The 54323-nt window shown below is 71.6% G+C and carries 58 protein-coding genes and 1 tRNA gene (1 of these 59 running past the window's edge); 35 read left to right on the top strand and 24 right to left on the bottom strand.

All coding sequences use genetic code 11. The annotated features are described in order from the left end of the window. On the top strand, window positions 1-508 hold the 3' portion of the coding sequence (locus LHA35_RS20135) for a Bug family tripartite tricarboxylate transporter substrate binding protein (protein WP_226611499.1). Its footprint begins 473 nt before the window's first position; only the last 508 of its 981 coding nucleotides appear in the window; its start codon lies beyond the left edge, outside the window; its stop codon occupies window positions 506-508. 33 nt (window positions 509-541) lie between these two features. Continuing rightward, the gene (locus LHA35_RS20130) at window positions 542-1657 is read left to right on the top strand and encodes an Ldh family oxidoreductase (protein WP_226611497.1); all 1116 of its coding nucleotides are present in this window, start codon (window positions 542-544) and stop codon (window positions 1655-1657) included. A 63-nt stretch (window positions 1658-1720) separates the two neighbouring features. On the opposite strand, the gene LHA35_RS20125 is transcribed toward LHA35_RS20130, so the two are convergent. Further along, on the bottom strand, window positions 1721-2272 hold the full coding sequence (locus tag LHA35_RS20125) for a carboxymuconolactone decarboxylase family protein (RefSeq protein ID WP_226611495.1): 552 nt from the start codon (window positions 2270-2272) through the stop codon (window positions 1721-1723). A gap of 73 nt (window positions 2273-2345) precedes the next feature. Next, the gene (locus tag LHA35_RS20120) at window positions 2346-3335 is read right to left on the bottom strand and encodes an LLM class flavin-dependent oxidoreductase (protein ID WP_226611493.1); all 990 of its coding nucleotides are present in this window, start codon (window positions 3333-3335) and stop codon (window positions 2346-2348) included. A gap of 74 nt (window positions 3336-3409) precedes the next feature. On the opposite strand from LHA35_RS20120, the gene LHA35_RS20115 reads away from it, so the two are divergent. Further along, on the top strand, window positions 3410-3670 hold the full coding sequence (locus tag LHA35_RS20115; RefSeq protein ID WP_226611491.1) for a hypothetical protein: 261 nt from the start codon (window positions 3410-3412) through the stop codon (window positions 3668-3670). Between the two features lie 185 nt (window positions 3671-3855). Further along, complete coding sequence (locus LHA35_RS20110) at window positions 3856-5502, top strand: flavin-containing monooxygenase (protein ID WP_226611490.1); 1647 nt, start codon at window positions 3856-3858, stop codon at window positions 5500-5502. Between the two features lie 30 nt (window positions 5503-5532). On the opposite strand, the gene trhA is transcribed toward LHA35_RS20110, so the two are convergent. Together trhA and LHA35_RS20100 are read right to left on the bottom strand one after the other, a co-directional pair. After that, window positions 5533-6240 (bottom strand): PAQR family membrane homeostasis protein TrhA, encoded by a 708-nt coding sequence (trhA, locus tag LHA35_RS20105; RefSeq protein ID WP_226611488.1) that lies wholly within the window; start codon window positions 6238-6240, stop codon window positions 5533-5535. 119 nt (window positions 6241-6359) lie between these two features. Further along, window positions 6360-6432: transfer RNA gene (locus tag LHA35_RS20100), tRNA-Ile, on the bottom strand. 229 nt (window positions 6433-6661) lie between these two features. Here LHA35_RS20100 and LHA35_RS20095 point away from each other — a divergent pair. From LHA35_RS20095 to LHA35_RS20065, 7 genes are all read left to right on the top strand, one after another. Then, on the top strand, window positions 6662-7087 hold the full coding sequence (locus tag LHA35_RS20095; RefSeq protein ID WP_226611486.1) for a CoA-binding protein: 426 nt from the start codon (window positions 6662-6664) through the stop codon (window positions 7085-7087). 126 nt (window positions 7088-7213) lie between these two features. Beyond that, window positions 7214-7978 carry a DUF2076 domain-containing protein gene (locus LHA35_RS20090; RefSeq protein ID WP_226611484.1) on the top strand — a complete coding sequence of 255 codons (765 nt, stop codon included), beginning with the start codon at window positions 7214-7216 and terminating at the stop codon, window positions 7976-7978. Window positions 7979-8040: 62 nt separating this feature from the next. Next, a complete protein-coding gene (locus tag LHA35_RS20085; RefSeq protein WP_226611482.1) occupies window positions 8041-8910 on the top strand; it encodes a LysR family transcriptional regulator in 870 nt (289 codons plus the stop codon). Between the two features lie 100 nt (window positions 8911-9010). After that, on the top strand, window positions 9011-10231 hold the full coding sequence (locus LHA35_RS20080; RefSeq protein ID WP_226611480.1) for an MFS transporter: 1221 nt from the start codon (window positions 9011-9013) through the stop codon (window positions 10229-10231). A 27-nt stretch (window positions 10232-10258) separates the two neighbouring features. Continuing rightward, the gene (locus tag LHA35_RS20075; RefSeq protein WP_226611478.1) at window positions 10259-10906 is read left to right on the top strand and encodes a trimeric intracellular cation channel family protein; all 648 of its coding nucleotides are present in this window, start codon (window positions 10259-10261) and stop codon (window positions 10904-10906) included. 169 nt (window positions 10907-11075) lie between these two features. Then, window positions 11076-12035, top strand: a complete 960-nt coding sequence (locus LHA35_RS20070; RefSeq protein WP_226611476.1) for a Bug family tripartite tricarboxylate transporter substrate binding protein — start codon at window positions 11076-11078, stop codon at window positions 12033-12035. Window positions 12036-12312: 277 nt separating this feature from the next. Next, window positions 12313-13287, top strand: coding sequence for a Bug family tripartite tricarboxylate transporter substrate binding protein (locus LHA35_RS20065; protein WP_226611474.1), 975 nt, complete (start codon window positions 12313-12315; stop codon window positions 13285-13287). Window positions 13288-13398: 111 nt separating this feature from the next. Here LHA35_RS20065 and LHA35_RS20060 read toward each other — a convergent pair whose 3' ends face one another. The 7 genes from LHA35_RS20060 to LHA35_RS20030 form a co-directional block, all read right to left on the bottom strand. Continuing rightward, entirely contained in the window at window positions 13399-14268 is an 870-nt protein-coding gene (locus LHA35_RS20060; RefSeq protein ID WP_226611472.1) for a (Fe-S)-binding protein, read from the bottom strand. Then, window positions 14259-14666, bottom strand: coding sequence for a 4Fe-4S dicluster domain-containing protein (locus LHA35_RS20055; protein ID WP_226611470.1), 408 nt, complete (start codon window positions 14664-14666; stop codon window positions 14259-14261). Before LHA35_RS20055 ends, LHA35_RS20060 begins: the two co-directional genes overlap by 10 nt. After that, window positions 14663-15037, bottom strand: a complete 375-nt coding sequence (locus LHA35_RS20050) for a RidA family protein (RefSeq protein WP_226611451.1) — start codon at window positions 15035-15037, stop codon at window positions 14663-14665. Before LHA35_RS20050 ends, LHA35_RS20055 begins: the two co-directional genes overlap by 4 nt. Before the next feature lie 239 nt (window positions 15038-15276). Beyond that, a complete protein-coding gene (locus tag LHA35_RS20045; protein WP_226611447.1) occupies window positions 15277-16383 on the bottom strand; it encodes an alanine racemase in 1107 nt (368 codons plus the stop codon). Further along, complete coding sequence (locus tag LHA35_RS20040; RefSeq protein ID WP_226611445.1) at window positions 16380-17909, bottom strand: M81 family metallopeptidase; 1530 nt, start codon at window positions 17907-17909, stop codon at window positions 16380-16382. Before LHA35_RS20040 ends, LHA35_RS20045 begins: the two co-directional genes overlap by 4 nt. Next, complete coding sequence (locus LHA35_RS20035; protein WP_226611442.1) at window positions 17906-18391, bottom strand: DUF6653 family protein; 486 nt, start codon at window positions 18389-18391, stop codon at window positions 17906-17908. Before LHA35_RS20035 ends, LHA35_RS20040 begins: the two co-directional genes overlap by 4 nt. Window positions 18392-18394: 3 nt before the next feature. Beyond that, a complete protein-coding gene (locus LHA35_RS20030) occupies window positions 18395-19531 on the bottom strand; it encodes a pyridoxal-phosphate dependent enzyme (RefSeq protein WP_226611440.1) in 1137 nt (378 codons plus the stop codon). Between the two features lie 47 nt (window positions 19532-19578). Between LHA35_RS20030 and LHA35_RS20025 the strand changes: the two genes are divergently transcribed. Both LHA35_RS20025 and LHA35_RS20020 read left to right on the top strand, forming a co-directional pair. After that, window positions 19579-20682: a M20/M25/M40 family metallo-hydrolase gene (locus LHA35_RS20025; RefSeq protein WP_226611437.1), complete on the top strand. Its 1104-nt coding sequence runs from the start codon at window positions 19579-19581 to the stop codon at window positions 20680-20682. Window positions 20683-20795: 113 nt separating this feature from the next. Next, window positions 20796-21407, top strand: coding sequence for a glycine zipper family protein (locus LHA35_RS20020; protein WP_226611435.1), 612 nt, complete (start codon window positions 20796-20798; stop codon window positions 21405-21407). Window positions 21408-21414: 7 nt separating this feature from the next. Here LHA35_RS20020 and LHA35_RS20015 read toward each other — a convergent pair whose 3' ends face one another. Continuing rightward, on the bottom strand, window positions 21415-22398 hold the full coding sequence (locus LHA35_RS20015; protein WP_226611432.1) for a Bug family tripartite tricarboxylate transporter substrate binding protein: 984 nt from the start codon (window positions 22396-22398) through the stop codon (window positions 21415-21417). Window positions 22399-22509: 111 nt separating this feature from the next. Continuing rightward, window positions 22510-23241 (bottom strand): glucose 1-dehydrogenase, encoded by a 732-nt coding sequence (locus LHA35_RS20010; protein WP_226611430.1) that lies wholly within the window; start codon window positions 23239-23241, stop codon window positions 22510-22512. A 70-nt stretch (window positions 23242-23311) separates the two neighbouring features. Between LHA35_RS20010 and LHA35_RS20005 the strand changes: the two genes are divergently transcribed. From LHA35_RS20005 to LHA35_RS19985, 5 genes are all read left to right on the top strand, one after another. Beyond that, on the top strand, window positions 23312-23650 hold the full coding sequence (locus LHA35_RS20005; protein WP_226611428.1) for a c-type cytochrome: 339 nt from the start codon (window positions 23312-23314) through the stop codon (window positions 23648-23650). Between the two features lie 279 nt (window positions 23651-23929). Beyond that, entirely contained in the window at window positions 23930-24652 is a 723-nt protein-coding gene (gene phbB / locus LHA35_RS20000; protein WP_226611426.1) for an acetoacetyl-CoA reductase, read from the top strand. 105 nt (window positions 24653-24757) lie between these two features. Beyond that, window positions 24758-25003, top strand: coding sequence for a hypothetical protein (locus LHA35_RS19995; protein WP_226611425.1), 246 nt, complete (start codon window positions 24758-24760; stop codon window positions 25001-25003). A gap of 53 nt (window positions 25004-25056) precedes the next feature. After that, on the top strand, window positions 25057-25707 hold the full coding sequence (locus tag LHA35_RS19990) for a YciI family protein (protein WP_226611421.1): 651 nt from the start codon (window positions 25057-25059) through the stop codon (window positions 25705-25707). Continuing rightward, window positions 25707-26096 (top strand): carboxymuconolactone decarboxylase family protein, encoded by a 390-nt coding sequence (locus tag LHA35_RS19985; RefSeq protein WP_226611419.1) that lies wholly within the window; start codon window positions 25707-25709, stop codon window positions 26094-26096. The genes LHA35_RS19990 and LHA35_RS19985 overlap by 1 nt, the downstream gene beginning before the upstream one ends. 62 nt (window positions 26097-26158) lie before the next feature. On the opposite strand, the gene LHA35_RS19980 is transcribed toward LHA35_RS19985, so the two are convergent. After that, complete coding sequence (locus tag LHA35_RS19980; RefSeq protein ID WP_226611416.1) at window positions 26159-26518, bottom strand: phage holin family protein; 360 nt, start codon at window positions 26516-26518, stop codon at window positions 26159-26161. A 69-nt stretch (window positions 26519-26587) separates the two neighbouring features. Here LHA35_RS19980 and LHA35_RS19975 point away from each other — a divergent pair, with 69 nt between their 5' ends. Beyond that, the gene (locus LHA35_RS19975; RefSeq protein WP_226611413.1) at window positions 26588-27478 is read left to right on the top strand and encodes a DMT family transporter; all 891 of its coding nucleotides are present in this window, start codon (window positions 26588-26590) and stop codon (window positions 27476-27478) included. 151 nt (window positions 27479-27629) lie between these two features. On the opposite strand, the gene LHA35_RS19970 is transcribed toward LHA35_RS19975, so the two are convergent. Together LHA35_RS19970 and gloB are read right to left on the bottom strand one after the other, a co-directional pair. Beyond that, the gene (locus tag LHA35_RS19970) at window positions 27630-28040 is read right to left on the bottom strand and encodes a cupin domain-containing protein (RefSeq protein ID WP_338050926.1); all 411 of its coding nucleotides are present in this window, start codon (window positions 28038-28040) and stop codon (window positions 27630-27632) included. A gap of 47 nt (window positions 28041-28087) precedes the next feature. Further along, window positions 28088-28816, bottom strand: a complete 729-nt coding sequence (gene gloB, locus LHA35_RS19965) for a hydroxyacylglutathione hydrolase (RefSeq protein ID WP_226611411.1) — start codon at window positions 28814-28816, stop codon at window positions 28088-28090. Between the two features lie 59 nt (window positions 28817-28875). On the opposite strand from gloB, the gene LHA35_RS19960 reads away from it, so the two are divergent. Both LHA35_RS19960 and LHA35_RS19955 read left to right on the top strand, forming a co-directional pair. Further along, window positions 28876-29592, top strand: coding sequence for a methyltransferase domain-containing protein (locus LHA35_RS19960; protein WP_226611408.1), 717 nt, complete (start codon window positions 28876-28878; stop codon window positions 29590-29592). A gap of 64 nt (window positions 29593-29656) precedes the next feature. Continuing rightward, a complete protein-coding gene (locus tag LHA35_RS19955; protein ID WP_226611406.1) occupies window positions 29657-31285 on the top strand; it encodes an ABC transporter substrate-binding protein in 1629 nt (542 codons plus the stop codon). 24 nt (window positions 31286-31309) lie between these two features. Here the strand turns inward: LHA35_RS19955 and LHA35_RS19950 are convergent, their stop codons facing one another. Then, the gene (locus LHA35_RS19950; RefSeq protein WP_226611404.1) at window positions 31310-31516 is read right to left on the bottom strand and encodes a hypothetical protein; all 207 of its coding nucleotides are present in this window, start codon (window positions 31514-31516) and stop codon (window positions 31310-31312) included. Between the two features lie 179 nt (window positions 31517-31695). Between LHA35_RS19950 and LHA35_RS19945 the strand changes: the two genes are divergently transcribed. After that, window positions 31696-32808, top strand: a complete 1113-nt coding sequence (locus LHA35_RS19945; protein WP_226611402.1) for an SMP-30/gluconolactonase/LRE family protein — start codon at window positions 31696-31698, stop codon at window positions 32806-32808. Between the two features lie 331 nt (window positions 32809-33139). On the opposite strand, the gene LHA35_RS19940 is transcribed toward LHA35_RS19945, so the two are convergent. Further along, entirely contained in the window at window positions 33140-34120 is a 981-nt protein-coding gene (locus tag LHA35_RS19940) for a TAXI family TRAP transporter solute-binding subunit (RefSeq protein ID WP_226611401.1), read from the bottom strand. A 34-nt stretch (window positions 34121-34154) separates the two neighbouring features. Further along, window positions 34155-34556 carry an SEL1-like repeat protein gene (locus LHA35_RS19935; protein WP_226611400.1) on the bottom strand — a complete coding sequence of 134 codons (402 nt, stop codon included), beginning with the start codon at window positions 34554-34556 and terminating at the stop codon, window positions 34155-34157. A 612-nt stretch (window positions 34557-35168) separates the two neighbouring features. Here LHA35_RS19935 and LHA35_RS19930 point away from each other — a divergent pair. Further along, window positions 35169-36050: a tripartite tricarboxylate transporter substrate binding protein gene (locus LHA35_RS19930; protein ID WP_226611399.1), complete on the top strand. Its 882-nt coding sequence runs from the start codon at window positions 35169-35171 to the stop codon at window positions 36048-36050. A gap of 257 nt (window positions 36051-36307) precedes the next feature. Here the strand turns inward: LHA35_RS19930 and LHA35_RS19925 are convergent, their stop codons facing one another. Genes LHA35_RS19925 through LHA35_RS19915 form a run of 3 tightly spaced genes read right to left on the bottom strand, consistent with a single transcriptional unit; the run spans window position 36308 to window position 38988 of the window. Next, window positions 36308-37483, bottom strand: coding sequence for an acetyl-CoA C-acetyltransferase (locus tag LHA35_RS19925; RefSeq protein ID WP_226611397.1), 1176 nt, complete (start codon window positions 37481-37483; stop codon window positions 36308-36310). A gap of 58 nt (window positions 37484-37541) precedes the next feature. Next, the gene (locus tag LHA35_RS19920; protein ID WP_226611395.1) at window positions 37542-38633 is read right to left on the bottom strand and encodes an alpha/beta fold hydrolase; all 1092 of its coding nucleotides are present in this window, start codon (window positions 38631-38633) and stop codon (window positions 37542-37544) included. Next, a complete protein-coding gene (locus tag LHA35_RS19915) occupies window positions 38590-38988 on the bottom strand; it encodes a hypothetical protein (RefSeq protein ID WP_226611392.1) in 399 nt (132 codons plus the stop codon). Before LHA35_RS19915 ends, LHA35_RS19920 begins: the two co-directional genes overlap by 44 nt. 197 nt (window positions 38989-39185) lie before the next feature. Here LHA35_RS19915 and phaR point away from each other — a divergent pair, with 197 nt between their 5' ends. The 3 genes from phaR to LHA35_RS19900 all read left to right on the top strand — a co-directional run bounded on the left by phaR (window position 39186) and on the right by LHA35_RS19900 (window position 41234). Beyond that, a complete protein-coding gene (gene phaR, locus LHA35_RS19910; RefSeq protein WP_226611390.1) occupies window positions 39186-39791 on the top strand; it encodes a polyhydroxyalkanoate synthesis repressor PhaR in 606 nt (201 codons plus the stop codon). A gap of 109 nt (window positions 39792-39900) precedes the next feature. Beyond that, a complete protein-coding gene (locus LHA35_RS19905) occupies window positions 39901-40368 on the top strand; it encodes a helix-turn-helix domain-containing protein (protein WP_226611387.1) in 468 nt (155 codons plus the stop codon). Window positions 40369-40439: 71 nt separating this feature from the next. After that, window positions 40440-41234 carry a hypothetical protein gene (locus LHA35_RS19900; protein ID WP_226611385.1) on the top strand — a complete coding sequence of 265 codons (795 nt, stop codon included), beginning with the start codon at window positions 40440-40442 and terminating at the stop codon, window positions 41232-41234. 90 nt (window positions 41235-41324) lie between these two features. On the opposite strand, the gene LHA35_RS19895 is transcribed toward LHA35_RS19900, so the two are convergent. Further along, window positions 41325-43091: a flavin-containing monooxygenase gene (locus LHA35_RS19895; RefSeq protein ID WP_226611383.1), complete on the bottom strand. Its 1767-nt coding sequence runs from the start codon at window positions 43089-43091 to the stop codon at window positions 41325-41327. A 187-nt stretch (window positions 43092-43278) separates the two neighbouring features. Here LHA35_RS19895 and LHA35_RS19890 point away from each other — a divergent pair, with 187 nt between their 5' ends. From LHA35_RS19890 to LHA35_RS19880, 3 genes are all read left to right on the top strand, one after another. Next, window positions 43279-44265, top strand: a complete 987-nt coding sequence (locus tag LHA35_RS19890) for a tripartite tricarboxylate transporter substrate-binding protein (RefSeq protein ID WP_226611381.1) — start codon at window positions 43279-43281, stop codon at window positions 44263-44265. A gap of 17 nt (window positions 44266-44282) precedes the next feature. After that, window positions 44283-44870 carry an HD domain-containing protein gene (locus tag LHA35_RS19885; RefSeq protein ID WP_226611379.1) on the top strand — a complete coding sequence of 196 codons (588 nt, stop codon included), beginning with the start codon at window positions 44283-44285 and terminating at the stop codon, window positions 44868-44870. A 72-nt stretch (window positions 44871-44942) separates the two neighbouring features. Further along, the gene (locus LHA35_RS19880; RefSeq protein WP_226611377.1) at window positions 44943-45668 is read left to right on the top strand and encodes an SOS response-associated peptidase; all 726 of its coding nucleotides are present in this window, start codon (window positions 44943-44945) and stop codon (window positions 45666-45668) included. Window positions 45669-45815: 147 nt separating this feature from the next. Here LHA35_RS19880 and LHA35_RS19875 read toward each other — a convergent pair whose 3' ends face one another. Further along, window positions 45816-47243 (bottom strand): M20 family metallopeptidase, encoded by a 1428-nt coding sequence (locus tag LHA35_RS19875; RefSeq protein ID WP_226611375.1) that lies wholly within the window; start codon window positions 47241-47243, stop codon window positions 45816-45818. Between the two features lie 642 nt (window positions 47244-47885). Between LHA35_RS19875 and LHA35_RS28750 the strand changes: the two genes are divergently transcribed. From LHA35_RS28750 to cysG, 6 genes are all read left to right on the top strand, one after another. Beyond that, the gene (locus LHA35_RS28750) at window positions 47886-48479 is read left to right on the top strand and encodes an ANTAR domain-containing response regulator (protein ID WP_264185669.1); all 594 of its coding nucleotides are present in this window, start codon (window positions 47886-47888) and stop codon (window positions 48477-48479) included. Between the two features lie 230 nt (window positions 48480-48709). Continuing rightward, window positions 48710-49837: a CmpA/NrtA family ABC transporter substrate-binding protein gene (locus LHA35_RS19860; protein WP_226611373.1), complete on the top strand. Its 1128-nt coding sequence runs from the start codon at window positions 48710-48712 to the stop codon at window positions 49835-49837. Beyond that, window positions 49834-51102, top strand: coding sequence for a CmpA/NrtA family ABC transporter substrate-binding protein (locus LHA35_RS19855; RefSeq protein ID WP_226611371.1), 1269 nt, complete (start codon window positions 49834-49836; stop codon window positions 51100-51102). Before LHA35_RS19860 ends, LHA35_RS19855 begins: the two co-directional genes overlap by 4 nt. A 1-nt stretch (window position 51103) precedes the next feature. Then, window positions 51104-51967, top strand: coding sequence for a nitrate ABC transporter permease (gene ntrB, locus LHA35_RS19850; RefSeq protein WP_226611369.1), 864 nt, complete (start codon window positions 51104-51106; stop codon window positions 51965-51967). Between the two features lies 1 nt (window position 51968). After that, window positions 51969-52772, top strand: coding sequence for an ABC transporter ATP-binding protein (locus tag LHA35_RS19845; RefSeq protein WP_226611367.1), 804 nt, complete (start codon window positions 51969-51971; stop codon window positions 52770-52772). Between the two features lie 103 nt (window positions 52773-52875). Then, window positions 52876-54204, top strand: a complete 1329-nt coding sequence (gene cysG / locus LHA35_RS19840) for a siroheme synthase CysG (protein ID WP_226611366.1) — start codon at window positions 52876-52878, stop codon at window positions 54202-54204. Window positions 54205-54323 lie beyond the last annotated feature (119 nt).

Below are 54323 nucleotides of genomic sequence, written 5' to 3'. Positions count from 1 at the left end.
CTCCTCCGGCAATGGCACCACCGGCCATATCGCCGGGGCCATGCTGGTGCAGATGCTCGGCGTGCAGGCGCAGCACGTGCCCTATCGCGGCTCGGCCGCCGCCTTCACCGATCTGGCGGCGGGGCGCACCGCCTTCCAGGCCGATACCATCTCCTTCCTCTCCGAGCATTTCCGCAGCGGCGCCGTCCGCGGCCTGGTCATCGCAACCCCCGAGCGCTCCCCCATGGCGCCGGACGTGCCGACCAGCGCGGAGGCCGGGCTGCCGGAATACCAGGCGACAACCTGGACGCCCTGGAGCGCCACACTCGGCACGCCGATGGTGATCCGGCAATTCCTCTACGAGCAGATCGCCGAGGCGCTGAAGGCGCCCGCGGTGCGGGACCGGCTGATCCAACTGGGCAACACCATCCCGGAGGGGATGACACCCGACCGGACCCGCGCCTTCATCGCCAGCGAGATCGAGCGCTGGGTGCCCATCGTCCGCGCCACCGGCGCACGCGTCGACTGACGCCCAGCGACCTCAGAGGAAAGACACGCCTTCATGGCCAAGAACGTCACCAGCGGGCGGCCCGTGCCGGCCGAGAGCATCCGGGCGCAGATCCATGCCATCCTGACCGCCTGGGGCATGCCGGAGGATCATGCGGCGACCACGGCCGAGGTCATGGTCGAGACCGATCTGATGGGCGTGGACAGCCACGGCCTCTCGATGCTCATGACCTATGAGGAAGGCGTGCAGGCCGGCCGCCTCAGGATGGCCGCGCGGCCGCGGGTGGCGCGCGACACCGGCCCGACCGCGCTGCTCGATGCCCAGGACGGGCTGGGCCACCCGGTCTCCGCCATGGCCATGAACATGGCGGTGGACAAGGCGCTGCAGCACGGCATCGGCGTGGTCGGCGTGGTGAACAGCCACCATTTCGGCGCGGCCGGCGCCTATGCCCGCATCGCCGCGGCGCGCGGCGTGATCGGGATGGTCACCAGCTCGGCGCAGGGCATCAGCATGGTGCCGACCCGCGCTGCCATGCCGGTGCTCGGCACCAACCCCCTCGCCTTCGCCGCGCCGGCCAGGCGCAACAGGCCCTTCGTGCTGGACATGGCGACCACCACCGTCGCGGCCGGCAAGGTGAAGGTGCACCACCTGAACGACGCGCCCCTGCCGCCGGGCTGGGTGGTGGACGGCAAGGGCCAGGCGGTGACCGACCCGCATGAGGGCAATGCCTATGTCTTCCAGCGCAAGGAAGGCGGCATCACGCCGCTCGGCGGGACGGAGAACCAGGGCAGCGCCAAGGGCTATGGCCTTGCCATGATGGTGCACATCCTCGGCGGCGCGCTGGTCGGCGCCGCCTTCTCGCCGATCCACAAGCGGAGCTGGACGCCGGACAAGCCGCAGAATATCGGCCATTTTTTCCTGGCGCTGGACCCCAGGGCCTTCCGCGAGGAAGGCGAGTTCGAGGACGAGCTGGACACCATCCTCGACGTGCTGCACGCCACGCCGCCGGCCGATCCGCAGGAGCCGGTGCTGGTGCCGGGTGAGCCGGAGGATACCATGCGCGCGAAACGCCTGGCCGAGGGCGTGCCGGTGCCGGATACGCTCGATGAGCTCATCCGCGGGATCTGCGAGCGCTGCGGGGCGCCGTACCTGCTCAGGCAAAACGCATGAGGGGGGCTTTGCCCCCCTCAAACTTCCTCCACCAAAGGCCGAAAGGCCTTTGGAAACCAGGAGTCACCCCCAGGGGGCCTTGAACGGATCGGGCGGCGAAACCCGGAAGACGTTCAGCTGCATCGCCAGCAGGCTGTAGTAGCCGACCAGCCCCGTCAGCTCGACCGTGCCCTTCTCGCCCAGCAATGCCGTCGTCGCGGCATAGGTCGCATCGCCGACCTGCCCGGTCCGCAGCAGTTCCCGCACGAATCCGACCACCACGCGGTCGGGCTCGGCGTCGAAGGGGATGCTCCCGGCGCCGGTGCCGATCGCCTGGATCACCGCCTCCGGCACGCCCTGCTGCGCCGCGATCGGCGCATGCGCGTACCACTCGTACTCCGCCTTCCAGTGCTGGCCGACGCAGAGGATGGCGATCTCGCGTAGCCGCATCGGCACGCTGCATTCGTAGCGGATGAAGACGCCGAGCTGCTCGACGCGGGAGCACAGCTCCGCGCTGGTGATCAGCGCGGTGAAGGGCCCGCCGACGCCGCCACGGGCGCCGGAGGCGATGCGGTCCCAGACAACCTGCTGCGCGGGCTCCAGCGCCTCGCGCCTCGGAACGGGCAAGCGAGCCATGGCGTTTTCCTCCCTCCAGGCATGAATGATCCGCACCCTGCGGTGCGGGCCGCATCCTGTCCAGGCGGCGCCACTACTCGGCGGCGGCCTGCTGCCCCGGCGCGAAGGCCGGCATCACCTCCTCGGCGAAGGCGCGCAGCCTGGCGACGGAGGCGCTGGGATCGATCAGCAGGATGTTGGTCGCGCCCACCGCCTCAAGCGCCTTGAGCCGGGTGATGATCTCCGCCGGCGTGCCGAGCAGCGGCGCGGTGTCCTCCTCCACCCGCTCGGCCAGCCTGCCGCGCGCCAGATCCCCGATCACGCCGACAACCCGCCTCCGCGTCTCATAGGCCGCCTGGCGCTCTGCCTCGGAATGGATCATCTGCAGCGCGCGGGCCGTGCCGACCATGTCCGGCTGATAGAGGCGCCCCGCCGCCTCGCACTCCGCCCTGTACAGGGCAATGCGCTCGCCGATCTGTTCGATGGAGGCGAGCTGGTCCAGCAGCAGGTTGTACCCCTCCCGTGCCGCGCGGCGGATGCTCTCCGGGCTGCCGGCGGCGAGCCAGAGCGGCGGATGCGGCCGCTGCAGCGGTGCCGGCTCCACCAGCATGTGCTCGTAATGCCAGCGCTTGCCGTGGTGGGAGAAGCGCTCCTCCGAGGTCCAGGCCTTGCGGATGACCGCGATCGCCTCGTCGAAGCGCTCGCCCGCCTCCTCCATGGGTATGCAGAAGGCGTCGAACTCCGCCCTGCGGTAACCCTTGCCGATGCCGAAATCGAAGCGCCCGCCGCTCAGCAGGTCGAGCGTCGCGGCCTGCTCCGCCACCAGCACCGGGTTGTGCCAGGGCAGCACCACCACGGCGGTGCCCAGGCGGATATGCGTCGTCTTCGCGGCCAGATAGGCCAGGAGGGTCATGGAGGCCGAAACCTGGCCCTGGCCGGTCGCGTGGTGCTCCACCACGAAGATGTGCCGGAAGCCGAGCCTGTCGGCCTCCATCACATAATCGATGAAGTCCTGATAATCCTGGCTATCCTCGATGCCAATGCTGCGCCTAGTCCGGGCGCCCCCGAACAGTCCGAACCGCATGCCTGGCTCCCTCGGACATCTGGCCTTCCTGGCACCCCATGGTGGGGAGAACGGGGGCGGAAGGGAAGGCTTCGATGGGCGACCCCGCCATGGCGGCCTGTCCGCGATCTGCCCTGCCCCATGGCGCGGCATGGGGCGTCGCGGCGATCCTCGGCTGGAATGCCCCCTTGCGGCCGGTCACCAACCCGCGCGGCATGGCGGTGCCGCACCATCTGGACATGCCGCGTTCCGGTATCGGCAGCGTCGGTGAGGTGATGGGTGGATGCGCTGCCACCGCCGCACCGGCATCCCGCGCCTGCATATCCGCGGGCGGGACACGCCCTTCGCCATGCTGACCGACAGGTGACGGAGGCCGCTGTTTGTCGATCTTGAGTAGAAAAACAATCCTTTCAGGACCACGGCATGGTCATGGAGGGGGGGCGATACCACCCGATAAGTCGGGCGACCGCCCTTGAAGGGGGTGCGGCCCGGCGCCGGTGCTGCTAGCCTCCGCCGCAACACGAAGGAGGACACGAACCCGATGCCCGACACCATCACCCGGGAAGCGCCGCGCCAGGCGACCGGGACCGCGGAATTCGACGCCATCGTCATCGGCGCCGGCTTCTCCGGCCTGTACCAGCTGCATCTGCTGCGGGACCGGCTGGGCCTGTCCGTGCGCGTGCTGGAGCAGGCAGATGGCGTCGGCGGCACCTGGTACTGGAACCGCTATCCCGGAGCCCGCTGCGATTCCGAGAGCCATTCCTACTGCTTCTCCTTCTCCGAGGACCTCTACAAGGAATGGGAGTGGACCGAGCGCTACCCGGAACAGCCGGAAATCATGCGCTACCTGAACTGGGTGGCCGACAAGCTCGACCTGAAGCGCGACATCGGCTTCAACACCCGCGTCACCGCCTGCCGCTACGATGCGGTGGCGAACCGGTGGCAGGTCACGACCGAAGGCGGAGAAACGCTGGCCGCGACCTACCTCATCACTGCGGTCGGCTGCCTCTCCACCGCCAATGTCCCGAAGATCCCGGGGCTGGAGAGCTTCCAGGGCCACTGGTACCACACCGGCCAGTGGCCGCATGAGGGCGTGGATTTTTCCGGCTTGCGCGTCGGCCAGATCGGGACGGGTTCCACGGGCATCCAGGCCGTCCCCGTCATCGCCGCGCAGGCCAAGCACCTGACCGTCTTCCAGCGCACCGCCAACTACAGCGTGCCGGCCCGCAACGGCCCCCTCTCCGATGACTTCAAGGCCTGGACGAAGGAGAACTACCGGACGATCCGGGAGGTGATGCACTCCACGCCGAACGGCCATCCCTTCGTCATCTCCGACCGGTCCTGCTGGGACGTCTCGGCGGAAGAGCGGCGAACGCTCTATGAGGCCGCCTGGGAGAAGGGCGGGCTGCAATTCCGCGCCACCTTCCGCGACCTCCTGATCGACAAGGAGGCGAACGACACGGCCGCCGAATTCCTCAGGGCCAAAATTCGCGAGATCGTCAAGGATCCGGAGACCGCGGCGAAGCTGGCCGATATCGACCACCCCTACGCCGCCAAGCGCCCGCCGATCGACACCGAATATTTCGAGGCCTACAACCGCGACAACGTCTCGCTGGTGGATGTGCGCTCCAACCCGATCGAGCGCATCACGCCGAAGGGTGCCCAGCTTCGCGACGGGACGGAGGTCGAGCTCGACATCATCGTCTTCGCGACAGGCTTCGATGCCATGACGGGGCCGCTGCTGCGCCTCGGCATCACTGGCCGGGACGGCCTGCCGCTGAGCGAGGCCTGGGCGGCGGGCCCCCGCACCTATCTCGGCCTGCAGGTGGCGGGCTTCCCCAACATGTTCACCATCACCGGGCCGGGCAGCCCCTCGGTGCTCTGCAATATGCCGATCGCCATCGAGCAGCATGCCGAGTGGATCGCCGACTGCATCGCGCATCTGCGCGCCAAAGGCATCGCGCGGCTGGAGCCGGCGCCCGAGGCGGTGGACCGCTGGGTGGAGCATGTGAACGAGGCGGCGCACGCCACCCTGCTGCCGCAGGCCGGGCATTCCTGGTATCTGGGCGCCAATGTCCCGGGCAAGCCGCGGGTCTTCATGCCCTATGCCGGCGGCATGGCGCGCTACCGGCAGATCTGCGCCGATGTCGCAGCGAAGGGGTATGAGGGCTTCGTGCTGAGCGACTGAGGCTTGCTGGCCGGGGTGACGCGCGGCGCGTCACCCCGCCATCCGCGCGAGGTCGAGCACCACCAGATAGTGGCAGGCCGCGGCCACCACGACGCAGGCATGCCACAGCGCGTAGTGGTAGGGCAGCCGCTCCGCGAGGTGAAACAGCACGCCGAGGCTGTAGATCAGCCCGCCCGCCAGCAGCATCAGTAGGTCCCAGGTCGAGAGCGAGCGCAGCAACGGGTCGAAGGCCGCGATCCCCGCCCAGCCCAGCGCCAGGTAGATCAGCAGCGAGACGCGCTCGATCCGCGCCGGCGCCCAGAGCTTCAACGCCGCGCCGCCGAGCGCCCCGGTCCAGACCAGCCCCAGGAGCCCCAGGCCCCAGGAGCCGCCGATGCCGATGCCGGCAACCGGCGTATAGGTCCCGGCGATCATCGCGAAGATCGCCGAGTGGTCGAGCCGCTGCAGCAGCGCCCGCTGCTCGCCCTCGCTCGACATGTTGTAGACGGCCGAGCAGCCGAGCATGGTCAGCAGCCCGGCGGCGTAGACGAGAAGGGCGATGATCCGCCAAGGCCCGGCGTTGGGAGGCAGCGTCGCCACCAGCACGACACAGGCGATGAGCGCGGCGGCGAGGCCCAAAATATGCACGGCGGCATCGGCGATCCGCTCGGGCCGCGTCTCGCCCGGGATATCCGCCAGGAAACCCGGCCCCCATGGCGCCGCCCTTGGCCAGGCGGTGCGCTGACGGAAGGCTGGCATGGGCATCGGTCGGGCTCGGCGTTCGAGGGCCCGGCGGATCGGATCGCGCCGGATACCATATCAACGCCGGAGGCGCACCGAAGCTGCCCCCGGTCCCGCTCTATTGACATATGGCGGAATGGGCCCGGCAGGACTCGAACCTGCAACCAAACCGTTATGAGCGGTCCGCTCTGACCATTGAGCTACAGGCCCATGCCGGAGTGATGGCGGGAGATGCGGCCGCTGGCAAGAACCCGGCTCTCATCCGATGCGCCAACCCAGGCCGCGCACCGCGAACTCCATCGCGCGAGACCGGCATTCGGAAGCGCCCTGGCCGGGCGATGCGCCTGTGGCAAGATGCCGCGGGAGAACGGGTCCGCGGACAGCGTGTTGATCCCCACACGGCAGGCGCCGCCGCCCCCACCGCCCCAGGAAGCCCCTGATGACCGAGACCGACGAATCGATCCGTGACATCCTGCTGACCACCCGACGCATCGCCGTGGTCGGTGCCTCCGACCGGCCGGACCGGCCAAGCTTCGGTGTCGCCCGCTTCCTCGTCGACCGCGGCTATGCCATCACGCCGGTCAATCCTGGCATCGCCGGCCGCACCCTGCACGGCGCCTCCGTCGTCGCGCGGCTCGAGGAGGCCGGGCCGCTCGACATGGTGGATGTCTTCCGCCGCAGCCAGGATGCCGGCGCGGTGGTGGATGAGGCGATCCGCCTCGGCGCCCGGACCGTCTGGCTGCAGCTTGGCGTCATCGATGATGCCGCCGGCGCACGGGCCCGCGCCGCCGGGATCCGCTTCGTCCAGGACCGGTGCCCGGTGATCGAATGGCGCCGGCTGGGCCTGCCGGGAAAGATTGCCTGACGTTCATCTTTGCTGCCCGGATGGCTTGAAAGCCCCAGCCATCCGGGCCACCTGCCCGGCGCAGAGCCCGGGAGCGGACTCGCGATTCGCGCACCGCCGGCAGGGCCCACGGGAGACAAAGGACCCATGAACGACGAAGAGCGCCGGATCATCACCCAGTATGTGGAGCGCGTCGCCGGCGCCGCCCCTGCCCAGGCCCCCGCCAGCCCCTGGGGCGGCATGGGAGGCAGCGTCCCCGCCACCCAGGCGCGGCCGAACCTGCCGCCGGTGGACCGGGAGGCCGATGCGCTGATCGCCGATCTCTTCGCCCGCCATCCGGAGGCGCGCTACCGCATCACCCAGACGGCCTTCGTGCAGGAGGCCGCGCTGGTCGAGGCGCAGAACCGCATCCGGCAGCTGGAGTGGGAGGTGGAGAACGCCCGGACGCAGGCCGAGGCGGCGCAGCAATCCAAGGGTGGCCTGTTCGGCGGCATGTTCGGTGGCGGCGCCCGGCCGCAGCCCCGCATGGCCCCGCCCCCGCAGCCTGTCTACCCGCCGGGCTACAATCCGGGAATGCTGCAGCAGCAGCGTGGCGGCTCCGGCTTCCTGGGCACGGCGGTGATGACCGCGGCCGGCGTTGCCGGCGGCATGGTGCTGGGCAACATGCTGATGAACGCCTTTTCGGGCGGCGGCGCGGCCCAGGCCGCGGGCTTCTCGGAGGGCGGCGGCTTCGGGCAGGAGGCGGTGCCGACCTCCTCAGCCTGGACCGATCCGGGCGCGGCCGCGGCCGATCAGGGCTGGGGCGGCGGCGGGCAGGATGCCTATGCCCCGCAGGACGACGCCTCGGGCGGCTACGACACCGGCAATGCCGGCTATGACGATGCCGAGGGCGGCTACGACGAGGAGCTGTGAGCCTCGCCCGTCCATGATGGGTGCTCATTGAAACGGCGCATGGCATGACCGATTCTCATGCCATGCGCATTCCCGATCTCGATCTCGACCTGCTCCGCTGCTTCGTCACCGTCGCGGAGCGCGGCGGCTTCACCGCCGCGGGCCAGGCGCTCGGCCTGACGCAATCCGCCGTCAGCCTGAAGGTGAAGCGGCTGGAGGATCTGGTACAGCGCCGGGTCTTCGAGCGCACCAGCCGCGCCATCGCCCTGACCCGGGATGGCGAGACCCTGCTCGCCTATGCCCGCCGCATCCTGGCCCTGAACGACGAGGCGGTGCGCCGCCTGGTGGCGCCGCCGGTCGCCGGGCGCTTCCGGCTCGGCGTCGCCGACCATTTCGTGCCGCGCAACCTCGCCCCCCTGCTCGCCCGCTTCGCCCGCACCTGGCCGGAGGTGCGGCTGGAGGTGGAGGTTGGCCGCAGCCACGAATTGCGCGCGGCGCAGGAGAAGGGCGCGCTCGACCTCGTCCTCGGCAAGCGGCGCGATGGCGAAACGGAGGGCCGGCCGATCTGGACCGAGGCGGTGGTCTGGGTCGCCGCCCCCGACTGGCAGGCGCCGGAGGGGCGGCCCCTGCCGCTCGCCATGCTGCCGCCGGGTTGCATGCTCCGCGACCGGGCGCTGGCGGCGCTGGCGCGCGCCGGGATGGCCTTCGAGGTGGTCTATACCTCCGCCAGCCTGCTCGGCGTCGCCGCGGCAGCGCAGGCCGGCTTCGCGCTGACGGTGATGGGCCGGCACGGCCTGCCGCCCGGCCTCGTGGAGGTACCCGGCCTGCCCCCGCTCGGCACCGTGGAGATGTGCCTGTTCGGCGACACGGCCGGGCAGAACCCGCTGGCCGAACCGCTGGTGCGCTTCCTGCGGGAGAGCCTCTCGGGCCCCGACATGGCAACGGCGGCCTGAGCCCTGGACATGCCGCCGCCGGCCTGCCCGCCCGCAGATTGACCCCGGCCGCCCCCCGGCGCAGGTTTGCTGCTCCATGGTCCCTGGAGCCCCGCCCGGCATGCCGCCAGAGCCGTCCCCCGGCCGCGACGCCCGCATCTGCGCGCTGATCGGCACCGGCCATTTCCTCTCGCATTTCTACATGCTCTGCCTGCCGCCGCTCTTCCTGGTCTGGCGGCAGGAATTCGACGTCTCCTACGCGACCCTCGGCCTCTCCGTCGCGCTGATGAGCGCGACCACCGCCCTGCTGCAGACGCCGGTGGGGTTCTGGGTGGATCGCTGGGGCGCGCGGCCCTTCCTGGTCGGCGGCACGCTGCTCATGGCGCTCTCGATCGCCGCCATGGCCTTCGCGCCGGGTTTCTGGGCGATCGTGCTGCTCGCCGTGCTGTCTGGCATCGGCAACAGCGTCATCCATCCGGCCGACTACGCCATCATGGCGGGTTCCATCAGCAAGGGCTTCATGGGCCGCGCCTTCGCCCTGCACACCTTCACCGGCAATCTCGGCTTCGCCCTCGCCCCGCCCGCCATCGCCCTGATGCTGACGGTGATGGACTGGCGCATGGCGCTGCTCACGGTCGGCCTGCTCGGCATTCCCGTGGTCGCGGCCATCCTGCTGCAGAGCCGGGTGCTGCACGACCAGGCCAGGCCGAAGGCGAAGGAGGACGGCCCCGGCGGGCGGGAATTGCTGCTGAGCCGGCCCATGCTGCTCTTCTTCGCCTTCTTCCTGCTCAGCGCCATGGCCGGCTCCGGTGTGCAGTCCTGGCTGGTGACGGTGCTCGGCAAGCTCTGGGGCACGCCGGTGCTGGTCGCCTCGGCCGCGCTCACCGGCTACATGATGGGCGCGACGGGCGGCACGCTGGTCGGCGGCTGGATCGCCGACAAGAGCCAGCGCAACCTGCTCGGCATGGTCACCGCGCTGACTCTGGCCGCCATGGCGCTGCTGCTGGTCCCCGGCCTGGTGCCGCTGCCGGAGGCGGTGCTGCCGGTGGTCGCGGTGCTGGCGGGCCTCGCGCTCGGCACTTCCCGCACACCGCGCGATGTCATGCTGAAGGATGCCTGCCCGCCGGGGCAGATCGGCAAGGTCTTCGGCTTCGTCTCCGCCGGCCTGCCGCTCGGCGGCGCCATCACCCCGGTGCCGCTCGGCCTGCTGATCGATTTCGGCTATCCGGGCCTCGTGCTGCCGGTGATCGCGGGCTTCCTCGGCCTGTCGCTGCTCTGCGCGGGGGGCGCGCAGGGCTCGGCGCGGACGCTGCGCGCCCCGCGCACGATGCCGGCCGAATAGGGCATCCGGCGGGGGTGGCAGGGTGACATGACGGCCTTTGACGCCCTGCTGCGCTGGCTGGACATCGCCGGCATCGCGGTCTTTGCCGCCTCGGGGGCGCTCGTCGCCTCGCGCAAGCGGATGGACGCCGTGGGCTTCGTCCTGGTTGCCGCCGTCACCGGCTTCGGCGGCGGCACGCTGCGGGACCTGCTGCTCGGCCGCATTCCGCCCTTCTGGCTGCGCGACCCCGTCTGGCTGGCGGTCGCCGGCAGCGTCGCCCTGCTGATCTTCTTCACCGCCCACCGGGTGGAGAGCCGGTTCCGCGCCCTGCTCTGGGCCGATGCGGTCGGCCTTGCCCTGTTTGCCGTGCTGGGCGCCGAGATCGCACTGCTGTCAGGCGCCACCCCCTGGGCGGCGGTGCTGCTCGGCGTCGTCACCGCCACCTTCGGCGGCGTGGTGCGCGACGTGCTCTGCGCCGAGGTCCCGCTGCTGCTGCGCAAGGAGATCTATGCCCTCGCCGCGCTGGCGGGCGCCGCGGTCTTCGTCGGGTTGCGCATGCAGGGGGTGTGGCGCGACCCGGCGCTGCTGGCGGGCATGGCCGTCGCCTTTTCCATCCGCGCCGTGGCGATCGCCCGCGGCTGGTCGCTGCCCGCCTACAAGCCGCGGCCGGGGCGGGACTACCCCGACCGCGACTGACGCGGCGGCCTGATGCGTCGCCGATGGCGCGGCGGCAGGCCGACCAAGGGCGCATCCGAAGGCGCGCCACCATGGGGCGCGTCACCACGGGGCTTGAGCAGCGGTCGCCAAGCCTGCACCCTGGCACGGCAGGGGCCGCGCAGACGGCCCATCCATGCAGGAGACGTTCATGCATCGCCGGAGCCTCTTCGGGCTCGCCGCCGCCGGCTTCGCCGCACCGGCGCTCGCCCAATCCCCCTACCCCAACCGCCCCATCCGCATGGTGGTCCCCCTGCCGCCGGGCGGCGCGACGGATATCTGGGCCCGCCTGGTCGCGGAGCCGATGGCCGTCACCCTCGGCCAGCCCGTGGTCATCGAGAACCGCGCCGGCGCCGGCGGCATGATCGGGACGGAGGCGGTGAAGAACGCCGCGCCGGATGGCTACACCATCCTCTTCCACATCGCCTCCTTCATCCAGACGCCGGTGGTGTTCCGCCGCTGGCCCTACACGCCGGACGACTTCGCCCCGATCGGGAAATTCGGCACCACGCCCCTGCCCTTCTGCGTCCGCGCCGACATCCCGGTGACGACGCTGAAGGAGTTCGTCGCCTGGGCGAAGGGAAAACAGCTTCCCTACGGTACCTATTCCCCCGGCTCTTCCGGCCACGCCTTTGCCCAGGCACTCTCGGACCTGGAGGGGCTGGAGATGACCGCGGTGCATTACCGCGGAGAGGCACCGATGCTGCAGGACGTGCTCGGCGGCCGCATCCCCTGCGCCTTCCATTCCATGACCGGCTCCGGCGAGGCGATCCGCTCCGGCCGCATCCGGCCACTGGCGACGCTCGGCCGCAACGGCATTCCCAGCATGCCGCAGGTGCCGACCTTCGTCTCCCTCGGCTATCCCGACTATTTCGGCCAGGGCGGCTTCATCGGCCTCTTTGCCCCCGCCCGCACGCCGGAGCCGGCGCAGGCCGCGCTGGTCGATGCCTTCCGCCAGGCGATGCAGCGGCCTGATGTGCTGCGCCGCCTCGCCGAGATGGACACCATTCCGCAGTATCTGGGCCCCGCCGAGTTCCGCGCCGATATCGAGCAGTACCAGCGCTTCTGGCAGGGGCTGGTGGACCGTCTGGGCCTGACGGTCGAGGGCTGAGCGCGCGCCCTGCGGGGCGGCGGTCGCGTCCCAGGCCGGCGGACCGCACTCCTTCCCGAACGCCCATCCGCCGCGGCGTGTTGCCTCCGGGGCAAAGCGACGCGTCGCCGCGTTCCGCCCTCCAGCGGCGCGGCGTTCAAGGCTGAACGCCGCGCCGCTGCAGTTCTTTGTCTTTCGAGCAGAGTCACGCTCCCGGGCGTTCACGCCCGTCCGCGATCTGCTCTAGCCTCTCCGGCGAAGCGCCGCCCGGGAGTGGCGCAGCACGGGAGAGAGACCAATGCGCCGTCGCCCCTTCCTCGGCCTCGCGGCCGGGGTGCTTGCCGCGCCCATGCTCGCGCGTGCCCAGGGCAGCTACCCCGACCGCCCGGTCCGCTTCATCGTCCCCTTCCCGCCCGGCGGCGGCACGGACACCTGGGCGCGCATCGCCGCCGAGGGCATGCAGCCTGAATTCGGCCAGCCCATCGTCATCGAGAACCGCGGTGGCGCCGGCGGGCTGGTCGGGACGGAGGCTGCGGCAAAGGTGGCGCCTGATGGCTATACGCTGCTCTTCACCATCACCACGCATGTGCAGACGCCGGTGGTGATGCGGCGCTTCCCCTATGATCCGGTGAATGACTTCGCGCCGATCGGGCGGCTCGGCACCACCTCCATCAGCTTCTGCATCGGGCCGAAGGTGCCGGCCGAGATCCGCAACTGGCCGGACTTCGCCGCCTGGGCCAAAGGGCGCGACCTCTCGCTCGGCTCCTACGCGCCGGGCTCCACCGGCCATGCCTTCGCCCTGCTGGTCGCCGAGGAAGCCGGCCTCCGGATGGAACATGTCTCCTATCGCGGCGAGACGCCGATGCTGCAGGACATGCTGGCCGGCCAGATCCATGGCGGGTTCCACTCGATGGCGGCCGCCGGGGAGATGATCAAGGCCGGGCGCCTCCGGGCCCTGATGACGGCCGGCGACCGGCGCGTCCCGGCCCTCGGCGAGACGCCGCTGATGAAGGAGCTCGGCTTCTCGGACCGATTCAGTTTCAGCGGCTTCAGCGGGCTGCTGGCGCCGGCGCGCACGCCGCAGCCCATCCTGGACAAGCTCGCGGAGGTGTTCCGCATCGCCGCGGAGAAGCCGGAGACGCATCGCCGCCTGCTGGCGGTGGACACGGTGCCGAGCTACCAGGACCCGGCGACCTTCAAGGCGCAGATCGCGCGCAACCTGCGCGAATGGACCGAGATCGCCGAGCGGCTGAAGCTGACGATCGAGGGCTGATCAGACCAACGGCCCGGATGCGTGACCGCGTCCGGGCAAGAGCGCCGGAGTGGCAGCCTCAGCGCGGACTGGCGCCCGCGTTGCAGGGATCAGTGATCGAGGCCATTGGTTTCAGACCGGCGGCGGCCTGCGCAGTTCCGGCTCGACCAGCCGGGTGAAGGCTACCTCCCCCGCCGCGGCGACCCGCGCCTCGCCGATCGCCGCGCGCGGGTCCTCGGCATTGCGCCAGGTCTTGTATTCGTCCTCCGCGGGGATCCCGAGGCTCTCGGCCAGCAGGTGGATCCAGTTCCGCACGCGGAGGCCATGGCGCTCCAGCGCCACGCTCTCCCGGTGGCAGGAATGGAAGATGGTGCAGAGCGTGTCGGCGCCGGCCTCCGCCATGGCCGCCAGCGTCGCCCGCTGCGCATCGGCCAGTGCGCCGGGCACGGCGGCGATGGCGCTGCACATATGGCCGGGCGCGCGGTAGGCGTGCTCCACGATCGTGACGCCCGGGATCAACCGCAGCAGGCCCGGCACCATGTCATTCACCGCGACGCGGCCGTTGAAGCCGTGATGCGCATGCAGCAGCACGCGCGCCTCGACGCGCCGCGTCAGCAGCGGCGCCAGCCTTTCGCGCCGTGCCCAGAGGGCCTCCGTCACGTGCACCGTCGCGAAATTCGTCGGCGTGACCGGCGCCATGCTGTCCTGCATGTTCATGTGGCAGGAGGGGCACCAGGTGACCACGGTGTCCCGGCCGCTGGCATTGAAGGCTGCGACGGTCCGTTGCGCCATGCCGCCGGCGATTCGCGCATTCGCCTCCTTCGGGCTGCCGCAGCAATGCCCCGGCCCGCCGGCGGGGGCGGCAGCGATGCCGACTGCCTCGAGGATACGGGTGGTAGCGCGGATCAGCTCGCCATGCCGCGTCATGTTGCAGCCATACCAGAAGACGGCCGCCTCCGTCCGCAGGTCCGGATCGGTCGGCGCCGGCGTGCCTAGAGCCATTCCCGCTGCTCCTGCTCGGCCAGGGTCAGTCGCGCGAAGGCCTTCACCTTCGGCGAGAACTGCGTGTCCTCCCGCACCGGGAAGCGCGGCGGCTCGCCGAGCGCGCCCTTGGCCCGCCACTGCGCCAGCCGCAGCATGAAGGCGGCATCGAGGCGCTCGGGGCAGGCTTCCGTGCACCGGCCGCTGCGGGTGCAGGCGGCGATCCAGGCCAGCGCTTCCGGCGTGCCCGGTCCCTCACGCAGCACGTCGCGCATGCCGAAGGCGACCGCCTCGGGGCCGGCCGCCGTGACCCCCGCGGCATAGGGTGTCATCGGGCAGGCGCGGACGCAGGCGCCGCAGGCCGTGCAGAGCGCGGCGAGGCGGGCGGATTCCGCGCGGATATGGTCGGCGAGGGTCATGCCGGCCCCGGCAGAACGGCGATAGCCTCAATCTCGATGCAGACATCGGTGGTGGTGAACTGCGCCCCGCCGACGCAGGTGCTCGCGGGCGGGGTCGCCAGCCCTTCGAAGGCGGCGCGGCGGACCTCGTTGAAGCCATCGTAATGCCGCATGTCGGAGAGCCAGGTGGTGATCTTCAGCAGGTGCTCGAGGCCGGCGCCCTCCCCGGCCAGGGCCCGTTCCAGCCGCGCCAGGCATTCCCGCGCCTGCTCCTGAACCGGCTTGCCGACGGCCTCGCTGCCGCGGGCGGTAACGCCGGAGCAGAAGATCAGCTTCGCGCCGCCGCCGAGCGGCACGATACGGGTGGGCGGGAACAGGGGGCGCTGGCTCATCGGATGGGTCTCCTCCGCCCGCCAGCCTCCCCCGCGCCATGCCCGGCGCGCAAGTCCCGCGGCACGAGGCGGCGGCGGGCGACACCGCCCTGCCCTATGGCGTCTGGCCCAGCCTGCCTGCCGCAGGGCGGCGATGCCGGTGCCGCGGCAGCCCGGGCCCGCATCGCGGCACTGCCGGCGGATGGGCCGGGATGGGGGCGTCCGGCCGGCGGCGCCCTACGGGATGGCCACAGCCGGTCCTACCAGCCATTCACCCGGTCCCAGACGGCGATCACCTCCGTCCCACCATCCACCACATGATAGCGGTCATGCGCTGCGGCGGTCAGGCAGGTGTGGTTGGGCACCACCCGCAGCCGGGCGCCGATCGGCAGGCGGTCGAAGGGCAGCGGCGCGTCGCTGTGGACCTCACCATGCTCCTGATAGGCGCGGGCGACCATCGGCTCCCCGGGCAGGGGGCTGCCGTCCGGCCCGACCACCCGGCCGAAGCCCCAGTCGCGCGGCGCGGCCTGGGTGCTGCGGTCCTTGGAGAGGGCGAGCGCCCCGGCATCCAGCAGCAGCGTGTTCCGCTCCGGCCGCCGTCCGATGACGGAGGCGAGGACCATGACCGCGATGTCCTCGGCCGGGTGGGTGTGGAGCTGGGCCTGGAACAGGTCACCGAACATATAGACCCCGGCGCGCACCTCGGTAACGCCGTCCATGCGCGCGGCATGCATGGCGGTGGGGGAGGAGCCGAGGGAGACGATGGGCACGGCATGGCCGGCGGCGCGCAGCCGCTCGGCCGCGGTGACGATGCCGAGGCGCTCCGCCTCGGCGATCGCCGCCATGTCCTCGATGGTCCGGCCGCCATAGCTGTGCCCGGAATGGCTGATGACGCCGGCGAGGCGCTTGCCGAGCGCCGCCGCAATCTCGGGGAGCACCGGGCTGTCCAGCGCGACGCCGCCGCGCGCCTCCCCAACATCCACCTCCGCCAATGCATCGACCCTGCCGGGATGTGCGGCGATGGCGCGCGCCGCCTCGACATCGTCGGTGATGACCTTCACCGCGGCACCGGCGGCGTTCAGCGCCGCGACGGCATCCAGCTTCTGCGGCGTGATGCCGACCGCATAGATCTGGTCGCGCCAGCCGCCCTCGGCGAAGTAGCGCGCCTCGGCGAGTGTGCTGACGGTGATCGGGCCGAAACCGGGCGCGGCCAGCCTCGCCACCTCCCGGCTCTTCGCCGTTTTCAGGTGCGGCCGCAGCCGGAGGCCCGGGTGCCGCGCGACGGCGGCCTCCATCAGCGCCAGATTGCGCTTCAGCACGGCAAGGTCGAGGACGAGGCAAGGCGTGGTCAGGTCGTCGAGAGTCATGCGTCGGGGCTCCAGCGCACCTCGGGGTCCAACGGCAGGACCGGGCGCGGCAGCTTCGTCCAGGCGAAGCGCGAAAGGATGGGGGAGGTCAGGCCGGGCGCGTCCACCTCGACGATCCGGTCAGCCGTGAAGAATTCGTCGAAGCCGCCGCGGAAATGCCCGCGGGACTTCACGACGACGCTGCGCGCCTGGCCGATATCGAGGCCGAGATGCTCGAGGAAGGCCGGGTCGGCACATTGCGTGCGGATGGAGATGACGACGACGGTGATGCCGCCGAGCCGCAACGCCGCGGTCTTCCCCAGCGTCATCGCGGTCCCGGCGAAGATGCCGCGCCGCCCCGTCACCCGCCCGTCGGAGAGAGCGACCACCTCCGCCTCCGCGGCGAAGGGATGGCTAAAGGGGTCGTCCGCCGTCAGCATCCCCTGCGGGCGGTTGAAGCGCGCGGTGAAGCGGGCGCCGACGCCCTTCTCATGCGCCTCCTCGGCCAGCAGCGGGTCGTGGATGACGCCCATGAGGCAGCCCTCGACACCGGCGGCGTGGAAGGCCTCCAGGATATGCATGGTGTTGCCCCTGCCGCCGCCGCCGGGATTGTCGGCGACATCGGCGAAGGCGAGCGGCACCGGGCTCTCCTTGGCGCGCCGCACCGCCTCCCGCAGTGGCGTCAGTTCCGCGACGAACCGGTCCCGCCGCGCCCAGGCGGCCCGCGCCAGCCGCTCCGCCATGCTGTCGGCCGAGCCCTGGTCGGCGGCCGTCACCACCACCGCCAGGCCGTTGAAGGGCGTGTCGCCATAGGCGAAGCCGCCCATGACCGAGACATTCCAGATGGCGGGGTCGAGCGCTGCCAGCTCCTGGCCGAGATCGATCACCTCGGCATAGGGGCCGGCCGCGGTCAGCATGGAGACGGTGGGCGCCACGATCGGCAGGCGGCGCAGTGCGCGGAAGGACCGCTCCCCGGCCAGCAGCCGGCGCAGCAATTGCGCGCTCTCGGCGCCGCGCTCGCGCATGTCGAGATGCGGGTTGGTGCGGTAGCCGACGAAGGCGTCGCAGTCCCGCACCATGGCGTCCGAGACATTGGCGTGCAGGTCGTAGCTGCAGACCAGGGGCACATCACCCAGCACCTTCCGCACCAGCCCTTGCAGCGCGCCCTCGGGATCGTCGAGTTCGGTAGTCAGCCCGGCGCCGTGCAGGACGCAGTAGACGCCCTCCACCTCACCGCGCAGCGCCTCCAGGCCCGCGCGCCACCTCGCCATCATGGCCTCGAAGGCCGCCTGCTCCACCGGGCCGTTCGGCTCCGCCATGGCGAGCAGGATCGGCCGCGGCTGCCAGGGTCCGGCGGCGTCCATATCGGCGACGAAGCCCGGCATCTCGCCCAGCGCCTTCGGCGCCGGGCCGCGGGCATCGGTGACGATGTCCTCGCCCTCCAGCCAGCAGCGCGTCTCGAAATCCCGCATGGTCGCCGGCGGGGCGAAGCGGTTGCATTCGATCGAGAATCCGAGCAGCGCGACGCGCGGGCCCGAACCGGTCATGGCGTTCCTCCGCCCATATCCTGATGCAGCCAAACCATGCGATCGATGAACCACAGCTTGGCCAGATAGGCGACCGCCAGGCCGAGCAGGGTCGGCCAGATCTCCAGCATGGCCACCCCATAGAGCAGGAGCAGCATCCCCGCCGCGCCGGCTGCGGAAAGCAGCGGCGGCAGGCGCCGGTGATGCGCCGGCACCGGCACGCGGTCGCGCGCGACCCAGAGCCGCTCCCCCAGCACGCCGCGGGTGATCCAGGCATCCCAGCGGGCGGGCGGCGGGAAGAGGCGCGGATTCACCCAGGTGAATCCGATCAGCAGCAGGAGCGGCAGCAGCGCCCACCAGCCGATCCAGGCGCGGCTCCAGCCCACCAGCGCCAGCAGCGGCAGGATGGCCATGCGCGTCCAGCCGCTCCAGGGATTGGCATGGCGTGCCCAGCCGGCCTCATCGAGCCGGAAGGCGGCGGCGAGGTGCCGTTCCCAGGCCATCGCCTAGAGTGTGAGGCCCAGCAGCTCCGCGATGCGCGGCGTCGCCTTCAGCCCGCTGCCGGTCAGCACCACCACCGTCGTCTCGGCGGCATTGATCGTGCCGGCCTGCAGCAGCTTGGCGAAGGCCGCCGCCGCCTGGGCGCAGGTCGGCTCGACATAGATGCCGGTGCGGGCGAGGTCGAGGCAGGCCCGGCCGATCTCCGCCTCGGACAGCATCACCGCCCCGCCCTGGCTCTGTTGCAGCACGCCGAGGCATTCCCGCATGCGGATCGGCCGGGCGATCGCCGTCCCCTCCGCGATGGTCGGCTGCGGCTCGGCGGGGTCGAGGCCGAGGAATTCCCGCGCGATCGGCGCGCAATGCGCCGGCTGGGCAGCGAAGATGCGCGGCAGTCGATCGATCTGCCCGGCGCGCAGCAGCTCGGCAAAGCCAATGCCGCAGCCGAGCACGTTGGAGCCCGCGCCGCAGGGCACGATGACATTGTCCGGCGCCCGGAAGCTCAGGTCTTCCCACAGCTCATAGGCGAGCGTCTTGGTCCCCTCCAGGAAGAAGGGATGCCAGTTGTGGCTGGCGTAGAAGATATTCGCCGCCTCCCGCAGCGCCGCATCGGCGCAGTCCTGCCGCGTGCCCGGCACCAGCTCGATCTCGGCCCCGCTCGCCCGGCTCTGCACCGTCTTGGCCGGGCTGGTGCTGGCGGGCACCATGATCTTGGCGCGGATCCCGCCCGCCGCGGCATAGGCCGCGATCGCCGCGCCGCCATTGCCGCTGCTGTCCTCCAGCACCGCATCGATGCCCTGCGCCCGCAGCAGGGAGAGCATGACGGAGGCCCCGCGGTCCTTGAAGCTGCCGGTCGGCATGAACCATTCGCATTTCAGCAGCGCAGTCGCGCCACCGAAGCTCCGCGGCACCAGCGGCGTGCAGCCCTCCCCCATGCTGATCGGGCTGCCCTTGAGCGGCGGCAGGGCGGCGCGGTAGCGCCACAGGCTGCGCTCGCCGCGGTCGATATCGCCGGGCGCGATGCCCGGCAGGTCGGTCAGCAGCAGCGGCAGGTGTTCTCCCCCCGGCGCGTCGCCGCACCAGCGGGGGACATCGAGCGGCCAGGTGCGGCCGCTGCGGGGATCGAGATAGGCGAGGGTCTCCATGCCGCGGAGACTTGCCCTTTTCCCGCGCCGGGACAAGCTTTGCGGCCATGGAACACGCCGACGCCGTCGCCCGCCTGGCTGCCGACCTCATCGCGCTCGACAGCCGCTCCTTTCGCTCCAACCTGGCCGTCGCCGAAAGGATCGAGGCCGAGCTGGCGGGTTTCGAGGTCGAGCGGCTGGACTACACGGATGCGGCGGGCGTCCCGAAGCGCGCGCTGGTCGCGCATCGCGGGCCGAAGGGCGGCTATGCCCTCTCCGGCCATATGGATACCGTTCCGGACACGGGGTGGCAGGACGACCCCTGGTCGCCGCGGATCGACGAGTCGGGCCTGCTGCACGGGCTCGGCAGCGTGGACATGAAGGGCGCGGTCGCCGCCTGCATCCTGGCGGCGAGGTCGGTGCCGGCGGATGTGGCGGCGACCCTGCTGATCACCACCGATGAGGAGACGACCAAGGAGGGCGCCCGCGCGGTGGCGGCCAGCGCCCTCGCCCGCTCGCTCGGCCTCCGGGGCATCGTGGTGGCGGAGCCGACCGGGCTGGTGCCCGTGCGCGGCCACCGCTCCTCCGCCAATATCACCGCCGTTGCCTCCGGCGTGCAGGCGCATTCCTCGACCGGCCAGGGGACGAACGCGAACTGGGCGCTGATCCCCTTCCTGACGGAGATGCGGGAGATCCAGCAGCGGCTGCGGCAGGACCCGGCCCTGCAGGACCCGGCCTACGACCCGCCCTTCTGCGACTTCAACCTGGTCATCGACAACCACGGCACGGCGGTGAACGTCACCCCCGCCCGCGCCACGGCGCGGATCAAGTTCCGCGCCAGCCGCGGCCTGGACCGGGCGCCTATCCTGGAGGCGGTGCGCAAGGCGGGCGAGCGCGCCGGCATCGCCGTGAGCATCCAGGCGGAGGGGCCGCCGCCCGAGCTGCCGGTGGACCATCCGCTGATCCGCCTCACCACGGAGGTCACCGGCCAGGCGCCGCGCACCGCGCCCTACGGCACGGATGCCTCGGAACTGCAGACCCTCGCCCCCTGCGTCATCCTTGGCCCCGGCAGCATCGAGACGGCGCATACCCCGCGGGAATGCGTGGCCGTGCGGGACCTGGCCGCCGCCGTGCCGCTGTTTGCCCGGATCCTGGCCGCGGAATCACGCTGACGGCCGGCGCCCCGCAACAGGCCGTTACGCAAATGGGCAGGCAGGCCACCGGGGGCAGGCCCATATTGGCTGCGGGATAGCGCCCGGCCCGCGCCGGGCAGGAAGACAGGACCATGACCACCACACGCGCCGCCCTCGCCCTGCTGATTCCCCTCTCGCTCGGCGCCTGCGCCGTCGCGCCGCCGACGGGGCCAAGCGTCCTCGCCCTTCCCGCCAAGGGGAAGGACCTGGCGACCTTTCAGGCGGAGGACGCGAATTGCCGCAACTACGCGGCGGCGCAGACCGGCAACACCCCGGCGAATGCGGCGAACCAGGCGGCGGTCGGCAGCGCCGCCATCGGCACCGGCCTCGGCGCCGCGACCGGGGCGCTGATCGGCTCGGCCGGCGCCGCCATGGGGACGGGGGCGGCGATCGGCGCCGGCGCCGGGCTGCTCGCCGGCTCGGCGATCGGCGCGGGCAATGCCCAGGCCTCGGCCGGGTCCCTGCAGCAGCGCTACGACAACGCCTATACCCAGTGCATCGCCAGCACCGGCAACAGCGTGCAGGCGCCGCCCCTGCCCATGGTCACCGCCTATCCGGCGCCAGCCTACCCCTACCCCACCCCTTACGCCTATCCCTACCCGCCGCCCTATGCCTATCCCTATCACGGGCCGGGCTGGTACTGGGGTCCCAGCGTCTCCTTCGGCGTCTATCGCGGCTGGGGCGGCTGGCACCGGCGATGGTGAGCGCCGGCTATTCGAGCCTGAGGTCGAGCTCCTTCACCTTCCGCGCCCAATAGGCGCTCTCCTGCGCCACTGCGGCGGCGAAGGCGGCGCGCGGGCGCTCCGGCGCCGGCTCCAGCCCGTCATGCGCCAGCCGGTCCAGGTAGCGCGGCGCGGCCGCCGCCTTGCGGGCCGCCGCCTCCATCGCCTCCATCTGCGCGGCCGGCACGCCGGCCGGGGCGAAGACCCCGTGCCAGCCGGTGATGACCGTGCCGGGCAGCCCCGCCTCGGTCAGGGTCGGCACCTCCGGGATGGCGGGGATGCGCGCCTCCCCGGTCACCGCGATGGCGCGCAGCTTCCCCTCCCGCACCAGGGCGAGCGCCGGCGGGGGCGAGGAGAAATTCATCGTCACCCGCCCCGCCACCACGTCCAGCAGCGCCGGCGCGGTGCCGCGATAGGGCACATGCTCCATCTGCACGCCCGCCGCTTCGGAGAACAGCACGCCCGCCAGGTGGTTGGCATTGCCGACGCCGCCCGAGGAATAGGTCAGGTCGCCCTTCGGACGGCTGCGGATATGGGTGATCAGCTCCGGCAGCGTCCGTGCCGGCACATCCGGATGCACCACCAGCACATACTGGTAGGTGGAGACCTGCGCGACCGGCTGCAGCGCCGTCGCCAGGTCCAGCCGGTCGCCCTTCTGCAGGTGCGGGTTGACCACGATATTGGTCGAAACGGCGAAGAGCAGCGTGGTGCCGTCCGGCCGGGCACGCGCGACGCTGACCGAGCCGACATGCCCGGCCGCGCCGCCGCGGTTGTCCACCACCACCGTCTGGCCCATTGCCTCCGCAAAGAGCGGCGCGAATTCCCGGCCGACGATGTCGGTGCCGCCGCCCGCGGCATAGGGAACGATCAGGGTGATGGGGCGGCCCGTCTGGGCCTCTGCAGGGCCGGCCAGGGCGGCGGCGCCGAGGCCGGCGAGGACGCCGCGGCGGGTCGGGCGGGGAAGGATGCGCATGCGGGGGGCTCCAGCCGGGATGCCCGGCCCCCTAGGGCGGGAGACCGCCTGGACGCAAGCCCGGCCCCTGGGGCGGGAGGCCGCCCGGGTGCGAGCCCGGGCGGTGCGGCATCAGAGCGACGCGCCGCCATCCACCGCCAGTTCCGCCCCGGTCATGTAGGCGCTCTCCTCGGAGAGCAGGAACAGCACCACCCGCGCCACATCCTCCGCCTGGCCGATCCGGCCGATCGGGATCTGGGAGAGCCGCACCGCCCGCTGCTCATTGGTCCAGACCTTCACCATGTCGGTCTCGATCGGCCCGGGATGCACGCTGTTCACCCGGATGCCCCTTGGCGCCAGGTCCACGGCCGCCGCCTTGGTCATGCCGCGCAGCGCCCATTTGGTCGCGCAATAGGCCAGCGCGCCGGGGGAGCCGCGCAGGCCGGCGGTGGAGGAGATGTTGACGATCGAGCCGCCGCCGGCCCGCTCCATGGCCGGCACCACCGCCTGCATGCCGAGAAAGCAGCCAAGCTGGTTGACCCGCATGTGCCGCTCGAACAGTTCGGCATCCGTCTGCATCAGCGGGCGCGGGACATAGATGCCGGCATTGTTGACCATGCCGTGCAGCCCGCCCATCGCCTCGGCGGCGGCGACGGCGCGGGCCCAGTCCTCCTCCTTCGTCACATCTTGGTGAACGAATTGAGCGGCGGAGCCCAGCTCGGCGGCCAGGGCGCGACCCTCCGCCTCCAGCAGGTCGCCCAGCACGACCTTGGCGCCTTCGGCGACCAGCAGCCGCGCCTCCGCCGCGCCCTGGCCGCGGGCCCCGCCCGAGATCAGCACCACCTTGCCCGAGAATCGCGCCATTCTTCCCTCCCACTGGTTCAGACGGCGCAGCCTAACCCTCACCCGTGCCGCCCGCGAAGGAGGAGAGCCCATGCGATCACTGTCGGCCCCGGCCGCCCTGCTGCTGCCTCTCCTGCTCGCCGCCACGCAGGCCTCGGCCCAGGGCGCGCTGCAGCAGGAAAGGCTGTCCTTTGGCCGCGTCGTGGCGGAGAGCTGGTGCGCGAACTGCCATGTGACCGGCCCCGGCGCGCGCGGCCCGGTGGGCGATGCCGCGCCGCCTTTCCAGGAGATCGCCCGCATGCCCTCCACCACGGAGATGTCGCTGCGCGTTTTCCTGCAGACCCCGCATGCCCGCATGCCGGACTACCGGCTGAGCCAGGCGGAGCTGGACGGGGTGGTAGCCTATATCCTCTCGCTCAAGGGCCGCTGAGCGGCCAAAGAAAAGGCCCGACAGGTCACGGGACGCCGCCGGGCCGAGTTCGAGGGAGGATCGTCAGTCGAAAGTCCGGCAGGACGACTCCTGCGGACGGGTGGAGAATGCACCAGCGGGAGCCGCCTTTCCTTGATCCTGCGCAATGACACGCCCGGGCATTCCCGCTTGATCCAACAGCAGCTTCCGGGCTGACCTAGCCATGCTGGCGCCGCGCGACGCAACGCCCGGCGCGGCGCCGGCCAGGGCTCATGGGCACGAACATAGGGAGACGGGAACATGGCAAGAGTCGCATTGGTGACGGGCGGGCAGCGCGGCATCGGCGCCGCGATCAGCGAGGCGCTGAAGGCCGCCGGCCGCACGGTGGTGGCGAGCTACGCCGGCAATGATGCGGCGGCGCAGGCCTTCACCGAGCGGACGGGAATCCCGTGCTACAAATTCGACGTCTCCGATTTCGCGCAATGCGAGGCGGCGGTGAAGAAGATCGAGGCCGAGGTCGGCCCGATCGAGATCCTGGTCAACAATGCCGGCATCACCCGCGATGCGACGATGAAGCGCCTGTCCCGCCAGATGTGGGACGATGTGATCGATACCAATCTCGGCTCCTGCTACAATCTCTGCAAGCTGGTCTGGGACGGCATGACGGCGCGGAAATACGGCCGCATCGTCAATATCGGCTCGATCAACGGCCAGGCCGGCCAGTACGGCCAGGTGAACTACGCCGCCGCCAAGTCCGGCATCCACGGCTTCACCAAGGCGCTGGCCCAGGAAGGCGCCAAGATCGGCATCACCGTGAACGCCATCGCCCCGGGCTATGTGGATACCGAGATGGTGCGCGCGGTGCCGCCGGATGTGCTGGAGAAGATCATCGCCAAGATCCCGCGCGGACGGCTCGGCCGGGCGGAGGACATCGCCCGCGGCGTCGTCTTCCTGACCACCGACGACGCCGATTTCATCACCGGCTCGACGCTCTCGATCAATGGCGGCCAGCACATGTACTGACGCAGCGGCACCGCGCGGGCCGCGGATCGTCGCAGGAGGCGGCGCCGGGGAACACCCGGCGCCGTTTTCTCGTTGGGGTCCCTCTACCGGAAGGAGGAAGGCCAGGTGACCAGCAGCAAGCATCCGCGCGGGCCGGAAGACCGGAAGGGCGGCCTCGGCGCCGATACCCCACGGCCGCCGGACGACCTGGAGCGCGACCCCGGCATCGGCGCCAGCAAGGGGACGCAGAGCCGCAGCAAGGGCGACCCGGAGGAGATCGCCGGCGAGAGCACGAGCGAGGGCGACGTGATGAGCGACGCCAACCCGCAGGGCGGGGTCAATCCAGGCCATCGCGGCCGCACCAACCGGTAGCCGCGCCGCGCCGGCCGCGGCATTCTCCCGCCCGCCTGCGGGAGGAGACGACAATGGGTTACGCCGTGCTGGCCTATGATGGCGAGGATGCGGAGGCGCCGGCCCGGCGCTTGGCCGCGCGCGAGCGGCATCTGCAGGTGCTGGCGGTCTGGGCGGGCGATGGCCGCCTCGCCTTCGGCACGCCGCTGCTGGCCGCCGATGGGCGGGCCGTCGGGTCCCTGATGATCCTCGAGGTGCCGGACGAGGCAGGGCTGCGCGACTATCTGGCTGCGGAGCCCTTCAACAACATGGGCGTCTGGACGCGGGTGGAGACCTTTCCCTTCCGCATCGCCCCCCTGCCCTACCGGCCGCTGCCGCAGCCGGGCGCCCCGATCGCGCCCGGCCGCACCCATACCGTCATCATCGCACGCGACGGCACCGATCCGGGCGCGCAGGACCGGCGCCTTTCGGTGCGGGAGGCGCATCTGGCGCGCGTGCGCCCCATGGCGGCCGACGGCACGCTCGCCATCGGCGGCGCCATCCTGGATGAGGCGGGGCAGCGCATGGTCGGCTCCGTCGCGGTCATCGCCCGCGACACGGATGAGGGCGCACGCGCCTGGATGGCGGAGGACCCCTATGTGACCGCCGGGGTCTGGCAGGAGACGACGCTCTACGGCACGCGCTTCGCGCCGCTGCCCTGGCGGCCGCTGCCGGGCGCCGCCTGATGCCGCGATTGGTGCAGTATGAGGAGGCCGGGCCGGAGGTCCGCGCCGTCTTCGACGCCATCAAGGCCGCCCGCGGCGTGCCGGATGTGAACAATTTCTGGAAGGCGCTGGCGGTGGATCCGCCCAGCCTCAAGCGGACCTGGGAGAGCCTCTCCCAGGTCATGGCGCCCGGCGCGCTGGATGTGCGGACCAAGGAGATGCTCTATCTCGCCGTCTCCATGGCGGCCGGCTGCGCCTATTGCACGGCCAGCCATGGCGCCGCCGCCCGCCGTGCCGGCATGGATGACGCGATGTTCGGCGAGTTGCTCGCGGTGGTCGGCATGGCGGCGGAGACCAACCGGCTGGCCGAGGCGCTGCGGGTGCCGATCGACCCTGGATTCGAGACCTGAGGCGCCGCCGCATTCCCTGACGCGCCGGGAGCGGGGGATGCGGCAGCCGCCGCCCCCCGCCGCTACCGCGCCCCGGCCATGTCCCTTGGCACGAAGAGGCGTGTCGCCGCCCAGCTCATGATCGAGACCACGATGGCGCCGAACAGCGCCGGCCAGAAGCCGGCGACCGAGAAGCCCGGCAGCACCCAGGCGGTCAGGCCGAGCATCGCCGCATTCACGACCAGCAGGAACAGCCCGAGCGTCAGCAGGGTGATCGGTAGGGAGAGCAGCACCAGCACCGGCCGCACCACCGCATTCACCAGCCCGAAGACCAGCGCCGCCAGCAGCAGGGAGAAGACTCCCCGCACCTCGATCCCCGGCACCAACTCCGTCGCCGCCCAGAGGGCGAAAGCCGTGATGAAGCTGCGCGCCCAGAAGCCCATGGTCCCGTCTCCGCGAATCCGCCTGCGGCACATATGGTGCGGCGCCCTGCAGCCCCGAATGGATCTCTCGTGACCTCAAGCCCCCTCGGCGCCACCCTCGCGGGCTGCGCCGCCCTGCTCCTCTGGGCCTTCCTCGCGCTGCTCGCGCGGCTGGCGCAGCCCCTGCCGCCCCTGCTGCTCACCGGCCTCGCCTTCCTGGTCGGCGGCGCGCTCGGCCTCGCCGTCGTCGCGGCGCGCGGGCGGCTCGGCACGCTGCGGCAGCCGGTGCTGGTCTGGCTGCATGGCGTCGGCGGGCTGGCGGGCTACCATGCGCTCTACTTCGCCGCCCTGGCCCTCGCCCCGCCGGTCGAGGCGAACCTGCTGAACTACACCTGGCCGCTGCTGATCGTGCTGCTCGCCGGACCCATCCGCGGTCTCCGGCTCGGCCCGCGCCGGCTGGCGGGGGTGGGCCTGGGTGCGGCCGGCGCCGTGCTGCTCCTGGCCGGCGGGGCGCAGGGGAGCTTCGGCGGCGGGGCCTTCGCGGGCTATGCGGCGGCGCTCGGCGCCGGGCTGACCTGGGCGCTCTACTCGGTGCTGGCAGGCACACCGCGGCTGGCCGGCGCGCCGACCGAGGCGGTGGCCGGCTTCTGCCTGGCCTCCGCCCTGGTGGCCCTGCTCGGGCATGCGCTGCTGGAACCGCCCGCCTGGCCCGGTCCGGCGCAATGGCTGGCCGTCCTCCTGCTCGGGGCCGGGCCGGTCGGCGCCGCCTTCTTCCTGTGGGATATCGGGATGAAGCGGGGCGATCCGCGGCTGCTCGGCACGCTCGCCTATGGCACGCCGGTCGCGTCCACCCTGCTGCTGGTGGCGGCCGGCGAGGGCCGGCTGGGTGGCACCGTGCTGGCCGCGGCCGCACTGGTATTGGGCGGCGGCGCGCTGGCGGCGACGGCGCGGGCGGAATCCCCTGCGGCCGGAACGCGCTGAGCACTCAGGGATTTTCAGCGCCCGCGGAGGGTGGTTGGCTCCGCATGGTGGCCGCTCTCGCCGCCGGGTCCTCGCCCCTCCGGCGCGCCTGATGACGCGGGCCGGGCGGTCCGGCCTTGTCGGGACGAGCCCATGGCAGCGCGGCCGGCGGTCAGCCCACCCCCGGCCGCCAGCCGGGCGGCGCCATCTCGAAGCCCGCGAAGTCGAAGGCCGGGCTCACCGTGCAGCCCACCAGCGTCCAGCGCCCGAGCGGCGCCGCGGCCTGCCAGCAGCCGGCCGGCACCAGGGCGAAGGGCCGTTCCCCGGCCCCCAGATCGGGACCGAGCCGCACCTCCTCCGCCTCCCGCCCGTCGGCCGAGAGGGAGAGAAGGAGCGGCCCGCCGGCATACCAGTGCCAGGCCTCGGCGGCGTCCACCCGGTGCCAGTGGCTGCGCTCACCCGCCGCGAGCAGGTAGTAGATGGCGGTCCCGGCACCGCGCCCGCCGCCCGGCGGGCTGTCCCGCCAGATCTCCCGGTAATGCCCGCCCTCCGGATGCGGGGCGAGGCCCAGGGCGGCGATCACCGCCGCCGGATCGAGCCCCGGATCGCGCAGGTCCGGCAGCCCCGGGTTCAGCGGAAGCTGTCCTTGGCGCTGCGGATCGCCGCCAGCCGCGCCACATCGCCGGCGCGGAGGAAGGGATTCGCCGCCCGCTCCTGCCCGATGGTGGTCGGCACGGTGGGCTTGCCGGCGGCGCGCTGCGCCCGCGCCTCCTCCACCCGCGCCCGCAGCGCGGCATTCCCCGGCTCCACCGTCAGGGCGAAGCGGGCATTGCTCTCGGTATACTCATGCCCGCAGCAGACCAGCGTGTCCTCCGGCAGGGCGACGAGCTTCGCCAGGCTGTCGAACATCTGCGCCGCATTTCCCTCCAGCAGCCGCCCGCAACCAAGGGAGAACAGCGTATCGCCGCAGAGCAGCACCCCGCCTTCCGCGAAATGGAAGGCGATGTGCCCGACGGTGTGGCCCGGCGTGTCGATCACCCTCGCACGGCTCTCGCCGAGCGTAACCGCCTCCCCCTCCCGCACCGCCTGGTCGAGCTTCGGCAGGCGGTGCGCATCGGCCGCCGCGCCGACGATCCGGCCGCCAAACTTCGCCTGCACCTCGCCGACCCCGGCGATGTGGTCGCCATGGTGGTGGGTGAGCAGGATCAGGTCGAGCCTGCGGCCCAGCCTTTCCACCGCGGCGATGGCCGGCCCCGCCTCCCCCGGGTCGCAGATCGCGACCGCCCCGGTCGCCTGGTCCTGCAGCAGCCAGATGTAGTTGTCGGAAAGACACGGCACGGGCGTGACCGAGAGCGGCATGTCGGGCTCCTCCTCGGGCCCCGCTGCAACGGGGGCCCTGGGCGCTCTATATCCATGGCATGAGCCACGAGGTCCACGGCCTGGGGAATTTCTACGCCACCCCGGCGGGGCTGGTGACGGCGCGCCTGCTGCGCGACCGGCTGCGCGCGTTCTGGCCCAGCCTGCCCGGCCGGGCGGTGCTCGGCCTCGGCTATGCCAGCCCTTTCCTCAGGCTCTGGCGGGCAGAAGCGGCACGCTGTGTCGCCACCGTGCCGACCCACCTGCCGCGCTGGCGCTGGCCGCGCAGCGCCGCCTCCTGCACCGCAATCGCGGAGGAGGACGCCCTCCCCTTCCCCGACCTGATGTTCGACCGGATCCTGCTGGTGCATGGGCTGGAGACCGCCGAGAACGCCCGGCGGATGCTGCGGGAGGCTTGGCGGGTCCTGAAGGATGACGGCAGGCTGATCGTGGTGGTGCCGAACCGGCTCGGCCTCTGGGCGCATCTGGAGCGAACCCCCTTCGGCCATGGCCAACCCTATTCGCCCGGCCAGCTGGAAGGGCTGCTGCGGCGGCAGATGTTCGTGGTGGAGCGGCGCGACACCGCGCTCTTCGTCCCGCCCTTCCGGACGCGCCTGCTGCTGCGCGGCGCCCGTGTCTGGGAGGGGCTGGGCCGCAGCCTCTGCCCGGGCTTCGCCGGCGTGATGCTGATGGAAGCGGCGAAGGACTACTGCGAGGCGATCCCCGCCGGCGCGGTGCCGGCGCAACGGCGCCGGGTGGTGGTGGTCGAGGGGGTTTAGCGGGACGGCCAGTGCCGGCACGGCGCTTGCCTCCCGGTGCCGCGCCACCAGACCGGGAACCCGCATGTCCCTCTCCCGCCGTGCCCTGCTGGGCGCCACTGGCCTCGCCGCCCTGCCCACCCTGCCCGAGCCTTGGGCAATCAGCCCCGCCGCCGCGCAGGGCGCGGAGCGTGTGCTGCGCTACGGCATCTCCATGGCCGACATCCCGCAGACCACCGGCCAGCCGGACCGCGGCGCCGGCGCCTACCAGTTCACCGGCTACACCCTCTATGACCCGTTGGTGGCCTGGGAGATGGATGTAGCCGACCGGCCCGGGAAGCTGGTGCCCGGCCTGGCGACGAGTTGGGAGGCCGACCCGGCCGATCGTACGAAATGGGTCTTCCGCCTCCGCCAGGGCGTGAAATTCCATGACGGTTCTGATTTCGACGCCGATGCGGTGATCTGGAATTTCGAGAAGGTGCTGAACCCGCAGGCACCGCATTTCGACAACCGCCAGGCCGCCCAGGTGCGGCCGCGCCTGCCCTCCGTCGCCGCCTGGCGCAAGATCGACGCCATGACGGTGGAGGTCACCACCAGGACGGTGGACAGCATCTTCCCCTACCAGATGCTGTGGTTCCTGATCTCCTCCCCGGCGCAGTACGAGAAGCTGGGGCGGAGCTGGGAGCGCTTCGCGGAAGCGCCCTCCGGCACCGGCCCCTTCCGCCTGGCGCGCCTCGTACCGCGGGAGCGGGCGGAGCTGGTGCGGAACCCCGGCTACTGGAACCCGGCGCGGATGCCGAAGCTGGACCGGCTGGTGCTGGTGGTGGCGCCGGAGGCGGTGACACGGACCAACGCCCTGCTGACCGGACAGGTGGACCTGATCGAGACGCCGGCGCCCGACCTGGTGCCGAGGCTGCGGCAGGCCGGCATGCGGATCATGGAGAATGTCACGCCGCATGTCTGGAACTACCATCTGAGCCTGCTGGAAGGCTCGCCCTGGCGCGATCTCCGGCTGCGCCGCGCCGCCAACCTCGCCATCAACCGCGATGAGGTCGTCGCGCTGATGAACGGGCTGGCCAAGCCCGCGGCCGGGGTCGTCGATCCCTCCTCCCCCTGGTTCGGCCGGCCGGAATTCCAGGTGAGATACGATGTGGATGCCGCGCGGAAGCTGCTGGCGGAGGCCGGCATCTCCCGCGGCAGCCCGCTGCGCACGAAATTCCTGATCGCCACCGGCGGCAGCGGGCAGATGCTGTCCATGCCGATGAACGAATACATCCAGTCCGCCTGGCGGGAGGTGGGGATCGAGGTCGAATTCCAGGCGGTGGAGTTGGAAGTGCTCTACACCTGCTGGCGCCAGGGCGCGGCCGGCGAGATCGCCCGCGGCGGCGCCATCACCGCGAACAACGTCGCCTATGTGACCAGCGACCCGCTCTATGCGCTGGTGCGGTTCTTCCACTCCAATCAGGTGGCGCCGACGGGCGTGAACTGGTCGCACTACAGGGATGCCGAGACCGACCGGCTGATCGACACGGCGCTCAACACCTTCGACCCCGCCGAGGTGGACCGGCTGATGGCCAGGGTGCATGAGCGCGTGGTGGACCAGGCGCTGCTGGTCTTCGTGGTGCACGACACCAACCCGCGCGCCCTCGGCCGGGCGGTGCGCGGCTACACCCAGGCGCAGCACTGGTTCCAGGACCTGACGACGCTGGGCTGAGGAGCGTTGCGGGCCGGCATGGGATCAACCCGCCGGCCCGCTCGCCTGCATCACAGGCGTCCTATCGGCAACCTTCGGGATGCCGCCGCGGAACCCCGCGCCCTGCGTCCCGGCCGCCTGCCGGATGGCGGCGGCAGGGTTCCGGCGCAGGAAGGGCATGACGCGGAAGGCCGCGCGGCCACGATCCGGCGCGCCGAGGCCGCGCAGCACGCGCACCTCCTCCAGCCCCACGCTGCAGCGGCGGGATTCAGGTCTCCAGCCGCGCGACAGCCTGGCCCAGGGTCCTGCACAGCGCACACCGGATCGCGAAGCCTGCCACCGCAGCGACCGCTTGCCGCCGGCACGCCCGGCCATGCGACGCTGCCGCCACGCCATGCCGCCCGGCATCGGTGATCTCGGGAGGAAACAGGATGCCAAAGCTCTCGCCGGAGGCGCGCGACCGCGCCGCACCGCCGCGCCGCGCCGTGCTCGGCGGCCTTGCCGGCGCCATCGCCGCCGGCGCTGCCATCCCGGCCAGCGCCCAGCGCGACTACGGCCGCAATGCCCCGCCGGCGCGCTATCCGGATGCCGACATCGTCACGCTGGACAGGAAGCGCTTCACCGCGCCGCTCGGCAACAGCGCCATCCGCCGCGTCGCCACCGGCTATGCCTGGGCCGAGGGCCCGGCCTGGCACGCGACCGGCCGCTTCTGGGTCTGGTCCGACATCCCGAATGACGAATGCCTCCGAATGAATGAGGAGGACCTCTCCGTCCATCGCCGCTTCCGCAGCCCTTCCGGCTTCTCCAACGGCAATACCTTCGACCGGGAGGGGCGGCAGATCGCCTTCCGCCACTATCATCGGGACGTGGTGCGCTACGAGCCGGACGGGCGGATCACGGTGCTGGCGGCGCGCGGGCCGGACGGGCCCTTCAACGCACCGAATGACGGCGTGGTGCATCCCGCCGATGGCAGCCTCTGGTTCACCGACCCCGGCTATGGCGCGCTGATGAACTATGAGGGCCAGCGCGTGCCGGAAGCGGCGAACAGCCCCCGCCCCTTCATCAAGGAGGCGATCTACCGGATCGACGCGCAGAGCGGGCAGGTGACGAAGGTGGCGGACCAGCCCTTCAAGCCGAACGGTCTCTGCTTCTCGCCCGACTACCGCCGGCTCTACGTGGCCGACAGTGGCCGGTCGCATTACGAGGAGGCGAAGAACATCATCTGGGGCTTCGATGTGGACGGGCCGCGGCTGACCAATGCCCGCACCTTCGCCGATATGGAGTACCAGGGGAAATCCGGCTTCGGCGACGGGCTGCGCTGCGACGAAGCCGGCAATGTCTGGGTCGGCGCCGGCTGGGTGGGGGATGGCTATGACGGCGTGCATGTCTTCGCCCCGGACGGGCAGCGCATCGGGCTGATCAGGCTGCCCGAGATCTGCGCCAATCTCTGCTTCGGCGGCACGCGGCGGAACCAGTTGCTGATGACCGCGAGCCAGAGCGTCTACCTGTTGCCGGTGGAGACGCGGGGAGCGCATTTCTGCTGATCGGGCGGAGGAGGCAACGTCGCCTGCCGGGACCGGGGCCTGCCCGCAGGCGGAGCCCCCCGGCCTGCTGGGATGGCCATGCTCGCCGGCAGGCCACCACCATCCCGGCAGGAAGCCGCGTCCCCACGGACTGGCACGCGGGGCTGGACGCCAATCCGGCGCGGGTCGTTGTTTTCAGCACAGGGTTTCGCTCCCGGGCGTGCACGCTCCGGGAGCGACTTTCTACAGCGGATTGGCGTTCAAAACTGAACGCCAATCCGCTGTAGAGCGCTGTTTTTAGAGCAGATTCACACTGCGGTGCATTCACGCTCACGCCCCTCCGCGATCTGCTCTAGCCTTGCTCGGTTCCCTCGGGCCCGCGCCGCGGGCGCCGCGGCGCCTGGCGCGCCGGCTCGGCGCCGAATTTCGTCCAGCCCGGCACGCCCGCCTCCAGATTCACCTCGCGCCACTTGGGATGCCGCGGCGGGCGCATGAAGGATTCGAATTTGAGGGACAGCGCGCGGGCGAAGCGCATCAGCCGGTCGCGCCGGTCGGCATTCTGGTGGTTGAAGGCGGCCAGGACGGCGCCGACGGCGATGGTCTCCACCGTCTCGCCGGCGGGAATGACGGCGGGGTAGTCGGCTGCGGTGAAGCTCGCGGGCAGGTAGGTCTCCAGCAGCGCCTCGGAGAGCGGCACGGAGAGCAGCCGCGCGCCCTCGGGCAGCGGCGTCGTGAAGCGCGCCGGCTTGCCGGTGACCCGCACCATGGCGGCGATCTCGCCCCGGCGCAGCTTCTCCGTCGCATCGACCGTCGCGGCGTAGACCGGCTGCACCGGGATCCCGAGGCGGGAGAAGAGCAACGTCGCCGTCATCGCCGTGCCGGACCCGGGATTGTCCATGCTGACCAACTGGCCGCCGAGGTCGGAGAGCTGTTCGATGCCCGGCCGGGCAAAGACATGCACCTCCTCATCATACAGCTTGGTGACGTACTGCACCTGCTGCTCGATCCGCGGGAAGACGCGCTGCTGCGCCGCCGCGGCCAGCACGTCCGACTGGACGATGGCGAGATCGACGCCGCGCAGATAGAGCAGGTCCGATAGATTCTGCAGCGACCCCTTGCCGATGATCGGCAGGATGCGGAGCCCGTCGACGCCGTCCAGCACCGCCGCGAGATCGGCCGCGAAGCGCGTGTAGGTGCCATCCAGCCCGCCGGAGATCACGCCCAGCACATTGGCATTCGCCGCGGCGGCCGAATTCGGTATCGCCTGGGCCCTGGCCAGGGCGGGGCAGGCGAGACCGGTGACGAGACCGGCAAGCAGGCTGCGGCGGTTCATGGGTCTGCTCCTTTGTCGAAGTGTGCCGGAGGGGTCAGCGGAGGGAGGCCAGCAGGTTCTCGGCGCTGGCATCGCCGAGCGCCCGGGCCCGCTCATACCAGGCCCTGGCCCTGGCCACGTCGGCGAGGCCGCCGGCCCCGCTGAAGAGCCGCAGGATGTTCGGATCATAGGTCTTGCCGGCCGCGATGAGCGCCGCCGAGGAGGCGGGATGAATGGTCGCGGCCCGCTCATACAGGGCACGGGCGCGCGTGATGTCGCCGCGCACCATGGCCGAATCCCCCATCTGCATCAGCGAGGCGAACATGGGCGGATCGGTGGTCGCGGCGGGGGGCAGGACCAGCGACGGCAGCGCCGGGGACGGCCCAGCCTGGGCGAGGAGGAAGACCGGTTCCGGCATGTCGCCGGAGGGGACGTGGCGCGCGGCAGGAGCAGCCATCCAGGGGCCGAAAGCCGCAGGCGCCGGGGAGCCCGCCTTCTGCCGATCGAGCGGCAAAGTACCCGCGTGAGCCGCGGCGTGAGAGCTTGTAATACAGACCAGAAAGGCCGCCATTCCTGCCAGAAGAAAACTCCGCATCCCGGTCACCGGCCCCCACACATGCGAGGCTCCCGATGCGACCCCGGAGACAGGCGATGGTTGCACCACGGCTGCTTCGTACCTCTTTTGCAGTGGAGAGTTCCAGACATGGCAACCACTGAAATATCGATGAAGCAACAGACCTTCGCCAGGGACGGCCATCGCAACCACTCATGCTGATCTGCGTCTATCTATTACACGAGGCGTTCGTGGCCGCATTCCCAATCTTTAGTTGAATTATTAGGAACAATATTCCAAGCAAACTTGCGTCAGCTTGCGAGGCCGAGCGGATTTTGGGTCTTATTTCATGGTTTTAGGCATGCGAGTCTGGCCCCTCCACAACCAGGGGGGATCCTACCCATGCGCATGCGACGTCGCGCTCTTGTGCTCTCGGCTAGTGCCGTATCGCTCCTGCCCATTGCCGCGACGGCACAGCGCCGCTCCTCGCGGCCGGGCGCATGGCCGGAGCAGACCGTGCGCCTCGTCGTACCCTTTGCCGCCGGCGGCTCGACCGATGTCGCCGCCCGCATCCTGGGGGAGCGGATGGGGCAGACGCTCGGCCAGACCGTCGTCATCGAGAACCGCAGCGGGTCCGGTGGGCTGATCGGCGCCGACAGCGTCGCGAAGGCACCGCCCGACGGCTACACGGTCCTGATGGCGACCACCGGCCTGCTCTCCATCGCGCCGCATCTCTATCCGCAGATGCCCTTCGATCCGGCCCGCGATTTCGCCCCGGTCTCCCTGGCCTTCGCCACGGATCTCGTCATCACCGTCACCAACAGCCTCCCCGTGCGGACGCTGCCCGAATTCCTCCGCCATGCGAAGGAGAATCCGGGCGTCATCTCCTACGCCTCCTCGGGCGCGGGGACGACCACCCATGCGGCGACGGAGCTCTTCCGCCTCGCAGCGGGGATCGAACTCCTGCATGTCCCTTATCGCGGCAGCGGCCCGGCGATGAACGACCTCGTCGCCGGCAACATCCAGCTGATGGTGGACCAGATCGCCAGCGCGATCGGCCAGATCAATGACGGCCGGATCCGGGCGCTCGCCGTCACGGGCGCGAAGCGGCACCCCTTGCTGCCCGATGTGCCGACCGTCGGCGAGGCGGGGCTGCCGGCCGCGCAGGCGAGTTCCTGGGGCGGCCTCGTGGCGCCGGCGCAGACGCCTGCGGATGTGATCGGGAAGCTCAACGCGGCGGTGCGCGACGCCGTCGCCCAGCCCGCCGTCCGGCAGCGCATGGCCGGCGCGGGGGCCGACCCGGCCGCGTCGAGCCCGGCGGAGTTCGCGAATTTCGTGCGGGCGGAACGGGAGAAATGGGGCCGGGTGGTGCGAGAGGCGCGCATCACGGTCGGCTAGGGCAGGTTGCGGCAAGGCGAGCCTCCGCACGGCGGCCAGCAACCTGCGGCGGACCGCGCAATCAGCCTTCCGGGCCATCCGCCGCAAGGGCGGATCGCGCCCGGCAAGCATGACCACTCATGGAAGGCGTTCTGGGATGAGCGCCTTCCACCATGGCGGTGGCAGGGCCGCGGGCACCCCGGCGCAGGGTGCGCGGCCCCATCCGGCCCGCAATCCGGACGTGTCCGGAGAGGGTAGCCCCCTCCCCGGCATTCACCTCAGACGCGCTCGACGCACATGGCCACGCCCATGCCGCCGCCGATGCAGAGCGTGGCGAGGCCGCGCTTGGCGCCGCGGCGCTGCATCTCGAACAGCAGGGTGTTGAAGACCCGCGCGCCGGAGGCGCCGATCGGGTGCCCCAGCGCGATGGCGCCGCCATTGACGTTCACCTTGGCCGGATCCCAGCCCAGGTCCTTGTTCACCGCGCAGGCCTGCGCGGCGAAGGCCTCGTTCGCCTCGACGAGGTCGAGCGTGTCGATCGACCAGCCGGCCTTCTGCAGCGCCTTGCGCGACGCGGGGATCGGGCCCGTGCCCATGATGGAGGGATCGACGCCCGCCGTCGCCCAGGAGACGATCCTCGCCAGCGGCTTGACGCCGCGCTTGCGCGCCTCCTCGGCCGACATCACCACCACCGCCGCGGCGCCGTCATTGATGCCCGAGGCGTTGCCGGCGGTCACCGTGCCGGTCTTGCTGAAGGCCGGGCGGAGCTTCTGCAGCACCGCGTAGTCAGTCTCGGGCTTCGGGTACTCGTCGTTCTCGACCACGACATCGCCCTTGCGGCCCTTCACCGTCACCGGCGCGATCTCATCCCTGAAGCGGCCGGCCTTCATCGCCTCGCCGGCCTTCCGCTGGCTCTCGGCGGCGAATTTGTCCTGCTCCTCGCGGGTGATCTGGTACTTCTCCGCGACGTTCTCGGCCGTCGTGCCCATGTGGTAGCCGTGGAAGGCATCCCACAGCCCGTCCTTGATCATGGTGTCGACCATGGCCAGGTCGCCCATCTTCTGCCCGGCGCGAAGCTGCGCGGCATGCGGCGCCTGGGTCATGCTCTCCTGCCCGCCCGCGACGACGATCGCGGCATCCCCGCTGCTGATCTGCTGGGCGGCGAGGGCCACGGCGCGCAGGCCGGAACCGCAGAGCTGGTTGATGCCGAAGGCGGTGGCGGAGGCCGGGATGCCGGCGGCGATGGCGGCCTGGCGGGCCGGGTTCTGGCCGGCGCCGGCGGTCAGGATCTGGCCCATGATGACCTCGTCCACCTCTTCCGGCTTCACGCCCGCCCGCTGCAGGGCGGCCTGGATGGCGACGGTGCCAAGGGCATGGGCCGGCAGGGAGGCGAAGGCGCCGTTGAAGCTGCCGACGGGCGTGCGGGCCGCGGAGGCGATGACGATCTCGGTCAAGACTGGTTCTCCCACCCTGGTCGTGTTGCGCCGCACTGTGGACCGGCGCCCCCGGGCCCTACAAGCCCACCCGGCCGGGCAGCGCCTTGATCCAGGTCAGGAGGGGGCGCCAGAGCCGCGTCTCCGCCCCGCTCCCCGCGACCATGCCGACATGGCCGGCCGCGACGTGCTGCACAAGGGCATTCGGCATATGGTCTGCCAGCGCAAGGGCCGAGACGGGCGGGACGATGCGGTCGCGCGCCGGGATGGCCAGGAAGGCCGGCAGCGCCACCGCGCGCGGCTCCACCACCGCCCCGGCGATGCGCCAGGCGCCGCGCGCCGGCGCATTGGCGCCATACCAGCCGGCGAGGCATTCGCGCGCCACCGGCGCCGCCAGCGGCACGCCGTCATTCAGCCAGTCCTCCAGCGCGACGAAGCGGCGGGCCTGCGAGCTGTCCGGATCGAGCCGGCGGAAGGCACGGTATTTCTCCCCGACCGCAGCCGGATCCAGCGTGGCGAAGAGCGTCTGCAGGGCATCCACGGGCAGGACACCGCCGGCCTGGAGCAGCGGCTCCCAGAGCGGCAGCGTCGCCGCCAGCCCCTGCGCGCGCGCCGGATCCTCGGCCCAGAAATCCCAGGGCGTGGCCAGCAGGGCAAGGCCGCGCAGCCGCTCCGGCCGCCGCTGCGCCAGGGCGAGGCCGAGCGTGCCGCCCATGCAGTAGCCGACGAGCACCACCGGCCCGCCGGCGATCGCCGCTGCCGCGAGCAGGGCGCGGTCGAGCCGGCCGGCAACATAGTCCGTCAGGGTGAAACCGCGCTCCACCGCGCCCGGCGCCCCCCAGTCGAGCAGCAGCGGCCGCACCCCCGCGCTGGCCAGGTGCCGCAGCATGGAAGCCTCGGGCAGCAGGTCCAGCACCTGCGCCCGGTTCACCAGCGACGGCACCACCAGCAGCACAGGCCCGTCCTCCGGCCCGCCATGGTCCAGCAGGCGGGTCGTGCCCTCCTGCCAGAGCACGGGCGGCTCCGGCAGGCTGCGGCGATGGGGGTGGCGGCGATAGGCGAGGATGCCCTCCAGCAGGGCCGTGTCGCGCCTGAGCAGGGCACGCTCGACCGCGGCGGCGAAGGCCTCAGGCCGGTGGCCGCCGGCGGCGAGGGCCTCGGCGATCCGCATCGCCTCCTGCCGGCCCGCGCTCGAGCGCGGCCAGGCGCCGCTCCAGGGCGTCGATCCGGGCGCGCTGGGCGGCGGCATCCTCGCCGCCCAGCGCGTCGCCAGGGCGAAGGCCAGGTGGAGCGCCAGCGGCCTTGGCCCCCGGCGTGGAGGCGGGGGCATCACCCGGCGCCGCCGCCGCTGGAGCGGGCTGGGCCGCGTGCAGCCAGGCGGCGCCGAGGCCGAGCGCCTGCCGCCAGGCCGCCGCGACCTCCGGCTCCGCCGCCAGTGCGGCGAGTTCCGTCTGCCACAGGGCGATCCAGGCCTCCGCCAGGCCATCGAGATCCGGTTCGCATGTCTGGTCCTTGGACGCGGTCACCTGTGTCTCTCCTGTTCGCGTTCCTGGCGATGGCTGTCCAGCGCCACGGGCCCGAGTGGCGGTCGCTCCCCGCCGCCTGGAGTTTTGGTGCGGTGCGAAAATCCCGCTAACGCATTGGCATCGGCCGCGTGCTAGGCTTGCCGCAACACATCCATCGCCGGCGTACCGCGCCGGCCGATTGAAGGAATGGAGACGCCATGGCCGAGAACGCCGCCCGCGCGGAAGCAGCGCCCGAACCGCCGGCGCAACCGGTGGTAGTGAAGAAATACGCCAATCGCCGCCTCTACAATACCGAATCCTCCAGCTACGTGACGCTCGAGGACCTCGCCGGCATGGTGCGCCAGGGCCGGGACTTCGTGGTCTTCGACGCGAAATCGGGGGAGGACATCACCCGCTCGGTGCTGACCCAGATCATCGTCGAGGAGGAGGCGAAGGGACGGAACCTACTGCCGGAGAGCTTTCTCCGACACTTGATCGGCTTCTACGGGGACAGCCTGCAGACCGTGCTGCCGCGCTATCTGGAACATGCCATGGCCGGCTTCGCCCGGCAGCAGGAGCAGATGCGCAGGTCCATGGAACAGGCCATGGGCGGCTTCATCCCCTTCAGCGGCCTGCCGGGGCTGGAGGAGATGGGCAAGCAGAACATGGCGATGCTGGAACGGGCGATGAGCCTCTTCGCCCCCTTCCGCCCGGCCGATCCCTCCGCCCCGACCGTGGATCAGTTGAAGGCCGAGATCGAATCCCTGCGTCGGCAGCTGGCCGAGGCGCAACGAACCGGCCCGGGCTCCTCGCGCGGAGCGTGAGTTTGGTGGCTCTCGCTTCCATCACGCGTTCGTCACGCGCCGTGGTGGAACGCGGAAAGTGCCGCGGCATTCCGTTGGGTGAGATTCCTCAACGGGGGCGAAAGGCACTATGGCGACGACGACAGCGCAAAGCGAGGCGCGGCGCGGCGACGGCGTGAAGCCCGGGCAAAGGGCAAACGCCGCCGACCGACATGTTGGCTCCCGCATCCGGGAGCGCCGGGTGATGATGGGCCTCTCCCAGCAGCAACTCGCCCGCATGATCGGAGTCACGTACCAGCAGGCTCACAAGTACGAGCGCGGCCTGAATCGCATCTCGGCAGGACGGCTGTTCGAGATCGCACAGGTGCTCGGCGTCGGGGTCTCCTGGTTCTTCGAGGGGCTGTCGGCGGAGTCCGAACAGCATGAGATCTCCCCCCGGCAGCGCATGTGCCTGGAGCTGGCTCGCAATTTCGCGCTGATCGACAATGAGAAGCACCAGGAAGCGCTGAGCCAGATGGCGAGGGCGCTCGCCGCGCAAAGCCAGGCGGCGCAGGCCGGCATTGCGGTCGAGCCCGAAGCCGCCAACGAAGCCCACTGACGCGGAGGCCGGGCGCGGCCCGGCCCGCCCGCTGATCAAGCTTGCCCACACGTCGTCCTGCACCACCGCCCTTGCTGCGACCGCCGCGTCGGTCGCTGCGCCCCATCCTGCTCGCCCTGGTCCTGTCCCTGGCGGGCGTGATGGGCGGCATCGTCATCGGGCTGCGCCTGCAACCACCACCGCCAGCCGACATGCCGGAGGCCGGCGATGCCCAGGCACCTGCCGAGGTCGCGCCGACTGCGACCGGGACCACGGCCATGCCAGGCCCCACAACCTCTGACCTGGCCGCCCTCACCGCGCAGCATCAGGCGCTGCGCCGCATGCTGGACCAGGAGCAGGCCCGGCTGGACGCGCTGACCCGCACCCGCCTCGCGGCCGAGGCGGAGCATCAGGCGCGCCTCGAGGCGCTCGCCCGGTCGCGGGCGGCGGCGGAAGCGCAGCTCGCCGCCCTGCAGCGCGAGATTGCCGCAAGCCAGCGCGAGGCGGCCACCCCTGCCCCACGCCGCGAGGCCGCGCAGACCCCGCCGCCATCCCCGGCCCCGGCCCCGGCCCGTCTGCCACGCGCCGAGCCGGCCGGCGGCCAGCCGCGCGTCTTCGTGCACCACCGGGCCGGCTCGCCGGCCGCGGCGGAGGCGGCCTCGGCGCTGCTCGGATCGCTCCGCGACGGCGGCTTCGACATCTCCGAATTGCGGGCGACCTCCGCCGTGCCCTCCCAGCGCGTGGTACGGTACTTCCACGCCGATGACGCCGCCGCCGCCGCCCGGCTCGCCGGCCGGCTCGGCCGCGGCTGGGCGATCCAGGATTTCCGCGGGTACGAGCCCACGCCGAGCCCTGGCACCCTGGAGGTCTGGGTGCCGGACCGGTGACACGGCAGGCGGGCGACAACGGACCGCAGCGCCGGGCCGCTGCGGATCCCTGATGGCAGAGCAGCGGCCCGCGTCGGTGGGGGATCTGCCCTAGGCGACCAGCCCGGCCTCCCGCGCCTTGATCTGCAGGGCCAGGTATTTCGAATAGATCCGGCACTGCGCCAGGCTGCCGGCGGTGAACCAGAGGCCGGGCTGCGGCGTCGGCCGCCACATGTTGCGGAGCTCGCCACCCGCATCGAACCCCCAGACCGGGCCGATCCGGTCGGCGACGGCATCGCCGAGCGCGCGCCGCGCCACCTCCTGCTGGTTCCTGTAGCCGGTCGCGGCCACCAGAAGATCGGCCGGGACCAGGCTGCCATCCTTCAGCCGCAGGCCCTCCGGCACGAAGCGCTCGATCATGTCGAAATGCAGCAGGCCGATCGCGCCATCGGCGATGAGGTCGGAGCAGCCGACATTGAAGTAGTACCCGCCGCCGCGCTCCAGGTAGAGCATCTGGAAGCCGCAGCCATCGATGCCGTCGCTCAGCCTGAAGCCGCGCCTCTCCAGCCGCTCCAGCAGCGGCCGGTCGATCTCCTTCGAGGTCGCGGTCATCATCTGATAGGCCCGCCGCAGCACCGGGAAGGGCATCGCGGTCGCCAGCAGGTCGCAATCCTCGGTCGGCATGCCCTCGGCATAGATCGAATAGACCCGCTGTGCCTCCTGCACGCTGACGATATGGGTCGGGCTGCGCTGGATCATGGTGACCTCGGCGCCGCTGGCGTGCAGGTCCTGCGCCACGTCATGCGCGCTGTTGCCGGTGCCGAGCACGAGGGCCCGCCTGCCCTTCCAGGCGCTGCCATCCGTGTAGCTGCCGGAATGCATGACGGTGCCGCGGAATTCCTCCAGCCCCGGCAGCTTCGGCATGATCGGGATGCCGCTGACGCCGGTGGCGAAGACCAGGTGCCGCGGCCGCATGACGCGCTGCGTCCCGTCGGCGCGCGTGAGCGTCACCTCCCAGCAGCGCGCCGCCTCGTCCCAGGCACCGGCCGAGAGCTCGGTGCCGGTCCAGACATTCAGCTCCATCGCCTCGACATAGGCCTCGAACCAATTGGCCAGCATGTCCTTCGGGATGAAGACCGGCCAGGTCGGCGGGAAGGGCATGTAGGGCAGGTGGTTGACATGCACCTCATTGTGCAGCGTCAGCGAGTGGTAGCGCCGGCGCCAGTTGTCGCCGACCCGCTCCTCCCGGTCGATCACCAGCGTGTCCACGCCGAGCGCGCCGAGCCGCGCGGCGATGCCGAGGCCCGCCTGACCGCAGCCGACGACGATGACGGCCGGGTCGTGGTCGGCATAGGCGCGGGCCCGCTCCCGCCGGTCCAGCCAGTTCGGCCCGCCGAAGTCGCGGGCATAGTCGCTCTCCCGCGCGCGCTGGCGCGTGCTGCGGTCCTCGTGCCCGCGGATCTCCTGCAGCGCGGTCAGCAGGATCCAGGCGCGCAGGCCGCCGGGCCCGCCTTCATCCGCCACCAGCCGGGCGACGCCCTCGGCGCTGCCCACCGCCGTCTCGAAGGCGAAGAAGAGTTCCACCACCTCTCGCCCGGCCCGCATGACCTGGCGCGGCGGGGTGCGGCCCGGGGCGAGGCGGAGGCCGCTCGGGCGAATCTCCGGCAGCCTCTCCGCCAGCCGCGCCGCGATGGCGGCCGGGCCGCTGGTGCTCTCCACCTCCCAGGTGAAGGCCAGCAGGTCGCGCCAATGGCCATCCGGCGCGACCAGAGCGGCGGCCGCTCCGGCATCCTGCCGCTCCAGCGCCGCCCCGAAGGCGGCAAGCCATTCCGCCGCGGCGGCCTCAGGCGGCAGGGTCTTCGGGGACATGACGTTCATGGCGTTCGCTCCCGGGCGGGCGGGCCCGCCCCCATGCGTGCTTGCTTGCAACGCAGACTGGCCGCCAAGGACCAAGACGGCAAGCCGCCCGCGGCGCCGCCGCCGGGCTTGCTTGCGGTGCCGCTCGCGCCGTCCCATGCTGGCCGCAACACGCCGGCGCGACGACCGGCGGCTGGAGGAAACGAGCATGCCAACGCACTCTCCACCGGGGCGCCGCGCCCTGCTGGCGGCCGCCGTCCTCGGGCTCGCGGCGCCGTCCATCGCCCGGGCGCAGGGCCGCTATCCCGCCCGCTCCGTGCGCGTGGTGAATGCGTACAGCCCGGGCGGCACCGCCGATGTCGTCTGCCGCATCCTCTTCGGCGCGCTCGGGGAGCGGATGGGGCAGAGCTTCGCGGTGGAGAACCGGCCCGGCGCCGCCGGCACCCTCGCCGCCCAGGCGGTGGCACGCGCCACGGGTGATGGCTACACAGTGCTCTATGACGCGACGGCGCATTCGGTGAACCCGTCGCTCTTCGGCGCCCGCCTGCCCTATGACACGCGCAAGGATCTGCTGCCGGTCTTCCTGGCCATGCAGACGCCGAACACGCTGATGCGCTCGCCGGGCTTCGAGGCGCGAACGGTGCCGGAGCTGATCGCGCTGGCGAAGGCGCGGCCCGGCAGGCTCGACTGCGCCTCCACCGGCATCGGCACGGTGCAGCATGTCTCGCTGGAGCTGTTCAACATGCTGGCCGGCGTGCGGATCAACCATATCGTCTACCGGGAGATCGCGGCGGCGCGGAACGACCTGACCTCGGGGCGGGTGCCGCTGCAGTTCAGCAACGTGCCATCCACCCTGCCGCTGACCCAGGCCAACCAGGCGGTCTGCCTGGCGCATTGCGGGCCGGCGCCGGTCTCCGTCCTGCCGGGCATCCCGGCCATGGCGGAATACCTGCCGGGCTTCGAGACCTGGGAGTGGAACGGCATCTTCGCCCCCGCCGGCACGCCGGCCGAGGTGATGCAGGTGCTGAACACCGAGCTGAACGCGGTGATCCGCGACCCGGCCGTGGTGGCGAGGCTGACCGGCCTCGGCGCGCTGACGCGGGCCAATGGCATCGAGGATTTCGCGGCTTTCCGCGAGCAGCAGATCGCCTTCTTCGCCGAGATGGTGCGGAAGGCCGATATCCGGATCGATTGAGACGAAGGAAGGCGGCCGTGACCCAGCCCTATACCATCGACCGCGGCAGCAATTGGCGGCGCCAGGCGGTCCGCGACTGGCTCTTCGGGCTCGACCGCGTCACCGCGGAACTGCAGGACCGCATCGTCACCGCCTGGGTCAGCGCCTGGGCCTCCTCGACGCATGAGCGGCTGGAGGACATGCCCTTTTCGCCCGGTTCCGGCTTCTTCCCGCTGATGCAGCATGTGAACGAGGTGACGCGCGCCGGCGTCGATCTGGGCGAGCGGGCCGCGGCCGACTGGGGCACGGAATTCGACCCGGATGTGCTGCTGCCCATCCTGATCCTGCACGATCTGGACAAGCCCCTGCTCTACCGGCGGGAGGGCGCGGGCGCGGTGCACACCCCGCTCTATCATGAGCTGCCGCATGGCGTGATCGGCGCCATGATGCTGAAGGAGCTGGGCTTCGCCCATACCGTGGTCAGCACGGTCGCGACCCATGCCACCAACGCGCCCTTCCATGGCCGGAACCTGGAGGCGCATGTGCTGCACTATGCCGACCTCTTCGCCGCCGATCATGCCTTCCGGGTGATGGGGGAGACGCCGCTCTATCTGCGGCGCCACTGAACACCGGCGCGGGCGGCCGTCAGCGGGCCGCCCCGCATCGACATCGGGCCGGCGCCGCCCCATCATCCCCGCATGTGCGGACGCTACTTCCAGCAGCGCGGCCCGGCCGCGGTCGCGCGATACTTCGAGACGGTGAACCCGCTGCCCAATATCGCGGCGAGTTGGAACCGCGCGCCGACGCAGGAGGCGCTGGTGGTGCGGCGCCACCCGGAGACGGGGCTGCGCCACCTGGACCCGCTGCGCTGGGGCCTGGTGCCGCGCTGGGCCAAGGACCCGTCCGGCGCGGCCAGGATGATCAACGCCCGGTCCGAGAGCATCGTGGAAAAGCCCGCCTTCCGGGAGGCCTTCCGCAAGCGCCATTGCATCGTAACGGCGGATGGCTTCTACGAATGGAAGACGGAGGGGAAATCCAAGCAGCCCTATGCGGTGGCGCTGGCGGATGGCGCGCCCATGGCGCTGGCCGGGCTGTGGGAGGGCTGGCGGGCGCCGGATGGCAGCATCCTCCGCACCTGCACCGTGGTGACCACGGAGGCGAATGAGAAGCTCGCCGCCATGCATCACCGCATGCCGGTGATCCTGCCGCGGGAGGCCTGGGGGCGCTGGCTGGGCGAGGCGCCGGCGGAGGAGGAGGAGCTGCTCGGCCTGCTGCGCCCCTGCCCGTCCGGGATGGTGGCGGCCTGGCCGGTGAGCCCGCGCGTCAACAAGGTGGCGGAGAACGACTCCGGCCTGCTGGCGCGCGACCCGCTGGCGATGCCGCCCACCGGCCTGGACGACAAGCCACCGGAATTCGCGGAGTAGGCCAGATCGCGGAAGGCCGAGAAGGAGCGGACGCGTGAATCTGCCGAGAAAACAAGTGCTCGCAGAGAAATGCCATTCAATTTCGAACGCTGTCCGCTGTCTTCGCCGCCGATTCCCTCCCCCGCGACGCGGGGGAGGAAAGGCCGGTCAGGCCGCCGTCTTCGACATGTCGAAGGGCGGCTGCACCTCCGGCGACAGCACCGGCTCATAGGGGCAGCCCGCGGTGCGCGTCGCCAGCTCGGCCTTGGCGGCCTCCACCAGCGCCGGGTCGCGCAGGCAGTCCACCGCCGTGCCGGCCATCACCTTCGCCACATGCACCATTCCCTTATGCGCCGCCGGCAGCATGCCCTGCGCCGTGAGTTGCCAGGAATGGCCCGGCGTGCCGATGGCATGGGTCGCGCCGCGCGCCTGCACCGTCGGCACCACCCAGGAGACATCGCCGACATCGGTCGAGCCCACCATCGGCGCGCCCCTCACCTCCAGCGGCACCACCACGTCGCAGAGCGAGACGCCTTTCCGCATCGGCAGGCCGATCCGCCGCCAGGAGGCGGCGATATCCTCCTCGGTCAGCGTCGCCTGGAACTCCGCGGCCCTGGCGCGGTCGGCCTCGTCGAAGGGCGGCGGGCCGAGGCGCTCGAGATTCGCCTGCATCGCCTTCTCGAGCGGCAGGTTGCCGAGCAGGTTGGAGACGCCGCTGACCACCTTCGCTGCCACCTTGGTCTCGGTCATCAGCGCGGCGCCGTCGGCGATCCTGCGCACGCGCTCGATCAGCCGGCGCAGCTCGACCAGGTCCCGCGCGCGGATGAGGTAGCGCACCTTGGCGGTCGGCTGCACCACATTCGGCGCGACGCCGCCGGCATCCAGATAGGCGTAGTGGATGCGCGCGTCGCTCGGCATGTGCTCGCGCATGTAGTTCACGCCGACATTCATCAGCTCGACGGCATCCAGCGCGCTGCGGCCGAGATGCGGCGCCGCGGCGGCATGGCTGGCGCGGCCGGTGAAGCTGAAATCGATGCGGGTATTGGCCAGCGACACCGCCTCCTGCACCGCGGCGAAGGCGGCGGGGTGCCAGGAGATGGCGATGTCCACATCGCGGAAGGCGCCGTCACGCACCATGAAGCCCTTGGCGGCGCCGCCTTCCTCGGCCGGGCAGCCGTAATAGCACACGCGGCCGGGCAGGCCATTCGCCGCCAGCCAGTCCTTCACCGCGGTCGCGGCGAGCAGGGAGGCGGCGCCGAGCAGGTTGTGCCCGCAGCCATGGCCGAAGCCGGGCCCCGGCAGCGGCCGCGGTTCCGCGACACCGGCCTCCTGGGAGAGACCGGGGAGCGCGTCATACTCGCCGAGGATGGCAATGACCGGGCCGCCCTCCCCCGCTTCGCCCATCACCGCGGTCGGGATGCCCGCGACCTGTTCGGTCACCCGGAAGCCCTGCGCGCGCAGCATCGCCGTGTGTTCGGCGCAGGAGCGCGTCTCGGTATAGGCGAGTTCCGGCATGTGCCAGACCCGGTCGGAGAGATCCTCGAAATCGGCCCTCTTGGCGTCGACCAGGCGCCAGATCTCCTCGGTATTCTGCATCCATGTCCTCATTTCGGTGTCGCCCGGGCGACGTCCCACGCGCGAATTCCGCCCTGGCCAGGCCATGCGCGGCCCTTCCCAGCCCGGCACGGGGCAGGCCCGAGCATGACGGGGCGGGCGACCGGCGCAAGATGCGAGGCAGCCCGCCCGCGACGCAGGACGTGACCGCCAGTGGTCACCAGCCTGTCCTGATCCGGCATCGCAGCTTCGACAAGGCCGAAGGGCTGCTCCCTGGCGCGCGGGGACCGCATCCGGCGCCTGCTGCGCCACGCGATCGCTCCCGACCATGGTTCGGGAACCGGGGCGGTTCTCCACACCGAAGCCCGGGGCCGAGGCGCATCCGCCGCCGCTCCACAGGCGGCCGGGCAATGGCCCCCGGCTGCCGTGTGATGCCGGGAGCGGCAGGATGCGCATGGGGCGGGCAGGGCCGCCTTCCACCTGAGCAGCAGCGGGACCGGCCGCCGGACTCGCGGCAGCCATGCCCGGCGGGGCGGGACGTGCAAGGCATTGACGCAGCGGGCTTCCGCCCCGCTGCCATCGCCCCCGGCCGGCCAGGCAATCACTGCCTCCGTATCGCGGCACGATCCGTGCCTTGGAAGGACGAGTCCGTGCGCCGCAGCTTTCCGGGGAGGGAGGCACCGCATGGTCGCTTCAGCGTACCAGGGGGCCGAAGCTCTGCGCGTCTTGCTTGTGGACAGTGACAGCGACCGCGCCGCAGCCGTCCAGGCCGGGCTCGTCGCGGCCGGGTGCATGGTGGTCGGGATCACGGCCGGGACCTCCGACCTGACGCAGTCCGTGCGGGAGTCCGGCGCCGATGTCATCGTCTGCGGGCTGGACGACCCCTCCCGCGACGAGTTGGAGGGCATGCGTGCCTTGAACCGGGACGAACCGCGGCCGGTTGTCCTGTTTGCCGAAAAGGCCGAGCCCGAGCAGATCGAGGCGGCGCTGGAGGCAGGCGTTGCCGCCTATGTGGTGGAGGGCTTGGCGCCGGCGCGCGTCCGGCCGGTGATCGAGGTGGCGATCCGCCGCTTCCGGGCCCACCAGGCCCTGCGGGAGGAATTGGCTTCGGTCCGGCAGGATCTGGAGGAGCGGCGGCTGATCGACCGCGCCAAGACCGTGCTGATGCAGAAGCACAAACTTTCCGAGCCGGAGGCTTATCGGCGGCTGCGGCGGATGGCGATGGACAAGGGGCAGAAGCTGGGGAGTGTCGCCGCCACGGTTTTGAGCAAAAATTAGTCATTATGCGCATGATATAAGCATGTATGGCTTTTTCGGGGGATTTCTGCTCAATATCATCGCAATTAGCTTGACGGCTGCCGACCACTCCGGTTTCCTTGCTGCAGCGCGGTGGACTGCAATGGCGCAGGCCGGCCGGGCGCAGGGGTGACCCCGCCGGTCTCGCGTATCCGCTACCCGCGGTCCAATGGCGGTCCGCATCTGGCCTTCCCGGCCGGAGGTCCGCCCGCGTGCCATCCGATACCGTGGACCCCGAAGCCCCCCTTGGCCGTCCCGCCCGGCGCCGCCCGGCGCTCAGGACGCTCCGCCTGGGCTTCGTCCAGCTCACCGATGCGGCGCCGCTGCTGGTGGCCGAGGAGCTCGGCCTGTTCGACGCGGTCGGGCTGCGCGTCGCCCTCTCCGCCGAGGGCGCCTGGGCCGCCATCCGGGACAAGCTGGCCTTCGGCGCTCTGGACGCCGCGCAACTCCTCGGCCCGATGCCGATCGCCCTCGCCGCGGGGCTGGATGGGGTCGGGGCGCAGGTGACGGTCGGCGCCGGGCTCGGCGCCAATGGCAATACGCTGACGCTGTCCAGGCCGCTGGCCGCCGAGATCGGCCGCTTCCCCCGCCCGCTCCCGGCCCAGGCCTTCGCCGCCGTCGCCCGCCGCCGGGCAAGCCAGGGCCGGCCGGTGACGCTCGCCATCGTCTTCCCCTACTCCTCGCACAACTACCTGCTGCGCTGGTGGCTGGCCTCGGCGGGGCTCGATCCGGACCGCGACCTGCGCCTCGTCGTGGTGCCGCCGCCGCTCTGCGCCCAACGCCTGGCCGATGGCGCGATCGACGGCTTCTGCGCCGGCGAGCCCTGGGGCAGCCATGCCGTGGAACTCGGCCTCGGCACCATCGCCCTCTCCTCCGGCGATATCTGGCCGAACCATCCGGAGAAGGTCCTGGCCTTCGCCGCCGGCTATGCGCTGCAGGATCCGGAAAGCGCCATCGCCTGCACCGCCGCCGTCATCGCCGCGACCCGCTGGCTGGATGAGCCGGAGAACCGGGCCGAAGCGGTCCATATCCTGCAGCGCCGGCTCTTTCCCGCCCTCGGCGCAGCGGAGATCGCGGCGGCCTTCGAGGGCACGGCGGAGGGAATGCTGCAGGCTGCGCCGCTGTACTTCCGCACCGCCACCCTGCCGCGCCGCGACCAGGCCGCCTGGTGGCTGCGGCAGATGCGCCGCTGGGGCCATGTGCCGGACAGCTTCGCCGAGGCCACCGCCCTCGCCCCCTGGCGCCAGGACATCTGGCGCGCCGCCGCCGCCCGCCTGCGGGAGGTCGAGCCCCCCACCCCCAGCCCGCCCCCTGCCGACCTGCCGGAGACCCGCCGATGACCCTGCCGACCCGCCGCAAGGCGATTGCCGCCACCGCCGCATTGCTCGCCGCCGCCCGTGCCGCCACGCCGCGCGGCGCCTTCGCACAGGCGAATACGACACCCGAGCTGCGGAAGGCGGTGCTCGGCTACATCGCCCTGACCGATGCCAGCCCGCTGATCATCGCGAAGGAAAAAGGCTTCTTCGCCAGGCACGGCATGCCGGATGTCGAGGTAGCGAAGCAGGCGAGCTGGGGCGCGACCCGCGACAACCTGGTGCTGGGCGGCGAGCGGGGCGGCATTGACGGCGCGCATATCCTGACGCCCATGCCCTATCTGATGACGGCCGGGCGCATCACCCAGAACAGCCAGCCGGTGCCGATGGTGATCACGGCACGGCTGAACACCAATGGCCAGGCCATCTCGGTTGCCGAAAAGCACAAGGGGCTGAAGCCGAGCATCGACGCCTCCGCCCTGAAGCGCGCCCTCACCGCCGAGAGCAAGGTCGCCATGACCTTCCGCGGCGGCACGCATGATCTCTGGATCCGCTACTGGCTGGCCGCCGCCGGCATCGACCCGGACAAGGAGGTGCAGACCATCGTCGTGCCGCCGCCGCAGATGGTGGCGAACATGAAGGTCGGCACCATGGACGCCTTCTGCGTCGGCGAGCCCTGGAACGACCAGCTGGTGAACCAGAAGATCGGCTTCACCGCCGCCGTGACCGGCGAGCTGTGGAAGGACCATCCGGAGAAGTCGCTCGGCCTGCGCGCCGACTGGGTGGAGAAGCACCCGAACGCCGCCGTCGCGCTGACCGCCGCGGTGATCGAGGCGGCGCGCTGGTGCGACGAGCCGGCAAACAAGCAGGAAATGTGCGCCATCATCGGCCGCCGCGCCTGGTTCAACGTGCCGGTCGCCGACATCCTGCAGCGCAGCCTCGGCAACATCGACTACGGCGACGGCCGCAGGGTCGCGGACAGCCCGCTGCTGATGAAGTTCTGGCGCGACCATGCCAGCTACCCCTTCCCCAGCCACGACCTCTGGTTCCTGACCGAGGACATCCGCTGGGGCGTGCTGCCGGAGGGCACGGACACCCGGGCCCTGATCACCCAGGTGAACCGCGAGGGCCTGTGGCGCCAGGCCGCCGAGCGGGCCGGCGTGAAGCCCGGCGAGACGCCCACCGGCACCAGCCGCGGCCGCGAGACCTTCTTCGACGGCAAGGTCTTCGATCCGGAGAACCCGGCCGCCTACCTCGCCTCCCTCGCCATCAAGAAGCTCGCGGGCGCCTGAGATGAACGCTGTCTCCACCAAGCCGGCCCCGGCGCCGGCGCAGCTCTCCCGGCCCGTGCTCACGGCGCTGCCGAGGCCCTCCCGGCTCGCCCCGGTGCTGGCGAATCTCCTGCCGCCGGTGCTGATCCTGCTGGCCTTCCTCGGACTGTGGGAGTTCCTGGCGAGCGGCCCGGGCGCGACGCTGCCACCCCCCTCCAAGGTCTGGGCGGACAGCTACGACCTGATCGTCGATCCCTTCTTCGATCGGGGCGGGCTGGACAAGGGGTTGTTCTGGCACCTCGCGGCCAGCCTGCAGCGCGTCGCGCTCGGCTTCGCCATCGCCGGCGTGGTCGGCGTGCTGACCGGCCTGCTGATCGGCACCTCGCCCTTCGCCATGCGGGGCCTTGACCCCATCTTCCAGGTGCTGCGCACCGTCCCGCCGCTCGCCTGGCTGCCCCTGTCGCTGGCCGCCTTCCGGGAAGCGCAGCCCAGCGCGATCTTCGTGATCTTCATCACCTCGGTCTGGCCGGTGATCATCAACACCGCGGTCGGCGTGCGGAACGTGCCGCAGGACTACCGCAATGTCGCGGCCGTCATCCGCCTGCGCGGCCCGGCCTTCTTCTGGAAGATCGTGCTGCCCGCCGCCGCGCCCTATATCTTCACCGGGCTCCGCATCGGCATCGGCCTGTCCTGGCTGGCGATCGTGGCCGCCGAGATGCTGATCGGCGGCGTAGGCATCGGCTTCTTCGTCTGGGATGCCTGGAACAGCTCCAACCTCTCGGACATCGTCGTGGCGCTCGTCTATGTCGGGCTGGTCGGCTTCGGCCTCGACCGGATCGTCGCCTTCGCCGGGCGCATCGCCACCCGCGGCACGCAGGAGAGCTGAGATGCAGACCGACGACCGTTTCCTCGACATCTCCCAGCTCTCCATCCAGTTCCCGAAGAGTCCCGTGCCGGTGCTGCGGCAGGTAGATCTGCAGATCGCCCGCGGGGAGTATGTCTCCGTCATCGGGCATTCCGGCTGCGGCAAGTCCACCCTGCTGAACGTCATCGCCGGCCTGCTGCCGGCGACCGCCGGCGGCGTGGTGCTGGAAGGCAGGGAGATCGACGGCCCCGGCCCCGACCGCGCCGTGGTCTTCCAGAACCACAGCCTGCTGCCCTGGCTGACCTGCTACGAGAATGTTCGCCTTGCCGTGGACCAGACCGTCGGGCGGAAAATGGGCAGGGCCGAGCGCCACGACTGGGTGCTGGAGAACCTGGCGCTGGTCCATATGTCGCACGCGAAGGACAAGCGCCCGGCGGAGATCTCGGGCGGCATGAAGCAGCGCATCGGCATTGCCCGGGCGCTGGCCATGAAGCCCAAGGTCCTGCTGCTGGACGAGCCCTTCGGCGCGCTGGACGCGCTGACCCGCGCGCATCTGCAGGACCAGGTGATGGAGATCCATGCCTCCCGCGGCACCACCGTGGTGATGATCACCCATGACGTGGACGAGGCCGTGCTGCTCTCCGACCGCATCGTCATGCTGACCAACGGGCCGAACGCCACGGTGGGCGAGGTGCTGAAGGTGGACCTGCCGCGGCCGCGGGACCGGCTGGCGCTCGCCGCCGACCCTGTCTTCGTCGCGGCGCGCACGGCGGTGCTGGAATTCCTGCATGCGCGGCACGCCAACCCGGCACTGGCGGCGGCGTAGGAGTTCAGCTCAAGGGTTCCAGGGGCCCCTTCGTGGGGGGCGTTTGAGGGGGTAAAGCCCCCTCGCGCTTGCCTCCCTGCCTGCCACCGGCCACATCTCCCCGATGCAGCAATTCCCCATCTTCCTTGAGCTGCGCGGCCGCGTCGCCCTGGTGCTCGGCACCGGCGAGGTGGCGGAGCGCAAGGCCGAGCCGCTGCGCCAGGCCGGCGCCGAGATCCGCCAGGCCGCCGCCTTCTCCCCGGACCTGCTGGAGGACGTGGCCTTCGCCTGCGGCGCCGATGCCCCGCTTGCGGAACTCGAGGCCCTCTCCACGGCCTGCCGCGCCCGCGGCATTCCGGTGAACGTGGTGGACCGGCCGGAGCTCTGCACCGCCCTGATGCCCGCCGTCATCGATCGCGCGCCCATGACCGTCGCGGTCTCGACCGGGGGCGCCGCCCCGGTGCTGGCGCGCCAGATGCGGCAGCGGATCGAGGCGGTGCTGCCCCCGGGCATCGGCCGCGTGGCCGCCATGGCGGAGCGCTTCAAGGCCGCCGTCCGCCGAAGGCTGCCGGACCTCGCCGCGCGGCGCCGCTTCCTGGATGCGGCCCTTTCCGGACCGGCCGCCGACCTCGCTATGGCGGGGCGGGAGGCGGAGGCGGATGCCGCTTTCGCCGCCGCCCTCGACCGCGCCGATGCGGCCCCGCCGGGCATTGTGCATCTGGTCGGCGCCGGGCCGGGCGCGGGGGACCTGCTGACGCTCCGCGCCCTCCGGCTACTGGGGGAGGCGGATGTCATCGTCCATGACCGGCTGGGCTGCGAGGCGGCGCTGGAGATGGCCCGCCGCGACGCCGCGCGCATCGCGGTCGGCAAGACCGGGGCGCATCACAGCATGCCGCAGGAGGAGATCAGCGCCCTGCTGGTGCGACTGGCGCAGGAAGGCAAGCGGGTGGTGCGCCTGAAGGGTGGTGACCCGATGATCTTCGGCCATGCGGCGGAGGAGGAGGCGGCGCTGGCCGCGGCCGGCATCCCCTTCGAGATCGTGCCCGGCATCACCGCGGCGACGGCCTGCGCGGCCGCCACTGGCATCCCGCTGACCCACCGCGCCGTGGGCCATGCCGTGACGCTGGCGACCGGCCATAGCCGGCACGACCTGCGCGGCCTGGCGCGGCCCAAGACGCTGCTGGCGATCTATATGGGCCTCGCCCGCATTGCCGAGATCCGTGACGCGCTGGTGGCGGACGGAATGGACCCGGCCATGCCGGCGGCCGTGGTGGAACATGGCGGCACGCCGCAGCAGCGCGTCCTGCGCGGGACGCTGGAGAGCGTGGCGGCCGAGGCGCCGGGCTGGGCCGGGGGCGGCCCTACCCTGCTGCTGATCGGCGAGGCGGTGGGACAGGCGGTGCCCCTGGCCGGCCGCGGCGTGCCTCCCACCCCGACGGCCGATCTCACCTAGTCTTACTGTGTCAAAGCTTTCCGGTCTTCCTATATGTGGGGGATGGTAGAGAGGCAGACAAGGCGGCCGAGGACGGGCGAGGCGCGGTTCGCGGCCTATCTGGGGGCGATCACGGCGGG

This window comes from Roseicella aerolata (genome assembly GCF_020523605.1).
GTDB lineage: Bacteria > Pseudomonadota > Alphaproteobacteria > Acetobacterales > Acetobacteraceae > Paracraurococcus > Paracraurococcus aerolatus.
The sequence above is the reverse complement of the archived record's forward strand: the minus strand, read 5'-3'. Positions and strand labels throughout refer to the sequence as shown.

Coding starts and splice junctions, on each gene's coding strand:
- LHA35_RS20130 (WP_226611497.1), top strand. CDS start 542: ATGGCCAAGAACGTCACCAGCGGGCGGCCCGTGCCGGCCGAGAGCATC.
- LHA35_RS20125 (WP_226611495.1), bottom strand. CDS start 2,272: ATGGCTCGCTTGCCCGTTCCGAGGCGCGAGGCGCTGGAGCCCGCGCAG.
- LHA35_RS20120 (WP_226611493.1), bottom strand. CDS start 3,335: ATGCGGTTCGGACTGTTCGGGGGCGCCCGGACTAGGCGCAGCATTGGC.
- LHA35_RS20115 (WP_226611491.1), top strand. CDS start 3,410: ATGGGCGACCCCGCCATGGCGGCCTGTCCGCGATCTGCCCTGCCCCAT.
- LHA35_RS20110 (WP_226611490.1), top strand. CDS start 3,856: ATGCCCGACACCATCACCCGGGAAGCGCCGCGCCAGGCGACCGGGACC.
- trhA (WP_226611488.1), bottom strand. CDS start 6,240: ATGCCAGCCTTCCGTCAGCGCACCGCCTGGCCAAGGGCGGCGCCATGG.
- LHA35_RS20095 (WP_226611486.1), top strand. CDS start 6,662: ATGACCGAGACCGACGAATCGATCCGTGACATCCTGCTGACCACCCGA.
- LHA35_RS20090 (WP_226611484.1), top strand. CDS start 7,214: ATGAACGACGAAGAGCGCCGGATCATCACCCAGTATGTGGAGCGCGTC.
- LHA35_RS20085 (WP_226611482.1), top strand. CDS start 8,041: ATGCGCATTCCCGATCTCGATCTCGACCTGCTCCGCTGCTTCGTCACC.
- LHA35_RS20080 (WP_226611480.1), top strand. CDS start 9,011: ATGCCGCCAGAGCCGTCCCCCGGCCGCGACGCCCGCATCTGCGCGCTG.
- LHA35_RS20075 (WP_226611478.1), top strand. CDS start 10,259: ATGACGGCCTTTGACGCCCTGCTGCGCTGGCTGGACATCGCCGGCATC.
- LHA35_RS20070 (WP_226611476.1), top strand. CDS start 11,076: ATGCATCGCCGGAGCCTCTTCGGGCTCGCCGCCGCCGGCTTCGCCGCA.
- LHA35_RS20065 (WP_226611474.1), top strand. CDS start 12,313: ATGCGCCGTCGCCCCTTCCTCGGCCTCGCGGCCGGGGTGCTTGCCGCG.
- LHA35_RS20060 (WP_226611472.1), bottom strand. CDS start 14,268: ATGGCTCTAGGCACGCCGGCGCCGACCGATCCGGACCTGCGGACGGAG.
- LHA35_RS20055 (WP_226611470.1), bottom strand. CDS start 14,666: ATGACCCTCGCCGACCATATCCGCGCGGAATCCGCCCGCCTCGCCGCG.
- LHA35_RS20050 (WP_226611451.1), bottom strand. CDS start 15,037: ATGAGCCAGCGCCCCCTGTTCCCGCCCACCCGTATCGTGCCGCTCGGC.
- LHA35_RS20045 (WP_226611447.1), bottom strand. CDS start 16,383: ATGACTCTCGACGACCTGACCACGCCTTGCCTCGTCCTCGACCTTGCC.
- LHA35_RS20040 (WP_226611445.1), bottom strand. CDS start 17,909: ATGACCGGTTCGGGCCCGCGCGTCGCGCTGCTCGGATTCTCGATCGAA.
- LHA35_RS20035 (WP_226611442.1), bottom strand. CDS start 18,391: ATGGCCTGGGAACGGCACCTCGCCGCCGCCTTCCGGCTCGATGAGGCC.
- LHA35_RS20030 (WP_226611440.1), bottom strand. CDS start 19,531: ATGGAGACCCTCGCCTATCTCGATCCCCGCAGCGGCCGCACCTGGCCG.
- LHA35_RS20025 (WP_226611437.1), top strand. CDS start 19,579: ATGGAACACGCCGACGCCGTCGCCCGCCTGGCTGCCGACCTCATCGCG.
- LHA35_RS20020 (WP_226611435.1), top strand. CDS start 20,796: ATGACCACCACACGCGCCGCCCTCGCCCTGCTGATTCCCCTCTCGCTC.
- LHA35_RS20015 (WP_226611432.1), bottom strand. CDS start 22,398: ATGCGCATCCTTCCCCGCCCGACCCGCCGCGGCGTCCTCGCCGGCCTC.
- LHA35_RS20010 (WP_226611430.1), bottom strand. CDS start 23,241: ATGGCGCGATTCTCGGGCAAGGTGGTGCTGATCTCGGGCGGGGCCCGC.
- LHA35_RS20005 (WP_226611428.1), top strand. CDS start 23,312: ATGCGATCACTGTCGGCCCCGGCCGCCCTGCTGCTGCCTCTCCTGCTC.
- phbB (WP_226611426.1), top strand. CDS start 23,930: ATGGCAAGAGTCGCATTGGTGACGGGCGGGCAGCGCGGCATCGGCGCC.
- LHA35_RS19990 (WP_226611421.1), top strand. CDS start 25,057: ATGGGTTACGCCGTGCTGGCCTATGATGGCGAGGATGCGGAGGCGCCG.
- LHA35_RS19985 (WP_226611419.1), top strand. CDS start 25,707: ATGCCGCGATTGGTGCAGTATGAGGAGGCCGGGCCGGAGGTCCGCGCC.
- LHA35_RS19980 (WP_226611416.1), bottom strand. CDS start 26,518: ATGGGCTTCTGGGCGCGCAGCTTCATCACGGCTTTCGCCCTCTGGGCG.
- gloB (WP_226611411.1), bottom strand. CDS start 28,816: ATGCCGCTCTCGGTCACGCCCGTGCCGTGTCTTTCCGACAACTACATC.
- LHA35_RS19960 (WP_226611408.1), top strand. CDS start 28,876: ATGAGCCACGAGGTCCACGGCCTGGGGAATTTCTACGCCACCCCGGCG.
- LHA35_RS19955 (WP_226611406.1), top strand. CDS start 29,657: ATGTCCCTCTCCCGCCGTGCCCTGCTGGGCGCCACTGGCCTCGCCGCC.
- LHA35_RS19945 (WP_226611402.1), top strand. CDS start 31,696: ATGCCAAAGCTCTCGCCGGAGGCGCGCGACCGCGCCGCACCGCCGCGC.
- LHA35_RS19940 (WP_226611401.1), bottom strand. CDS start 34,120: ATGAACCGCCGCAGCCTGCTTGCCGGTCTCGTCACCGGTCTCGCCTGC.
- LHA35_RS19935 (WP_226611400.1), bottom strand. CDS start 34,556: ATGGCTGCTCCTGCCGCGCGCCACGTCCCCTCCGGCGACATGCCGGAA.
- LHA35_RS19920 (WP_226611395.1), bottom strand. CDS start 38,633: ATGCGGATCGCCGAGGCCCTCGCCGCCGGCGGCCACCGGCCTGAGGCC.
- phaR (WP_226611390.1), top strand. CDS start 39,186: ATGGCCGAGAACGCCGCCCGCGCGGAAGCAGCGCCCGAACCGCCGGCG.
- LHA35_RS19905 (WP_226611387.1), top strand. CDS start 39,901: ATGGCGACGACGACAGCGCAAAGCGAGGCGCGGCGCGGCGACGGCGTG.
- LHA35_RS19895 (WP_226611383.1), bottom strand. CDS start 43,091: ATGAACGTCATGTCCCCGAAGACCCTGCCGCCTGAGGCCGCCGCGGCG.
- LHA35_RS19890 (WP_226611381.1), top strand. CDS start 43,279: ATGCCAACGCACTCTCCACCGGGGCGCCGCGCCCTGCTGGCGGCCGCC.
- LHA35_RS19880 (WP_226611377.1), top strand. CDS start 44,943: ATGTGCGGACGCTACTTCCAGCAGCGCGGCCCGGCCGCGGTCGCGCGA.
- LHA35_RS19875 (WP_226611375.1), bottom strand. CDS start 47,243: ATGCAGAATACCGAGGAGATCTGGCGCCTGGTCGACGCCAAGAGGGCC.
- LHA35_RS28750 (WP_264185669.1), top strand. CDS start 47,886: ATGGTCGCTTCAGCGTACCAGGGGGCCGAAGCTCTGCGCGTCTTGCTT.
- LHA35_RS19855 (WP_226611371.1), top strand. CDS start 49,834: ATGACCCTGCCGACCCGCCGCAAGGCGATTGCCGCCACCGCCGCATTG.
- ntrB (WP_226611369.1), top strand. CDS start 51,104: ATGAACGCTGTCTCCACCAAGCCGGCCCCGGCGCCGGCGCAGCTCTCC.
- LHA35_RS19845 (WP_226611367.1), top strand. CDS start 51,969: ATGCAGACCGACGACCGTTTCCTCGACATCTCCCAGCTCTCCATCCAG.
- cysG (WP_226611366.1), top strand. CDS start 52,876: ATGCAGCAATTCCCCATCTTCCTTGAGCTGCGCGGCCGCGTCGCCCTG.